Raw genomic sequence first — 57,671 nt, 5'->3', positions numbered from 1 at the left:
TGCGCGGGGTCGCGGGGGTGCGCGGGGTGTTCCCGAAGATGAAGCTGACGGCCCCGGCGATCGGGCTCGGCGGCAAGGAGATCATCGGCAACGACATCCGCACCGAGCTGATCGTCGACGGCATCGACCCGGCGCTGGTGGAGGGCGAGGTCGCGGGCGCCGAGCTGTTCCGCGACGTGCCCGAGCCGAGCAAGACGCCGACGGCCTGCGCCGACGACTCGGCGTGCGGCAAGGACATGTACTGCGGCAAGCCGTACCAGGGCGGGCCGGGCAAGGTGTGCCGCGACTACGTGCCGGTGCTGGCGTCGCCGCACATGCTCGAGATCTACAACGGCTCGCTGCGCCGGGCCTACAACCTGCCGCGGCTCAACCCGGACTTCCTGGTCGGCGTGTCGCTCGAGATGCGGGTCGGGGCGTCGATGGTGCAGGCGGCCGAGAAGGACCAACTGCTGTACGACCGGCTCAAGCTGGTCGGCTTCTCCGACAAGGCGGTGCCGCTGGGCGTGACGATGCCGCTGTCGCAGGTGGCCCGCTACAACGTCCACTTCGGCACGCCCGAGGCGGCGACCCGTTACCACTCGATCATCGTCAAGATCGAGGGCAAGGACCAGGTCGCGGCGGTGGCCAAGAAGATCGAGGAGCTCGGCTTCGAGGTCACCGACGGCGGCGCCGAGCAGGCCGGGTTCCTCATCAGCGTGTTCGTGCTGGTGTTCAGCCTGCTGTCGACGATCATCGTCGGCATCGCGGCGGTCAACATCATGCACGTGTTCTTCATGCTGGTGTACGAGCGCCAGCGGGAGATCGGGATCATGCGGGCGGTCGGGGCCCGGCGCTCCGACATCCAGCGCATCATCCTCGGCGAGGCGGCCAGCGTCGGCCTGGTCGCGGGGGCGATCGGCGTCGGCCTGGCGTACGGGGCCAGCCGCGTGTTCGACTACGTGTCGGCCCGGCACCTGCCGGACTTCCCGTACAAGCCCGAGACGTACTTCGCGTTCAGCTTCGACCTCGTGGCCCTGGCGCTCGGCTTCGCCGCGGGGTTCTGTGTCCTCGGCGCGTGGCTGCCCGCCCGCAGGGCCGCGCGCATGGACCCGGCGGCGGTCCTCACCGGCCGATGACGTGGCGCGGCGCGGCGTGGCATTTCGCCACAGCCCCCGGCGCGCGAATCCGAACGGCGGAGCAAAAGCCCGGGATCGCTGGCGAAACCGGCCGGGCGCGGCTGGAATGGCGCGCGCTAGAGGGGCCGGCATGACGCGCTTCGCCCCGCTGTTCGCCCTGTCCGCGACCCTGGCCACCGGCTGTTTCTTCGCCAACGCCGACGAGGAGACGGCCTTCGTCGAGGCCGACGATGTCCGGATCGATCTGCCGGAGTCGATCGCGGCGCGCGAGGGCGGGCAGGTCCGCGGGCTGCTGCACCTCGGCGTCGAGTCCACGGCCGGGCACGTCAACCGCTGGGTGACGATGCTGGTCGAGCACTGCGCGCGCGTGATCGCCTACCTCGACGACGTGCAGCCGAGCGCGCGCGAGGGCAACACCCGCATCTACGGGCCGTACGACGACAACGACGGCCGCGACCTGGCGTGGCTGGTCCGCGTCGAGTCGATCGAGGACGGCGCGAACTACCAGATCTACGTCGGCGGCCGCGGGGCCGCGGACCAGGGCGCGATGGCGCTGCTGATGAAGGGCGACCTGCACAAGGACGGCAGCAAGCGCAGCGGCGGGTTCGAGCTGGACTTCGACGTGGTCGAGAAGCACCCCGAGATGAAGGGGCCCGACGCCGACATGAGCGTGGTCGGAGGTTTCGTCGCCGTCACCTTCGAGCGCGACGTCGAGACCGAGCAGAAGCGCATCGACCTCGACTTCCAGGCGGCCAGCTTCGAGTACCTCGGCTGGCTCGACGATGACGTGTTCTACAGCGACGACAAGTACAGCTACACGCGCGACGCCGAGGGCGGCGGGAGCTTCGACTTGACGCTGTACGGCGAGTGGGACGACTACGGCTGGAGCGGGCCGGAGCGCGAGAAGGCGAGCGTGCAGGCGGCCTGGGACGCTGCAGGCAACGGGCGGGCGCGCGGCAGCATCCTCGAGGTCGATGGCGTCGGCGACATGAAGCACGGCGACCTGTTCCTCGACGAGTGCCAGGGCGCCGACGGCTTCCTCACGTGGCGCGCGCTGAACGAGCCCTATGCGCTCGAAGCGCCCGGCTACGGCTTCGGTGACCCGAAGTCGTGCGAGATCGAGGAGAGCGCGCTCGACGGGCTCTGAGCGAGTGCGCCCAGGGGGCCGGCCGAAGCGCGCAAAATCGGCGAATTCACGCCGATCTCGCAGCCCGGACTGGTCCTTTTGAAAGGCGCAGTATACTGGCTTCACAGGTATGAGTGCGGCGCGTCTGAAGAGTCTCGGCAAGCTGGCGGTCCTCATCGGCTTGCCCGTCGCCTTCGTGGTCGGGCTGTTCGGCGCCGGCGTCTATGTGGGGCACGGGCACCGGACGGCGATCCTCTCGTTCGAGCGCGACTGGCTCGGGCTCGACGTGGTGGTCCCCGGCGAGCCGAGCAGACCGGCGCCGCCGGACAAGCCGGAGCCGAAGCCCGAGGTCGCGCCGACGCCGAAGCCCGAGGCCACGCCGGAGCCGGCCAAGCCGGAGCCGAGCAAGCCGGAGACCACGCCGGAGCCCGCCAAGCCCACTCCCACGCCGGAGCCCGCCAAGCCGGTCGAGGCGCCGCGTGGGCTCGACTCGATCCCCGTCGCGGTCGCCGACCCGGCCCCGCTGCCGCCCGAGCTGCAGGCCCGCCTCGGCGAGCCGCTCAAGATCCGCATCAAGGTGGTGGTCGACGACGAGGTGTTCGACCGCCGCAGCGACTGGATCGACTACGTCGAACGCCACGTCCGCTGGGCCTCGCAGGTGCTGCTGCGCCAGATCGGCGTCGAGCTCGAGCTGCGCGGGGTGATCGCCCGGCCGATGACCTGGTCTTCGGGACAGGCGGCGTTCGCCGACCTCGAGGCGGTCGGCAGCGACGGCGCCGACCTGGTGCTCGGCCTCGGCGGCCGCATGATCCGCACGCCGGTGCAGGCCGGGCCCACCACCGCCAAGAACCAGGCCTCGACCGCGATCGCGTTCAGCTCCGACCCGACCTCGCCGGCGCCGCACCTGCGCGGCCTGCTGCGCGCGGTCACCCAGGCGATGGGCAGCGACCCGATCGCCGCCGACTCCGAGACGATCGCGTTCTCGGTCGAGGAGCGGCGGATCTTGCTCGAGCGCAAGCACCTGCCGTTCACCCCCGAAGCCGAGGACTCGCCCGCGCCGCCGGCCGACGAGGCCGCCCCCGAAGGAGAGCACTGAGATGGCCGCCCCCGCCCGCGTCGCAAGCAACAGCCCCAAGCGGCAGGAGCCCCCGGGCAACCAGCCGGCCAAGCGCGAGGAAGAAGAGGCGCCGCCGTCCCGGGTGGCCTGGCTCATCGGCTGGGTCGGCGTGCCCAGCCTGGTGTTCGGCGGGATCTTCGGCGGCGGCGTGCTGCTCGGAGCCCACTACCCCGACGGGTGGATCGCCTGGGCAGTGACCGGCCTCGCCGGGCTGGTCGGCGGCTGAACTCGCCGGTTGGCTTTCGGGACAGGTCGCGGGCTGGGCCAGGTCGAGGGACATGCCCTCGGAGACATGTCCGCACGAACATGTTTGAGAGAACATGTTCATCGGGGCATGTGTTGATGAACATGTCCCGAGGGGAGTAAACCTCAGCAGGGCGCGAGGATCCGCCCGGTCTCGACGTGCATCGCCTCGCGGTAGCGCTGCAGCTCGGCCTCGATGTCGGCGGCGCTGCCGCCCCAGGCGGTGACGAGGCGGGTGGCGACCTCGCGGGCGACGCGGGCGCCGAGGCCGGCGTCGGTCAGGGCGAGGGGGATCCGTCGGCGCAGGACATCCTCGAGGTGCACGGCGCCCTCGTGGTGGATGGCGTGCTCGACCTCGGCCCAGCAGTACGGCAGGTCGTCGATCATGCGGGCGCCGAGCTGCGGGTCGCCGTGGATCTGGTCGACGAGCCGGCGGGCGAACGGCCCGTGCCGCCCGGCGAGATCGGCGAGGTGAGGCTCTCGCAGCTCCTCGGCCGAGAGCGGCAAGCCGGCGACCAGCGGGTAGCGATGGGTCTGGCAGCGGCCGATGCCGGCCGGGAGCTGGCCACGTTGCCGCAAGCGGCGGACCACGCGGTCGACGGTCTCCTCGGCCATCGAGCGATAGGTGGTGAGCTTGCCGCCGACCACGGCGATGACGCCGCTTTCGGTCTCGAGGATGCGGTGCGAGCGGGAGATCTCGACTGTCGGGTCGCCGGGATCGGCATGCTCGTCGCGCACCAGCGGCCGCACGCCCGACCACGCGCTGACGATGCGGTCCCGGCCGAGCACCGCGCCCGGCAAGACCTTGCCGATCAGGGCGAACAGCTCGTCGGTGTCGCTGGCGGTGACGCCGGACGCGGCCGGGTCGCCGTCGTAGGCGGTGTCGGTGGTGCCGAGGTAGGTCCGCGCGCCCCAGGGCACGACGAACAGGATCCGCCGCTCCTGCTGCGCCTGGACCACGAGGGGCTGGCGGATCGGGACGTCCTCGGCGCGCAGGACCAGGTGGATGCCGCGCGACAGGGCCAGCAGGTGGGCGCCGGCGACCCCGAGCAACCGCTCGGAGGTCCATGGCCCGGCGGCGACGACCACCGACCGCGCGCGCACCTGCAGGCCGCCCTCGAGTTCGACGACCTGGACTTCGCCTTCGCGGCGCAGCGCCACCACCGGCGCGTAGGTGAGGACCTGCGCCCCGTGGCGGCGGGCGTCCTGCAGCGTGGCGAGGGTGAGGCGGGCGTCGTCGGTGACCGCGTCCTCGTAGGTGACGGCGCCGCGGAGGCCTTCCTCGCGCAGCAGCGGCTCGAGCGCGCGGGCGGCGGCGGGGCGGAGCACGCGGTGGCCGTGGCTGCGGTAGAGGCTGAGGGCGTCGTAGAGCGACAGCCCGATGCGCAGCTTCCACAGCGGCAAGCGGTCGCCGCGGTAGGCGGGGAACAGGAAGCGCGCCGGTTGGACGATGTGCCCGGCGATCTTGTAGAGCAGGCGGCGCTCGCGGAGGGCCTCGTAGACCAGGCCGAGCTCGCCTTGCTCGAGGTAGCGGACGCCGCCGTGGATCAGTCGGCTCGAGCGCGAGGAGGTCCCGAAGGCCAGGTCCCGCGCCTCGACGACGAGGACCCGCAGGCCGCGGAGGGCCGCGTCGCGGGCGACCCCCGCGCCGGCGATCCCAGCCCCCACGACCACGAGGTCCCACGCGGGCTCGGCTCGCCCGCGCCCATCGGCGTCCTCTCGCCGCAAGCGGTCCCACAGCGAGCGGATCTCGGCGGGGCCCCACGGAGGTGGCGACTCTTGTACTGGCAGGACATCGGCGCGATGGTTGCGCCGCACGGCGGGCATTTGTGACACTCTGCGCAAGCCTACCGCGACCCCCCGGAGACCTCGATGGCCTCGTACACGCTCCACATCCAGTACGTCGACCGCCCAGCGGAGACCCGGACGATCTCCCAGCCCAAAGTCCTCATCGGCCGAGACGCTGGTGACATCGTCCTCCACGACACCCAGGTCTCGGGCCGCCACGCGGAGATCCTCTGGGACGGAGCGACGCTCCGGTTTACCGACCTCGGCTCGACCAACGGCAGCTTCCTCCTCCAGGGCCAGCGGGTCGCCAACCTCGAACTCACTCCTGGCATCGCTCTGCGGGTCGGCAACTCGCTCATCACCGTCCAGAGCGTCGACGGCCTCAACTCGAGCGGCGCCGGCAAGGGCCGCACCGTGATCGCGGCCCCGGGCATGGTGCCGGGCTTCCCGGCGCCGATGAAGCCCGCAGCGGCGCGTCCGCCGGGGCCCGTGATGCCGGCCCCGCCGTCACCCGCCGGAGGGCAGCAGCCGGGGAGTTTTGCGTTTGCGCCGACCGCGCAGCATCAGGGGCCGCTGCTCCGGCCGGGGACCGGGGGGCCCGCGCAGGGGGCTCCGGCCGGCTTCGCGGCGGCTCCGCCGATGCCGGGCGGGGCGCCGGCGCCGTTCCCCTCGCCGGTGCCGCCGGGGCCCGCGCCGGGGGCGTTCGGGCAGCCGCAGCAGCCGGGCTACGGGCAGCCGCAGCAGCCGGGATTCGGCGCGCAGCCGCCGTCGGGCTTCGGCGCGCAGCCGGGCTTCGGCGGTCCGCCGCAGCCGGGGGCGTTCGGCGCCCCGACCCCGCAGTCCGCGATCGCCACCCCGCCGCCGCAGCCGGTGCCGAGCTCGATCTCCGGGCCGATGGCCGTCCCGCCGGGCCCGCCCGTGCTCGTGCCCGACACGGCCATGCTCGACACCCCGCCGACCGGTGACGCTGCCGCCCCCGCCGTCGAGCCGGCGCCCGGCGACCTGGTCGCGCAGGTCAAGTTCATCCTGCTCGAGACCTGGAAGGTGTTCCATCCGGTCGCCGTGCCCGCGGTCGCGACCGTCGGCGCCGTGCTCGTCCCGATCGGCCTGCTCGCGCAGCTCGGGCTCCTGATCCTCCCGGCCAGCATCGCCGCCTTGCTTGCGACCTTGCTGGCGCTCGCGCAGCTGGCGGCGATGGTGGTCCTCATCCCGTCGCTCGGGCGCTTCATGCTGAGCCACTACCTCGGCCAGCCGATCTCGATCCAGGCGGCCGTCCAGCAATCGATCGCCCGGATCGCCGACGTCGCCGTCCACTGCTTCATCCCCGGCGTCGTGCTCGGCGTGTTCGCGGCGCCGATTTATTACGTCGAGGACAAGAAGATCGGCGCGGTGATCGGCCGCAACTTCGAGCTGCTCAAGAAGGAGCTGGCGCCGATCCTCGCCGCGGTGCTCGGCGGCGGCCTCGCGGTCGCCATCGCCATGACGATCGTCGGCGTCATCCTCGGCCTGCTGCCGCTCGGCGGCATCTTGACCAGCATCGTCATCAACGGCGTGACGGCCTTCATCGTCGCCTTCGCCTCGGCGCTGAGCGTGTGGCTGTACTTTTGGGTCCGGCGCAAGCACGAGGGCGGCGACCCCGAGGGCGAAGCGCGCGGGCGGCTCGACGGGGCTGCTGGCGCTCTCCCGAGCGCGTGAGCCTGCGCGTCGCCGGCGTGACGGCGAGCCCGAGTGGCACCTGGCCTTTCCGCCAGGTGCCATTTCGTTTGCGCGCCGCCTGCATCGCGTGATCGGTCGCGCATGCGCCACGTCACGCAGGCCGTTCGCGCCCGCTGCGCTGCGACGTAGCGCTCGTCTGCGGTCGGTTTACCGCAGCGGCGATCTCGCCTAGGCTTGCCTCGCGCATGGACCTGCCGATGCCCAGCAAGACTCTCCGCTTCGATCTCCGCGACCTCGCGCGGTTCCCGAGCCTGACCCCGGAGCTGTTGCGGCTGGCCTACCAGGAGATGCTGCTCGCTCGCTGTCACGTCGAGCGGGTGGTCCAGGAGTGCGCCAAGGGCACCATCAAGTTCGCCATCTGGGGCTCGGGCGAGGAGCTGCACGGGGCGGCCGAGGCGCTGGCGTTCGCCGACGTCGTCAACCCGAACGCGTTCGGCATCTGCGCCCACTACCGCTCGGCGGGCCTTTTGGCCATGTGGTCGCGGCTGCGCGGCTACCCGGACTTCCACCTCGACCACATGCGCCAGCAGCTCTGCAAGTCGACCGACCCGTGGACCGGCGGGCGGCTGATGACGGCGCACTTCAACGACCTGCGGTTCAACACCTTGCCGGTGCAGAGCGCGCTCGGCATGCAGTTCGGCAAGGCCGTCGGCTACGCCCAGGGCTTGCGGCGCAAGGGCTACGACGACGGCCTCGTGGTCGCCGTGGTCGGCGACGGCACCACCGCCGAGAGCGACATGCACGAGGGCATGACCGGCGCCTCGATCTTGCGCCTGCCGGTGCTGCTGACGGTCACCGACAACAACGTCGCCATCAGCGTGCGGCCCGAGGACGGCCGCGGGATCCGCAGCTTCGAGCACTACGCCGCCGCCTTCGGGTTCGCCTACTTCGAGTGTGACGGCAACGATTTCCTCGGCTGCTACGAGACCGCCCGCGCGGCCGCGGAGTACTGCAAGGAGCAGCAGGCGCCGGCGCTGATGTGGGTCAAGAACCTGTCGCGCCTCAACAACCACAGCTCGGCGGCCGACTTCACGTTCGAGTTCGACAGCTTCGATCCGCTGGTCGAGTTCGGCGAGGCGCTGGTGCAGGCGGGCGTGCTGGCGCCGCACGAGATCCTGCGCCGCAACGGGGTCACGGAGGGCAAGGACTACTTCCGTCGCCACGACTGGGGCAGCCTGGCCAAGGCCGCCGACGACTACGTGGTCGAGACGATGGCGATCTGCGCCACCGAGCCGGAGCCGACCTACGAGTCGATCCTCACCGACGTGCGCGCGCCGTTCCCGGCGGTCGAGGAGGCGCCGCCGGAGCACCGGCCGACGGCGATCTCGATCAACGGGGCGATCCGCTCGGCGCTGCAGGCGATCCTCAAGGCCAACCCGATGTCGTGGGTGTACGGCCAGGACGTCGGCAAGAAGGGCGGCGTGATGGTGGCCACCAAGGGCCTGCACGAGCGCTTCCCCGACCAGGTCCGCGACGCGCCGATCAACGAGCCGCTGATCCTCGGCACCGCGTTCGGGTTCGCCCTGCACAAGGGCGCGACCGCGATCCCGGAGATCCAGTTCTCCGACTACTCGCTCAACACGCTGCACTGGCTGGTGCTGCTCGGCAATCAGCGCTGGCAGTCGGCGGGCACGGTCGACGTCAACGTCATCTTGCGCCTGCCGGTCGAGCCGCTGCACGGCGGCTCGGTCTATCACTCGATGTGCATGGAGGGCTTCTACGCCTCCATCCCCGGCATCACGATCGTCGCGCCGACGACCTCGCGCGACATGTACGGCCTGCTCCGCAGCGCCGCCGAGTACCCGGGCCCGGTGCTGGTGTTCGAGTCCAAGGGGCTCTACCGCATGACGCTGGGCGACGCGTTCCCCGGCGAGCCGACCGACGCCAAGGAGATCGCGGCGCTCAAGCGCAGCATCGGCTTCGGCGGCCACATCCCCGACCTGCCCGACGATTTCCGCGTGCCGCTCGGCAAGGCCGCGCTGCGCCGCCCGGGCAAGGACATCACCGTCGTCACGTGGGGCCGCTGCACCCTGTTCTGCAACGAGGCCGTGCAGAAGCTGGCGGCCGAGGGCGTCGACGTCGAGCTGCTCGACCTGCGCACCATCGTGCCCTACGACAGCGAGGCCGTGCTCGCCAGCGTGCGCAAGACCGGCCGCCTGCTGGTCGTCCACGAGGACCGCGTGTTCGCCAGCCTCGGCCGCGAGATCCAGGGGGCGGTGCAGGAGGCGATGATCGGCGAGAACGTGATCACCCGCGTGCTCGGCCAGGACCCCAGCCCCGGCATCCCGTCGCCGATCGAGATCGAGGAGCAGATCGTGGTCAGCCCCGAGAAGGTCCACGCGGCGGTCCTCGAGGTCATGGCGGTGCGCAAGGCCAAGCCGGCCGCAGACGCGGCGGCGCCGGTCCGGCCTGCGCGCGGCGTCGCCGACGTGTTCGCGCGCCCGCAGATCTTGTGGACACCGAGCCGCAACTCGGTCACCTGATGCACGACGCCGCGGTCCTCGACGAGCTCAAGGTCGGCGGTCTCACCCTGCGCGGCGTCACCCGCGGCGGGGTCGAGACCTGTCTCATGGTCCCTGAGCTCGGGGTCATGTTCGACGTCGGCATGTGCCCGCCCGGCGCGCTCAAGTACGACACGGTCCTGGTCTCGCACGGGCACGCCGACCACCTCGGCGGCGTCGGCTACCTGGTGTCGCAGCGCCAGCTGATGCGCGCGGGGCCGCCGGCGATCCACGTGCCGCAGGAGGTCCACGAGCCGCTGACGCGGATCCTCCGCGGCTGGGCCGAGATCGAGGGCTTCGACCTGCAGTGGCAGCTGCACGGGCACGCGCCCGGCGACCGCTTCCCCCTCGGCGGCGGGCTGTCCCGCGGGTGCGCGGCGCACTGCCTGCGGACCACGCACCGGGTGCCGTCGCTCGCGTGGATCGTCGAGCGCACCACCAGCCGCCTGAAGCCGGAGTACGTCGGCCTGCCGGGGCCGGAGATCGCCGCGCTGCGCAAGGCCGGCACCGACGTGCTCGACAGCCACACCGAGCCGCTGATCTGCGTCACCGGTGACACCCAGATCGAGTTCTTCCAGCAGCACGAGCTGGCCCGCCGCTGCCGCGTGCTGGTCCACGAGGTCACCAGCTGGACGGACGAGCGCGACGTGGCCCAGACCCGCCAGTGGGGCCACACCCACCTCGACGAGCTGGTCGCCGAGTCGGAGCGGTTCACCGGCGAGGCGCTGGTGCTGGTCCACCGCAGCATGCGCCACAGCCGGGCCCAGGCCGAGCGGCTGGCGCGCGAGCGGTTCCCGGCGGGCGTGCGCGACCGCGTGCACGTGTTCGGAAACTGACTTTTAGGACATGGTCCGAGGGACAGCGAGCAAGAGACATGTCCGAAGAGACACATGACGCCGCGACGGCCGACGTCCTGATCCTCGGGGCCAGCTTCGCGGGGATCGAGCTGGTCCACCAGCTGCGTCGCAGCGCCCGCGGGCGCGGGCTGAAGATCGTCGTGGTCGATCGCCAGGCCGAGCACCCGTACATCCCGCTGGTGCAGGAGCGGCTGGTCGGGCGCATCGATCCGGGCACCTCGGTGCTGCCGACCCGGCGCAGCGTCGAGAAGCGGCCCGAGGCCCGCTACGTGATCGGCGACGTGATCGGCCTCGACCCCGACCGCAAGGAGGTCACCCTGGCCTCGGGCGAGCGGCTGCGCGGGCGCTTCATCGTCGTCGCGCTCGGCTCGGTGCTGGCGCCGCCGGCCGCGATCGAGGGGGCCGAGCGGTTCGTCGGCTACAAGTTCGAGGGCGAGTTCGCCAGCGCGGCCGAGCAACTGGCGGCGCTGCTCGGGCCGGACGGCGAGACGACGCGGCGGGTCAGCAGCGGCGACGGCCCTTACCGCGAGGGCGAGGCCCGCGGGCTCGCCGGCGAGCGGCCCACCATCGTCGTCGCCGGCGGCGGGATCTCCGGCGTCGAGCTCGCCGGCGACCTCGGCCGCCTCGCGCGCGTGCGGCCGGCCGGCTGGCGCGCCCCCAGGGTCGTCCTCGTCCACTCGGGCCCGCGCCTGCTGCCGCACCTGTGCCAGCGCGCCGGTCACAAGGCCGAGCAGCACCTGCGGGCCCAGGGCGTCGAGCTGCGGCTGAACACCCGGCTGACGCGTTTGGCCGCCGGCACCGCCACGCTGCGGCCGCCCGGGGCCGACGCGACGGATGTCCCTTGCGACATGGCCTTTTGGACCGGTGGCGTCCGGCCGGCGCCGGCGCTGGCGGGCCTGTCGCTGCCGCGCACCGCCGACGGCTGGCTGGCGGTCGGGCCGACGCTGCAGTGCTTCGCCACGCCGAAGCCGACCCGGCCGGACATCTTCGCCATCGGCGACGCGGCGCGGGTGCAGAGCGCGACCGGCGAGTGGCCGACGATGCAGCGGGCGATCGAGTGCCTGTGGCAGGCGTGGCTGACCACGGACAACCTGACGCGGCTGGCCCGCGAGGCGCCGGGCTACCCGCACGGGGTGCCGCCGCTGCGCCCGCACACGCTGCGCGAGGATTTTCCGCATGGGGTCAGCATCGGCGACGCGTCGCTGGTGGTGTACGGCCGGCTGGTGGTCGACTTCGCGGCGGTGAACATCTGGTTCCGCCGGTTCTTGATGAAGATGTACATCCGGCGCTACCGCTGAGGCGACATGTCCTCAGGGACATGTGAGATCGAGCCTCTCCCGGTCGGCGCGGCGGGCGATGACATGTCTCTTCGGACATGTCCTCGAGAGCCCATTAGGTTCGACCGGGCCGCCCGCGACCGGACCGTGCACGGCAGTTCGCGGGGGTGACCGGCGAATCTACGCGAAACTCGATCGACGTGGCGTCCAGACCTCGCGCGCGCTCGCCGGTGCGGCGATTGGCCCGGCGGCGCGGCCGGGACGATGAACGCGGTGCCGCCCAAAGGCCACGCCGGGGGGCCGGCGAAACGGCGCTGTACCGGGGATTTGGCGGCCTTTCGTGAGCGTTGCGCGATTGCTCGCCAGGGGGGCGGCCGCTAGACGTGGCGTCATGCAGCGGTCCGTCCTCACTCTCCTTGTCCTCACAATCGCGTGCAACGGCGGCGGGACGTCGTCGGGCACGGACTCCGACCCTGGTTCGAGCACCGGCACGAGCACCGGGGTCGGTACCGGCAGCACCACCGGGGACGAGCCGACCACTGCGACGACGAGCCCGACCGGGACGAGTGGCACGACGACGACGACGACGACGACCGACGGGCCGACCACCGAGAGCGGACCGACCTCGACGACCGCGGCCACGACCGGTCCCGATACGACTGGTTCGACCACGACCGACGGCACCACTGGCGAGCCGGACGGCGAGGTCCACGATCCGGACCAGGACGGGCCGTGGCAGTTCGACGAGCTCGCGGGCGAGATCGACGTCGACGGTGAGATGATCGGCGTCACCGCGCACTACCCGACGTCGGGGCCCGAGGCCGGACCGTACCCGGTGGTGACGATCGCCCACGGCTTCAACCTGCCGCCGACGCAGTACACCGGCTACGCCACGCGGCTCGCGTCGCACGGCTACGTGGTCCTCAACGTCGACCACGCCGGCTACATCTTCGGCACCGTCGACCACGTCGCCAACGCCAAGCAGGTGCTGGCCGCGCTCGACTGGGCCGGCGAGCATCCTGTCCTCGGGGACATCTCCGACCTCAACAACGTCGGCACCACCGGGCACTCTCTCGGCGGCAAGATCTCCGTGCTCGCTGCCATGTACGACGCCCGCGTCAAGGCCTCGCTCACCCTCGATCCCGTCGACGGCGCCAACATGTGCCCGAACATGCAGGCGTGCCCCGACGCCAGCGCGATGCTGCCGATCGCCATCCCGCTCGGCTTCCTCGGCGAGACCCTCGACACCGCCGGCTTCATGGCCTGCGCCCCGGCGGCCGAGAACTTCACGACCTTCTACGCCGAGGCCAACGCCCCGGCCCTGCAGGTGACCGTCAACGGCGCCAATCACATGAGCTTCCTCGACGACGTCGCCTCGTGTGGGATCACCTGCTCGTTCTGCCAGCAGCCGACCCTCGCCAACGCGGTCGTCAACGACCTCGCGCGCGCCTACGTGGTCGCCTACTTCGGGCGATGGCTGCGCGACGCTCCCGGCTACGACACCTACCTGACCGGCGCCGAGGCGCAGCAGCGCTACGTCGACACCGGGCTCGTCACGATCGCCGAGAAGTGACTCGACTGCGAATGAGACATGCACGTTGGGGCATGTCCTTCGAGACATCCGGGGGACTTCGAGTTCGATCGGTCGCTGTTCGGCTGTCAGGCGCTGGAGACCGGTGGCGTCGAGGAGAGGTGCCCGGAGCGGTCGGGAGCGCCGCCGATCCGCGTCCGACGCGGGCCGCGGGGTTCGGTGGTACGGTCGTCGGTATGGGAGAGCGCTCGTGAGGCCGGAGGTGCGGGCGGTGGTCGGCTGGCTGGGCCTCGCGCTGGCGTGCGCGCGCACGGGCGAGCCCTCGCGCACCGAGGCGCCGCCGACCGGGGCGTCGCCGGCGGGCGAGCCGGAGCTCGTCGAGCCGGTCGGCGTCGACCCGTCGCTGCTGGTCAGCGCCGAGCTCGCGCCGGGCGACGTCGAGGCGAAGTGCCACGCGCCGACCTACCTCGCGCGCTGCCTGCAAGCGCGCGCGCACCCGCAGGTGCGCTTCGCCTGGACCCTGGTGTTCGACGAGTACTGGACCGACGACCGCGGCGATCAGGTCGCCTACACCGAGGCCGAGAAGCTGGAGCGGCGGGAGCGGGTGATGGACCGCCTGCGGGCCGACGGGGCGCGGGAGATCTACGCCAGGTCTTCACTGTGGAGCGTGCTGGTGGTGGCGACCCATCCGCAGGTGCGCGGGGCGATGGCGCTGCCGCAGGTCCGCATGGTCTCGGTGAGCTGCGCCGACGACGACCGCGAGTTCTGCGACTGCGGGCGCCTGCGGGTCGACCAGTGCCAGGCGCACGCGTTCTGCGGCGAGGTCCACGGGTATCCGAACTGCCGTGAGCCCCTGACCCTCGCCGGCTGCACGCGCGCCGAGCTGTGCACCGACGCGATGAGTCGTGCCCGCGACCCACGCGGCGTGATGTGGCAGCTCCGCAGCGGCTGCTTCCCCGACCAGCCGGGCTGGCAGCCGCTCGGCTCCGCGATCGACATGCGCACCGGCGAGCCGCGCTGCCCGGGCGGCTGAGCGCGGCGTCGCAGGACATGTCCTCCAGGGCATGACGAAAGGGACCTGTCCATCCGGACAGGCCCCTTCAGACAGGCCCCTTCGGGCAGGTCCTTCGGATCAGGTCCCGCTGAACTGCACGTCCTCGAACACGAGGGTCGGGGCGCGCAGGCTCGAGTACGGGTAGGGGTCGTTGCCGACCAGGGCGAGCTTGGCGAACAGGGCGGCGAGGTTGCCGGTGACGTTCATCTCGCCGATGGGCGCGCCGATCTTGCCGCCCTTGATCTGGTGGCCGCGGAGGCCGAGCGAGAAGTCGCCGGTGGTCGCGTCGCTGTTGCCGCCGAGCCAGGAGGTCACGTAGATGCCGTCCTGGACGTCGCCGATGAGGGCGGCGAGCGACTTGTCGCCGAGGCCGACCACGCGGTTGCTGGCCGAGCCGGTGGTCGGCGCCATGCCGAGCTTCCGGCCGTAGTAGGTGTCGACGTAGTAGTTGCGGACCACGCCGGCCTCGACGAGCGGCATGCGCTTGGCCGAGATGCCCTCGCCGTCGAAGTGACGCGAGCTCAGGCCGCGCGGCACCAGCGGGTCGTCGGTGACGGTCAGCTTGTCGCCGAACACCTTCTGGCCCTGCTTGCCGGCCAGGTAGGAGCGGCCCTGCTGGATCGACGCCGCCGACATCGGCCCGAGCGCGCGCGAGATCAGCGAGACCGCCGCCTCCGGGTCGACCACCATCGTCGTGCGCACCGTCGGGCCCTTGGCGCTGCCGAGGCGGTCGATCGCCCGCTGCAGCGCCAGCGCGGCCACGGCCGCCGGCTCGGGCAGGCCGGCCAGGAACCGGCCGACCGCGTGCCCCGAGCCCTCGGGGCGCTTGTCCTCGCCCTCGCGGACCGTCGCGGTGCACGAGTAGCCGACGTAGCTGCCGTCCCAGGTGCCGTCGAAGCCGTTGCTGCTGGCGGCCGCGCCCTGCGACTCGCCGCTGAACAGGTTGCTCTCGGCCGAGATGACGCGCTTGTCGGAGTGGGCCTTGGCGTCCATCTCGGCGGCCCAGGCTTCGCGCTGCTCGCGGGTCAGCTTGGCGACGCTCGGGTCGACGCGCTCGAGGTTGGCGGTGGGCCGGTCCTTGAACAGCGCGGGGTCGGGGATCACGCGGAAGGGGTCGGGCTGCAGCACGCGGGTCAGCGCGACCGCCTCCTTGATGAAGCCGGCCAGGCGGTCGGGGCGGAGGTCGGTGGTGCTGTGCGACGAGTAGCGGCCGTCGACGTAGAGGCTGATGCCGAGGCCGCGGGAGGTGCTCTCCTCGACCTTCTCGACCTTGCCGTCGCGGTAGGTCAGGGACACCGAGCGGTCGCGCGAGACCGCGGCCCAGGCGTCCTGCGCACCTGACTTTTTGGCCAGGTCGATGGCTGTCTTGGCGCTCTGCAACAGGTCAGACATTCTCGCCTCCGACGGTCATCTTCGAGACCAGAGTGGTGGGCAGGCCCTGCGAGACCGGCACGCTCTGGCCGTCCTTGCCGCAGGTCCAGCCGCCGAAGTCGAGCTTGCAGTCGTTCGCCACCATGGTGACGTTGCGCAGCGCCTCGGGGCCGTTGCCGATGATGTTGATGTCCTTGATCGGGGCGGTGATCTTGCCGTCCTCGATGAGCCAGCCGTTCTTGATGTAGAAGGTGAAGTCGCCGGCGCCGATCTGGACCTGACCGTTGGTGAAGGTCTCGGCGATGATGCCCTTCTTGACCGAGGCGATGATCTCTTCGCGCGTGTGCGGGCCGTTCTCCATGTACGTGCTGCGCATGCGCGGCATCGGCGAGTGGCGGAACGACTCGCGCCGGCCCGAGCCGGTCGCCTTGACCTTGTAGTGCTTGGCGCTGATGCTGTCGTGCAGGTACGACGCCATCACGCCGTGGTCGACGAGCACGGTCTTCTCGACCGCGTTGCCCTCGTCGTCGACGTTGAGCGCGCCGCGCTCGCCCGGCTGGGTCGCGTCGTCGACGATCGTGACGAAGTCGGGCGCGACCTTCTTGCCGATCATGCTGGCGTAGATGCTGGTGTTCTTGCGGTTGAAGTCGGCCTCCATGCCGTGGCCGATCGCCTCGTGCAGGAGGATGCCGCTGGCGCCGGCCGCCAGCACCACCGGCATCTCGCCGGCCGGCGGGCGCTTGGCGTCGAACAGCACCATCGTGCGCGCCACCGCCTCCTTGGCCAGGAACTCGAGCCGCTCGTCGGTGTACCACTCGAACCCGTGGCGCCCGGCCAGGTTGGCGCTGTTGCTCTGGGTGACGTCGCCCTTCTTGGCGGTCAACATGCACCACAGGCGCGTCATCGGCCGGATGTCGGTGTGGACGTTGCCGTGCATGTCGGCGATGAGGACCAGCTCCTCGCCGTCGGCCCAGCTGACCGTGACCTTGTGGATCGACGGGTCGCCCTTGCGCGCCAGCGCGGCCAGCTGCTCGATGCGCGGCAGCTTCTGCACCGTCTGCACCTCGGCCCACGGCTGGCTCAGCGTGTAGTAGCTGGGCCGCGAGCGCTGCTTGAACTCGACCGGGGCGTGCGCCGCGCCGCTGTGGGCGATGCCCGCCGCCGTGCGCGCCGCCGCCAGCATCGCCTCGAGCGAGAGGTCCTCGGTGAAGGCGTAGCCGGTCTGGTCGCCGACGACCACGCGCAGGCCGACGCCCTGGTCGACCGACGAGCTGGCGCGGCTGATGATGCCGTCCTCCATCGTGATCGAGTTGTCGCGGCTGTACTGAAAGTAGAGGTCGGCAGCGTCGGCGCCGCGCGCGGTCAACTCGGTCATGACGCGCGCGATCGTGGGCTTGTCGACGGAGAACCACCCGAGGTGGTCGGCGAGGGGGGCTTGTTCACCGGGGATCATGGTGGTGCTCCCGGCCTTTGTGGTCCCTCGGCAGCCGCCGAGCAAGCCCGGGAGCCCGAGGCCGAGGGTCGAGAGAGCCGCGAACGAGCGGCGGGACAGGGTCTGTTGCATGAAGGGGCTCCGAGTGGGTGCTGGCGTGCTTGGAAACAGGGGAGGGGCGTGAGGTTTCGCCGCGCAAAAATGGATGTGGCCGGTGGGCAGCGCGCGGCAAAATCACTCGGCCCAGCTGGCCGCGACCCGGCTGTCGACGACGATCGGCACCGAGGTCACGACCTCGGCCATGGCGTCCTGCATGACCTGCTGGACCAGCGCCCGGGCCGCCTCGCCGTGCTCCTCGGGGACCTCGGCCAGGTATTCGTCGTGGACGCAGAGGATGCCGCGCCCGCCCAGCTCGGCGAGGGCCGGGTGGAGCGCGGTCATGGCCTTCTTGAAGCCCTCGGCGGCGGTGCCCTGCACGGGGATGTTGAGGGCGGCGTTGAAGCTGAACTTGCCGGCCAAAAAGCGCTTGCGCCGGCCCATGGCGGTGCGCACGGTCTGGTCCTCGCGGGCGCTGCGGGGCTGCAAGGCCGAGACCTTGCGGTGCCAGGCGGCGATCCCGGGGAAGGTGGCGAAGAAGGCCTCGCGGGCGCGCTCGGCGGCGGCGAGGTCGAGCGCGAGGCCGTAGCTGGCCTCGGCATAGTCCTGGAAGCGGCGCGCGCCCATGCCGAACAGGAACCCGAAGTTGACGGCCTTGGCGAGCTTGCGCTCGTGGGCGGTGACCTCGGCCTCGGGCTTGCGTGCGAGCGTGGCCGCGGTCGCCCGGTGAGGGTCGCGGCCGGCGTGAAAGACCGCCTGCATGGCCGGGCACGGCGCCAGGTGGGCCGCGACGCGCAGCTCGATCTGCGCGTAGTCGGCGACCACCAGCACGTGGCCCGGCTCGGCGCGGAAGCAGGCGCGCAGGCCAGGGGCGGTGTGCTCGGAGGGCACCTGCTGCAGGTTGGGCTGGCTGCAGGCGAACCGGCCCGAGTCGGTCGCCAGCGGGTGCAGGTGCGTGCGCATGCGGCCGTCGTCGCCGAGGTGCTCGCGCGGCCAGTGGGCGTAGGTCGAGACCAGCTTCTCGAGCTGGGCCTTGCGCTCGGGCGCCTCGGTGACCTGCAGCTCGGCGCGCCAGCCGTCGGCGATGGTGTTCCAGCGCGGGCCGTCGACGGCGATCCCGGCGGCCTCCATGGCGACCACGGCGGGCAGCAGCTTGCACTCGAGCTCGTAGGCGCGCGAGAGGCCGCGGGCCCGCAGCTCGGGGGTGAGGACGCGCAGCAGGGCGGGCGCGGCGGCGGCGGCGGCGGCGACGACCTCGAGGCGCGACCAGGCCGGGAGGACCTGTCCCGAGAGCCATTCGCCGGGCAGGCCGGGGCCGCCGAGGTGACGCCGGGCCAGGGCGGCGATCTCGAGCTCGTCGTGGCGGGCGATGACCCCCTCGGCCAGCAAGGTGGCGGCGGTGCGCGTGCAGCCGACCCGCGTGACGGCCAGGCCGAGGCCGGCGAGGGCAGTGAGATGAAACTGGGCGTCGGGGAAGACGACGTACGGGCCGGCCAGCACCGGCGCGAGCAGGCGCAGGTCGCCGGGCGAGAAGCAGTTGCAGTGGACGACGAAGGTGTGACGCTCGTCGGCGAGGGCGAGCAAGTCGACGCGGACGCGCCGCGGATCGCCGGCGGCCTCGCGCGGGGTGTCGGGGTGCGGGGCGGCGAGCACGACGGCGACGCCGAGCACCGGGCTGCCAGCGAGCGCCTCGGCGGCGCGGCGCAAGGCCGCGACGTCGAGCACGTCCTCGCTGGGGTTCGCGGTCACGAGCCGGCAGTGTAGCGCGAGCGGCCGCGAGCTTCGACGGCGCACGCGCCCGCGAGGCGGCGGAGGCGGGCGGGTCGGCGATCGCGCTGGGGCGAGCGGAGGGACTGCGCGTCGGGCGAGGTAGCGATCTCGCAAGACCGGCGAGGCCGTGATCTCGGCGAGGGTCGCGGGCCGTGACTTCGCGGGGTTGCGAGGGCGTGATCTCGCAGCGCACGAGAGCGTGAGCGCGTCGAGGCTGCGAGGTGGCGAGGGCTGTGACTTCGCGGGGTTGCGAGGTGACTTCGCGAGGTTGCGAGGTCGTGCTCTCGCAGCGCACGAGAGCGTGAGCGCGTCAGCTGCGAGGTGGCGAGGTCGCGAGCTCGTGCTCGCGTCGACCTCGCCAGCGCGTGCCCTCGCGGCTCGGCGAAATCACCGCGCGCTCAAGGCATCGGCGGCGGCGGCATCATGCCGCCCATGCCGCCGCCCTGGGTCTGGCAGGTGGCCTGGTCGAGCGACGAGCGGATGGCGATCACCTTCGACGCGAGCATGGCGCCGTCGGGCATGCGGGCGACGGTGCACAGATAATTGGTCTTGTCGTCCTCGCCGCCGATGATGTTGTCCGAGGTGTTGGTGGTGTCGGGCTGGCCGAACTCGCTGTACTCGGGGTGGTCGGCGAAGATCTCGGCGTTGAGGTCGTCGCCGAAGAACAGCTGCGAGGTGATGTAAAGCTCGGCGGCCAGGTACACGCGGAAATGGATGTGGACCGCGCGGCCGTTGTACCAGCCCGGGAAGCAGGTATCGAAGTCGACGCGGCCGTCGCTCCCGGTCGTCTGCGTGCCGCGGAAATACAGGTAGTTCACGGCGTCGGGATCGTCGCCGTAGCAGAACGCCCCGCTCGGCGTCACGCCCGAGTACACGCCCGTGCGCTGGGTGTGCCAGATCTCCACCTTCGCGTCGGCGATCGGCTCGCACGTCTCGGCCGTCACCAGCAGCAGCGCGAGGCGGACCGGCAGGCCGGCGAAGCCCTCGCTCACGTCCTGGCGCTCGATCGTGTCGGCCGTGCACGGACCCTGGGTCGTCTCGCACATCAGCACGCACTCTTTGACGCCACCGGCGAACGGGTCGGGGTAGCAGTGCTTCATCGTCATCGCCGCGGTGCCGCCGGTGGCCCACGCGGTGGCCTCGCCGCACGCGGTGCCGGTGGTGTCGCCGGTGGTGTCGTCCGTGGTGCCGGTGGTCGGGGTCGAGGTCGAGGTCGGGTCGGTGGTGCCGGTGGTGCCGGTGGTGCCGGTGGTGTCGTCGCCGGTGGTGCCGGTGGTGGTGTCGGTGTCGCCGCTGCTCGAGTCGCCGCAGGCGACCAGGACGGTGGCCGCGGCGCCGCCGAGAGCGCCGAGCGCGAATTCGCGCCGCGTGGGCCGTCGATTGATGGAATGCGCTTTCATGGTGTTGCTCCCCCTCGTCGCAAAGGATAGGCGAGGGATCTTAAGCAAATGTTGCAGGTCGCGGGCGAACCCCAAGCGGCGTCGTGCAGGCGGCTCACGTGGGGCGGCGTTGCGCGGGGCGGGCGGATCGAGAATCACTGACGCGTGGCGGAGCGCGTGCTGGTCATCGAGGACGACCGCGAGCTGGGGCGGCAGATCGTGCTGCACCTGCGCCGCGCGGGCTTCGACCCGACGTGGTGGACGGAGGGCAAGACGATCGCGCCGGAGGACGCGGCCGGGCTGTCGCTGGTGATCCTCGATCTGATGCTGCCGGGGGCCCACGGGCTCGACATCCTCCGCGACCTGCGGGCCCGCGCCGACGTGCCGGTGCTGGTGCTGAGCGCCCGCGCCGACACGATGGACAAGGTCGGCGCGCTCAAGCTCGGGGCCGACGACTACATGACGAAGCCGTTCTGGCCGGAGGAACTGGTCGAGCGGGTGCGGGCGCGGCTGCGCCGGCCGACGCTGCAGCGCGACGATGCGCTGACGATCGGGGCGCTGACGATCGATCGGGCGCGGCGAGCGGTGCAGGTGCGCGGGCGGGCGGTCGAGCTGACGCGGGTCGAGTTCGATTTTCTGGCGGCGCTGGCCCGCCGTCCGGGAGCGGCGGTGACGCGGGCGTGGCTTGCGGAGCAGGTGCTGGGGCCCGAGCGCGAGGGCAGCGAGCGCACGCTCGACGTCCACGCGTCGCGGCTGCGCAAGAAGCTGGCGCCGGAGGAGTGCATCGAGACGGTGTGGGGCATCGGCTATCGCCTGCGCGCGGAGCCAGCCGCATGAAGCTGCGATTGCGCCTGGCGCTGACGACGATCGCGGTGACGATCCCGATGATCGTGGTGCTGGTGCTGTTCGACGCGGTGGCCCGCCACCGCGCGGCCGAGGAGGCGCTGGCCGGCTTCGCGCTGGCGCGCATGCAAGAGCCCGGCGGGCGCGAGCGCTGCGAGGCCGATCCGAGCCGCTGGGGCGGCGAGATGGGGCCAGGGCGCGGGCCGCCGGGTGCGGGCGAGGCGAGTGAAACGCGAGGGCGCGCGGCGAGTGATTCGCGCGGCCGTGAGTCGGGTGCGGCGGGGGCGAGTGACTTGCGAGGTCGTGAGTCGGGGGCGAGTGACTTGCGAGGTCGTGAGTCGGAGGCGAGTGACTCGCGAGGTCGTGAGTCGGAGGCGAGTGACTCGCGAGGTCGTGAGTCGGAGGCGAGTGACTCGCGAGGTCGCGAGGCGAAGATGGGGCCGCCGCTCGACGATGGGCGGCCGCGGGGGCGGCCGGCGGTGCTGTTCGCTTATGACGCGGCGCTGCGGTCGGCCAACCCGGCGGCGCCGGCGATCGCGGAGCCGCTGGCGCAGGCGATCGCGACCTCGGAGGTCGCGACTTCGGAGGTCGCGATTTCGGAGGTCGCGACGCCGGAGGTCGCGACGCCGGAGGTCGCGACGTGGCCGCGTTCGTGGGCGCGGTCGTGGTGGAGCGCGGAGGTCGAGGTGCTGGTGCGCATGCCGTGGGAGGCGGGGCCGTGCGCGCGGGTGCTGGCGCAGGGCAGCACGGTGCCGGGCTGGCTGGGCGCGGTGCTGCCGCCGACGCGGATCTGGCTGGCGCCGCTGGTGGCGCTGTTCGCCGCGGTGCTGCTGGCGATGGGGCCGATCGTCGGGCGGATCCGCCGGCTCACCGAGGCGGTGCGGCGCTCGGCGTCGGCCGGCTACGCGAGCGCGGTGCCGATCGACGGCAGCGACGAGGTCGGTGAGCTCGCGCGCGCCTTCGAGGCCGCGGGCCGCGAGGTGCGGGCCCAGCTGACGGCAAAGGATCGCCGCGAGGCGGCGCTGCGCGAGTTCCTGGCCAACACCACGCACGACGTGATGATCCCCCTGACGGTGCTGCAGGGCCACCTCAGCGAGCTGAACGAAAATGCGAGCGCGGGCGCGGCGATCGATCGCGCGGCTGTGGTGGCGGCGATGGGCGAGGCGCACTACATCGCGGCGATCGTGCACAACCTGGCGGTGATGGCCAAGATCGACGCCGACGCGCCGCGGCTGCACCGCGAGCCGGTGGCGATGGACGTGCTGGTGGAGCGGGTGCTGGCGCGTCACCGGCCGATCGCGCGGCGGCTGCAGGTCGAGCTCGACGGCGCGGTGCCGGAGTCGCCGCTGCACGTCGAAGGCGATGTCACATTGCTCGAGCAGGCGGTGAGCAACGTCGTCTACAACGCGATCCGTCACAACCGCGCGGGCGGGCACGTGGCGGTGCTGCTCGATCGTGTCGGCGGTGACAGGTTCCGCTTGCGCGTGGTCGACGACGGCCCGGGCGTGGCGGCGGACGAGCTGACGCGGCTGGTCGAGCGAGGGTTTCGCAGCGACGCCGCGCGCACGCGGGCGCCCGACGGGCAGGGGCTCGGGCTGCACATCGCGGCCCGCGTCGCCGCGCTGCACGGCATAGGGCTGGTGTTCGAGAGTCCGCCCGGAGGTGGGCTGCAGGTCGATTTCATCGGCCCGCGTGTTTGCGCAGAGGCTGCTGATTCTCCGCACGCAGCGCACTCGTGAGGTAGATCCCGGCGTGTGCGCCGTTGCGCTTCGTGGACAGGTGTGCGGGCCCCTCGCGCGTGGCGAGGTTCGCAGCGGAGCCCGCGAGTTGGGCGCGATTGCGGCGAAGATCCGCGCCTCTGTGCCGGCGCGCGGGGTTTTCGACTACACCTTGTCCGCTATGGAGAGCAGCGCGACGAGCCCGATCAAATTGCCCGTGGTGACGACCACCGCGGCCGGCGGCGGCGAGCCGGTGCCGGCACTCAAGCCCCCGGTCGACCCCGCCACGCTCGTCCACCGGCAGCTCCTCGGCGGCGAGTTTTGGCGCAAGATCCCCGCGTATCGTGACATCGACGAGGCCACTTTCCTCGATCACAAGTGGCAGGCCAAGCACACCATCACGCGGCCCGACAAGCTGCTCGAGGCGGTGCAAGAGCTGGCCGCGCCGGAGTTCATCGCCGACGTGCGCGACGGGTTCCATCGCTCGCCGATGAGCCTGCGGGTGTCGCCGTATCTGCTGAGCCTGATCGACTGGTCGACGCCGTACGCCGATCCGCTGCGCCGGCAGTTCATCCCGCTGGGCTCGCGCCTGCTGCCCGACCATCCCAAGCTCGACCTCGACTCGCTGCACGAGCAGGCTGACGCGCCGGTGGCGGGGCTGACCCACCGCTATCCCGACAAGGCGCTGTTTTTGGCGCTCGACACCTGCCCGGTCTACTGCCGGTTCTGCACCCGCAGCTACGCGGTCGGCATCGACACCGACCAGGTCGAGAAGGTGCACCTGCGGCCGACGCAAGACCGCTGGGAGCGGGCGTTCGCGTACGTGGCGTCGCGGCCGGAGCTCGAGGACATCGTCATCAGCGGCGGCGACGCCTACAACCTGCGGGCCGAGCACATCGAGGCGATCGGCAATCGCCTGCTCGACATGCCCAACATCCGGCGCATGCGCTTCGCCACCAAGGGCCCGGCCGTGATGCCGCAGAAGATCCTCACCGACGACGCGTGGTTCTCCGCGCTGGTCGGCGTGGTCGAGCGCGGGCGCAAGATGCACAAAGAGGTGGTGCTGCACACGCACTTCAACCACCCGGCCGAGCTGACGGAGATCACGCAAAAGGCGATGAACCGGCTGTTCGCCGCCGGGGTGTTCGTGCGCAACCAGTCGGTGCTGCAGCGCGGCGTCAACGACACGCCCGAGGCGATGCGCCTGCTCATCAAGCGCATGAGCTACCTGAACGTGCACGCGTACTACGTGTACGTGCACGACCTGGTGAAGGGCGTGGAGGATCTGCGGACCACCGTCGACACGGCGATCGAGCTCGAGAAGCAGGTCCGCGGGCTGACGGCCGGCTTCAACACGCCGACGTTCGTGGTCGACGCGCCCGGCGGCGGCGGCAAGCGCGACTGCCACTCGTTCGAGCACTACAACCGCGAGACGGGCATCAGCGTGTACCGCAGCCCCAACGTCAACGCGGAGGCGTTCTACCTGTACTTCGACCCGATCGAGCTGCTGCCCGAGGCCGGGCAGAAGCGCTGGGCCGATCCGAGCGAGCACGACGTGATGGTGCGCGAGGCGATCACGGCGGCCCGCGACCGCCAGCGCTGAGGCGCGCGCTTCGGCGGTGACGCAAACGCGTCGTGCTCGCGCGAGCGCGACGCGTTGCTCGCGAGGTGAGCATGAGAGTGTCGGCGGCGCGTGACCGCCGACTTCGACGGCGGCCCGCGACCGCCAGCGCTGAGGCGCGCGCCTCGGCGATAACGCGTCGTGCTCGCGACGTGCGGCGTGAAGGCCTCACCGGTGCGTCACGGAGAAATATCGGCGCGTGGCATCGTGAGCGCGACCGGAAGTCGCACGACTTCGACGACCGGGAACACGAGCGCTGCGGCGGGGGATTTCTCGCAGACGCGGCCTTCGGGGCGTGCTCAGGGGGTCTCGGGGTCGCCCGGAATTTCGCGGAAGAGGCGGTCGCGCAGGCGGTGCTGGATCTGCCGGGCGCGGACGGCAGAAAAGTGATTCGCGTGACGACGGAAGAGCTGGCGCAGAGGGTCGACCTCGGGGGGTGGCGAGGTCCGTGACGACAGCTCCGGTGCAGACACCTCGCGCGGAGGTGTGGCGTCTGCAAAGGTTCGCGGGGGCTTGGTGGGGGGCATGGGCCGTCCTGTCGTTTACATAGGTAGTGATGGCCACGCGCTCGGTGATCTGTCTTTCTGCAAATAATCGCGTTCACGCGGCAGAACGGCGCGGACATCCGCAGCGAAGCGAGCTCTAGCGGGTTTCCCGCGAGGCCTTTCGCACCTGGCCTTCCGGCCAGGTCAGTGCGCGAGCAGGGGGCTCTGCGCGCCTGCGCCTGCAGGCTCCTCGGATGTGGCACGCGGGTCGGCGACGCGGCTACGATGCGTGCGGTGGACGACGAGCGCGAACTGCTGAGGCGGTGGCGAGAGGGGGACCTCGCGGCCGGCAATGCATTGTTCGAACGCCACTTCGACGGCCTTTACCGCTTCTTCGCCGGCAAGGTGTCGCGCGACGTCGAGGACCTGATCCAGCAGACGATGCTGGCGTGCGTCGAGGGCCGCGACCGGATCGCCAGCGAGTCGATCACGAGCGTGCGGGCGTATCTCTTCGGCACCGCGCGCAACATCCTCTACGCCCACTACCGCAAGCACGTGCACGAGCGCTTCGACGCGGTCCACACGTCACTCGAAGACCTCGGGCCGAGCCCCAGCAGGCTGGTCGACGAGGCCGTGGCGGCGCGGCTGCTGGCGGCGGCGCTGCGGCGGATCCCACTCGACCTGCAGATCTTGCTCGAGCTCCACTACTGGGAGCACATGAGCCACAGCGAGCTGGCAGCGGCGCTCGGGGTCAGCCTGGGCTCGGTCAAGGGCAAGCTGCAGGGCGCCAAGGCGCAGCTGCGTCGGCACATGGCGGAGCTCGCCGCGGGCGACGCGCTCGCAGGGCTGCCGGAGGTCGACCTCGACCTCGACCGGTGGGTCGCTGCGCTGCCGAATGCGGACTGAGGGATAGCGAGAGGACAGGTCCCAAGGGACAGGTGGCGAGGGCTGGTCGGGGTCACGCGACCTCGATCGGCGAGACAGCGTGTCGATGCCCGTGAGGGGCCCGCCTGCAGATGGAGGATGGTCCGAGTCGCCGAGGTTGCGACGGCGGCCGGCTCGCGCATCGGTCGACGCAGCGCGAGCTTCGATGCGAGCGGTTAGCTCGGTGACGGTCGCGTGCCGAGCTCTGGAGCACGGCTCTGTCAGCGCGTCGGTCGACGCGGCGCAGCTTCGTCGACACCCGCAGCCTCGAGCTTCGATGCGAGCGGTAGCTCGGCGACGCGGTGACGGTCGCGTGCCGAGCTCTGGAGCGCGTCCCGGTCCGCGCGTCGGTCGACGCGGCGCTGCACGAGCGTCGTCGACGAGATTGGCTCAGCCCGGGGCGACGCGGTCACGGCCGCGTGCGGCCCGAGATACTTCGAGACATGTTCAAGTAGACATGTCTCTGAAGAAATGTTCTTCAGAACATGTCGTAGAGGGCAGGTGCGACCGTCGCGGCCCAGCGGGCCGGGTCGCGGATCTCGCAGCGACCCAGCGCGAGCTCGGCATCAAAAGTGTCGCGGCCGGCGAGGCGAGCCTCGCCGTGGCGCACGGCCGCGGCGAGGGCCGGCATGTGGCCGGCGCCGAAGCGGTCGGCGGCGCGTCGCAGCAGGGCGTCGGCGGGGCGCCCGTCGAGGGCCGCGAGCTGGGAGCGGATGAGGTCTTCGCTGGCGTGGGCCAGCTCGATGCGCTCGCGGGCTAGGGCGTCGGCGTCGGCGGCGGCGAAGCGCACCAGGTGGGGCTGGCCGGCCCGCGCGGCGGCCAGGGCCGCGCAGGCGCGCAGGCGGCGGGCGTCGATGCGGGGGATCTGCATGCGCATCAGCTGCGAGCGCACCAGCGCCGGCCAGGCCCGCTCGACCCGGGCCCAGGCGTCGCGGCCGCGGCCGTCGTGGAGGTCGCAGCCGACCTCGATCCCGAGCGCGATCCAGTGCTGGAACGAGAAGCCGTCGTATGTCCACAAGGACAGGGCCTTGCGGACAGCCGCGCGGGCGCGCTCGGGCTCGCCGGCGGCCAGGGCGGCGTGGGCGGTGTAGAGGATGGCGACGACGAGGGCGAAGCGGTCGCCGATGTCCTCGGCCTCGTGCTGCCAGGTCTCGGCGCGGGCGCGCAGGCCGGCGAAATCGCCGAGCATGAGGAGGGCGTGCATCGCCATGGCGTGGGCGATGGCCCGCTCCCAGTGGACGCCGACGCAGCGGGCGCGCAGGAGGTCGGCGCCGGCCTCGACGCCGGCGAGGGCGCGCTGCCACTGGCCGTTGTTGAGGGCGGCGACGCCGGTGAGGATGGTGGTGAGGCCGGTGAGGTGAGGATCGGACAGGCGCGTGGCGAGGCCGCGGGCGAGGGCCAGCTCGCGGGCGGCGGCGCTGGCCCGGCGCGGGTCGGGGGCGTTGATGTCGACGATGGTGAGGTAGGCGGCGGCCCGGGCGATCCGCCGCGGCTCGCCGCTGGCGAGGGCGAGGCGCAGGCCCTGGGCCGAGATCGCGGCGGCGCGGATGGGGTCGATGAAGCCGAGGCCCTTGCCGGCGGACCAGCAGAGGTCGATGCGCAGGCGCAGCTCGGCGGGCACGTCGGCGGCGGCGACCGGCTCGCGCGGGGCCCGGCGGCGGGCGAGGGCGAGGCGCGCGAGCTCGGTGAGGAGGCGCAGGACGGTGCCGGCGGTGGAGGCCGGGAACGGCAGGCCGAGCTCGTGGGCCAGCGGGCCGAGCACGCGCAGGCCGGCGTCGACGCGGCCCGAGACGAGGTAGTGCTCGACGGCGCGGCCGCGCAGCTCGAGCTCCTGCAAACGGGTCGGGGCCAGCGCGGCGGCGGTGAGGTAGACGGGGGCCGCCTCGGCGCAGCGACCGGCGTGCACGAGCGCCTCGGCGCGGGCGATAGTGTACTTGAGGACATGTTCGGAGGGATATGTCCCCCAGGACAGGGCCTTCTCGTAGAGGGCGGCGGCCCGGGCGAACGCGAGGGCGGCGGCGGCCCGCTCGGCGGCGCGCAGGGCCCAGGCGCAGGCCAGCTCGCGCTCGTCGGCGCCGTGGAAATGGAGCACCAGCTCGTCAGGGTCGGGGTCGCGGGCGGCGGCGAGGGCGAGGGCGAGGACGCGGTGGTGGGCCCGCCGCTCGGCGGCGCCGAGGCGGAGCAGCACGACCTCGCGCACGCGGTCGTGGTAGGTCTCGACGCTGTCGCCCTCGCCGCTCGGGCGGACCAGCCGGCGCGCGCCGAGGACCGCCAATGCGGCGCCGTCGAGCACGCGGGCGGCGGCGCCGGGGCCCTGCCGCAGCGCGAGGTCGCGGCGCAGCGGCCGACCGGCGACGGCCAGGCGCTCGAGCGCGTGCCGCTCGCCAGGCTCGAGCGCGGCGACCTCGGCCTGCAGGGCGCCGTCGAGCGAGGTAGCGACGTCAGCGGCGGCGTCGCCCCGGCGCTGGGCGATGGCCTCGATGAACAGCGGGCTGCCCTGCGACTCGCGGGCGATCGCGGCGGCCAGGCGCTGGCGCAGGCCGGGGTCGTCGCCGCGACCTGGCCTTTCGGCCAGGATGGTGGCGGCCAGCTGCTCGGCGTCGGCGGGCCCCAGCGGGGCGAGCGCGACCTCGTGGATCGGGCAGGCGAGCGGGGCGGCGTCGAGCTCGGCGAAGAAGGCGGAGGTGGGGCGCACGTCGCTGCGCACGCTGGCGGCGACGACGATCGCCGGCGAGTCGGGCGGGGCCAGCAGCTCGCCGAGCAGCCGCGCGGAGTCGGCGTCGCCCCACTGGAGGTCGTCGATCGCCAGCACGATCGGCCGCGCGCGCGCCAGCTCGGTCAGGAGCCGCCGCAGCGCCGCGACGGCGCGCCGCCGGGTCTCGCGCGGGACGGCGCCGGCCGCCAGGGCGCCGCCGGTGGCCCCGACCGCCCGCTGCAGCGCCGGGAACACGCGCCGCAGATCGGCTGACTCTTCGGGCATGGTGGATAGGACATGTTTTTCAGGACATGTCTCGAGGTGCTTGGCGAGCGCCTCGACCACGCCGTCGAGCGCTTTGTAGGGGACGGACTCGCCGGCGTAGCAGCGGCCGTGGAGGACGAGGGCGCCGCGGCGGTCGCGGAGGTCGGCGGCGAGGTGGGCCAGCAGGGCCGACTTGCCGGCGCCGGAGGGGCCGACCAGGAGGAGCAGCGCCGGGGGGCGTTCGAGGGCGCGGACGCAGGTGGCGAGCTCGCCGGCGCGGCCGACGAACACCGGCGAGGGCGTCGGCGGGGCGTCGAGGCCGAGGCGCAGCAGCAGGTCGCGGCCGCTCGGGCGCGCGGCCGGGTTCTCGGCCAGGAGGTCGCGGCAGAGCGCGAGCAGGTCGGCCGGGGCGCCGTCGATCGGGGTCGGCCCCGGCGGCACGCGCGGGCGCCGGCCGGACAGGGCCTCGTAGAGCATCACGCCGACGGCGAACCAGTCGCTGGCGGGCGACGGCGGGGCGCCGGCCAGCAGCTCGGGTGCGAGGTAGCCGGCGGTCCCGGCCAGGCCCTCGTAGCCGCCGTCGGCCAGCTGCGCCAGCCCGAAATCGACGATCTTGAGCCGACCCTCGCCGCTGACGAGCACGTTCGACGGCTTGAGGTCGCGGTGCAGCAGGCCGGCGCGGTGCAGCGCGTAGACGCCGGAGCACAGCTGGGCGAGCGCAGCGCGGATGACGGCCTCGGGGGCGCGACCGCCGGCGGGGCGCAGGTGCGCGAGCCAGCTGTCCCCGGGGACATATTCCATGGCGATGTACCACTCGCCGCGCGCCGGATCGAGGGCGAGCTCGTAGACGGCGACGAGGTTGGCGTGGCCGACGTCGACGACGTTGCGGAACTCTCGCTTGAGCCGGGCGATCGCCGCGGGGTCGGGCCGGCGCAGGGTCTTGAGCGCGACCTGCTGGTCGCCGGGGCCGCGACCCTCGTGCACCACGCCCATCGCGCCGTGGCCGAGCTCGCGGAGCACGGCGTAGGGCCCGAGGGGCTGGACCGGCGAGGCGGCGCCGAACAACTGGGCCGCCAGGCGGGCGCGCGCGTGCTCGGCGGGCGCCTCGCGCGGGCGCGGAGGCTCGGCCGCGGCGAACTGCGCGGCGAAGGAGTCGCCATCGGGGGCGTCCGCCGGAGCATCCTTGTGCACGGGGCCCTCGAAGATGCCAAAGCCGGGCGCACGCGACAATGGTGGGCGCCCCCTGGTCGCGTCCCCGGGGCTATGTCACCATCGCCCTTGCCATGGCGATCAGCAACATGATGCGGGGCGATGACGAGGGCGGCTACGAGTCCGAAGGCGACCCCAACAGCGAGACCTACTGGACCGAGCGCGGGATGAAGCGCCCCCAGGTGGTGTGGGAGCGCCTCACGGCGAGCAACAACATCGAGACGTATCGAACCCGCGTGCCCGGCGGGTGGCTGGTGCTGATCTGCCAGGAGTACCGCGACACCGGCGGCGCGCTGTTCTACCCCGATCCGGCGCACCACTGGGACGGCTCCGGCTTCCACGGCTGAGCCGGAATGACGGCGAGCGCCGGGGCGTAAGGCCGCGGTGCGTCGCTTCGTATCGTCGGTCCTGTTCGTCCTCGCGCTGTTGCCCGCGCCGGCGCGCGCCGACTTCGACGCGTTCGCCGCGGCCGCGCGAGCGCTGGCGGCCGACCGCGACACCGGGCCGCTGACGAACGGGCTGCACTACTTCGCCTCGAACGAGCGCGACCTCGACCTCGTCGCCGACACGGTGCAGGACGTCGGCGAGGTGGTCGTGGCGGTGGCGGCCGATCCCGGCTACATCCTCGCGGCCTGGGCCGACGCGCGCGCGCTGGTGTTGATCGATCTCGACCCGGCGATCGTGGCGCTGCACCGGATCTACGCCGCCTTCTTCGCGGCGGCGCCAGGGCCGGCCGAGTTCTCGCGGCTGTGGACGCCCGCAGGCGAGGCGGAGGCGCGGGCGCTGGTCGAGGCGGCCGGCGGCGAGGCGCTGGCCGAGATCTTCACGGAGGCGCGCCCGGCGGTGGCCCGCCGCCTGGCCGAGCTCGAGCGCCACATGGCGAGCCAGGGCCGCGCATGGCTGCTGTCGGACCCGCGCCTGTACGAGCGGGTGGCGGGGCTGGTGCGCGCGGGCCGGGTGATCGCGCTGCGCGGCGACTTCACCCGCGCGGGCACGGTACACGCGGTCGGCGAGGCGCTGCGGGCCGCGGGGCTGCGCGTGGGGCTGCTGTACCTGTCGAACATCGAGCAATACTTTTTGTACACGCCGGAGTTCCGGGCGAACGTGCAGGGGCTGCCGCTGGCGGGCGGGCAGGTGCTGCGCACGCTGCCGGGCCGGCCCGCGGGGTTCGAGTACATCCTGCAGCAGGGCGCCGATTTCCAGGCGTGGGCGCACAACCCGAAGGTGCGCTCGGTCTACCGGATCCGCGGATTCAATAAGGGGGAGCACCTGGTCGGCCGGCGGGTCCACGTGGTCGAGCCCGGGCGCGCGCAGCCTTGATGATGTTTTCTTCAAGACATGTCGAATAGAACATGTCGTAGAGAACATGCTCTCATGGACATGTCATGAGGGTCAGGGAACATCGACGAGCTCGAGCTGACCGTCGCAGCTGAAGACCAGCCGGGTGCTGTCGGCGTCGAAGGCGGCGGCCGTGACGTCGCCGACGAGGAAGCGGGCGAGCGGCGCGAAGGAAGGGTCGAGGATCCGCGCCTCGTTCGCGTCGGCGACGGTGACGGCGACGAACAGGCGCTGGCCGTCGCGGCTCGCCACCACCGGGCCCGCGAGATCGGCCTGGACCAGCTTGCCGCGCAGTGACGGGCCCGCGAGTGTGGCGGCGAACAGGGCCGCGTCGGTGGCGGCGAGCAAGGAGCCGCCGAACACGGCGGTGGCGACGATCGGGCCGGCGCCCGGGCTCACGGTCATCTCGGCTGTGAGCGCGCCCGAGTTTGCGTCGACGGCGACGATGGCCTCGCCGCGGCGGGCGGTGATCGTCGCCCCGCTCCAGGCGACCGCCGCGAAGCCCGTGTCGGCGGCGGCGAGGATGGTGAGGTGCCAGCCGTCGAGGTCGACGCGCGTCAGCGTCGCGTCGGCGACGACGAAGCTCGCGCCGTCGGGCGCGACGGCGAGATCCGCCCCCAGCTCGCCGAGGTGCGGGCGGCGGAACAGCTCGGCGCCGGTCGTCGCGTCGAGCGCGAGCGTGCTCTCGCCGGTGGCGACGATCACGATCGCGCCGCCGCGGGCGAACGCGATGCGCTGGGCGCCCGTCACCGGCAGCGTGGCCGCCGTCTCGCCGGTGGTGAGCGATCGCAGCTCGACGCCGCCGTCGCGCTCGAGCGCGAGCCGCCCGTCCGCCGCGACCGCCAGCGAGAACACCGGCGCCTGGATCGTCGCCGGGGCGCCGAGCGGGTGGGTCGTGCGCAGGCCGGCGCCGATTTGCAGCGTGGTCGCGTCGACGAAGCCGCCGGTCATCTCGCGGCCGCCCGGCAAGGTCAGCACCTCGGCGCCGGTCGTCAGGGAGTAGACGTGCGCGCCGGGGCCGATCGCCGCGACCGCCCCGCCGTCGGGGGCGAACGCGAAGCTCAGCACGCCGCGACACCACGGCGCGGCGACCTCGAGCAGCACGCGGCCGTCGTCCCATCCGAACACGCGGAACACGCCCTCGTCGACCCACTGGCCGGCGACCAGCGGCAGCGTGGGGTGCATGCGCGTCGCCGCGACCGCGCCCGTGCCGGCTTCGAGGGCATGCACGCGGCCGTCGGGCAGGACCACGCGGACCTGGCCGTAGCTGGGGAAGCAGGCCGCGCCGTCGCTGCGGAGCTGGGCCGCCAGATAGCCGCCGGTCAGGCGCGGCTGGCCGATCGGCTCGCCGGTGCGCGACAGGTGCACGAGCTCTTTCGGGCGCGCGAGGTGGAGCTCGCCGGCGTCGCCGAAGCCGACGGCCACGCAGCCGTCGTGGGCGACGCTGGTGCCGTCTCCCGCGATCACGACGATGTGCGAGCCCTGGCCGGGCGTGGTCACGCGCACGCCGAGGCGGGCGCCGTCGTCGGCGAGGGCCAGGCCGGTGATCTCGGCGCCCTTCGGGAGCTTGAGGGCGACGGGTTGCGGCGGGCCGTCGCCGGCGATCGTGACCGCCCGTTTGGCGTCGGCCCAGGCCGACACGGGCGCCCCGGCGGCGAACTCAACGTGACGCGAGGGCACGGGGACCGGCGTTGCCTGGGCAGGCGAGCGCAGCGCTCGCGGGGTCAGCGTGGCGACGGCCTTGCGGCTCGCGGGCTTCTCCGTCGCGGTGCGGCTCGCGGGCCTGGCCGCGGCGGTCGGCTTGGGTTTCGTCGGGGTGCGGCTCGCGGGTTTCGCGGTGGTCGGAGTGCGATTCGCGGGCTTCGCAGCGGCAGTAGTCGCAGCGCGGCTCGCCGGTTTCGCGGCGGCGGTCGGCTTGCTCTTCGCGGCGGTCGACTTGGTCTTTGCGGCCTTGGCCGGGGTCTTCACGGGCCGCTCGGCGGAGGGTCGGCTCGAGGGGCTGCGTGGCTTCGACGTCGTCGTCACCCCGAAGGAAGTATCTTGTCCGCGCGTCGGCGACAATCACTCGAGCAGGTGCTTCGGGACATGTCCCGGAGGTCATGTTTGATGAAAGTCGAGCGCGCTCGCCGGGGTCGCCCTGCTCGCCGTCCAGCCGGGCGGGTCGCACCGCTCGCCGGAGCGTCGGCGCGGACCGGGCGGGCGACGGGTGGCGCAAGATCGCGCCTGAGACGCTGCGGCTTGGCCCTCGCGCACGCGGGCCCGAGCTGGTATCGACGAGGGGTGGCGATCGCCGCGCTCGACGTCGACTACCGCCCGGACGCGGCGGTGACTGCCTGTGTGCTCTTCGAGACATGGTCCGAAGAACATGTCCTTCAGAGCTATACGGTGACGAGCCCGGCCGCGGCCGAGTACGCGCCCGGGGCGTTTTATACGCGTGAGCTGCCGTGCCTGCTGGCGGCGCTGGCCCGCTGCCCGGCGCCTCCCTCGGTGGTGGTGGTCGATGGCCACGTGTGGCTCGGGCCCGACCGGCCGGGCCTCGGGGCGCACCTCTATCACGCGCTCGGCGAGACGACGCCGGTGGTCGGGGTGGCCAAGAATCCGTTCCGCGGCGCGCCAGCCCGCGAGGTGCTGCGCGGCGACAGCCGCCGGCCCCTGTTCGTCACGGCCATCGGTATGGACGACGACGAGGCCGCCGCGCACGTGAGGGCGATGCACGGGCCGCACCGCGTGCCGACGCTGCTGCGCCTGGTCGATCAGCTGTGCCGCCGCGGCTGATCACGGCAGCGCGTAGCCGCTGAAGAACTCCCAGATGAGCGCGCTTGCGTCGAGGTCGACGCTGGGCGTGCCGAACGGGCACTCCGGGTTGCCAGGCCAGCAGTGGCCCATGCCCTCGAGGGTGCAGAGGGTGACGGTGACGTCGTCGTCGCAATCGTCGTAGGCCTCGCAGGTGGCGCCGCCGGCCTGCTGGGTGACCGCGGGGGCGCCATTGCAGTGATTGTGGCCGGCCCAGTCGGCGAACGATTGCGGGGCGCTCTGATAGAGGCCGCCGCCATAAGGCACGAGGATGTCGGTGGTGCCGTTGAACATCATGACGGGGATCGGGCGAGCAGGCTCGCAGGGGTCGATGACGATGGTGGCAGAGACGGGGGCGATGGCGGCGATCAGGTCGGTGGCCTCGCAGGCGAGCCGGTGGGAGAGGTAGCCGCCGTTCGACATGCCGGTGGCGTAGACGCGCCGGGGGTCGACGCACAGCTCGTCCTGCAGGCGAGCGACGAGGGCGCGGACGAAGCCGATGTCGTCGACTTCGTTGACGACCGACAGGCCGCAGCACTCGCCGGCGTTCCACGAGTAGTCGAGGCCCTGGGGATAGACGACGACGAAATCATGGGCGTCGGCGACGGGGTTCATGGCCGAGAGCGCGAGCTGGCCGTCGCTGTCCTGGGTGAAGCCGTGGAAGTTGAGGACCACGGGCACCGGCGCGAGTTGGTCGTAACCGGGCGGGATGTGGACGAGGGCGGTCCGCGCGGCGCCGTCGTGGTCGAGCATCAAGGTGTGATCGCCAGGACCGAGCCCGCCGCCGTCACACTCGATCACGCCGGTGGTCGAGGTCGTGGTGGTCGAGGTGGTGGGGTCGGGCTCGCCGGTGGTGGCGGGCTCGCTGGTCGGCGCGTCGGTGGTGGTCGAGGTGGTGCCGCCGGTGGTGGTGGTCGCCTCGTCGGTGGTGCCGCTCGTACCTGTCCCCGAGGTCAGGTTGCCGGTGGAGCCACCACCGGCGTCGCTGCAGGCGGACAGGGCGAGGACCAGGGCGAGCGTGACGACGGCGCGGTGAACCACGCTCGCAATGTATCGCGGCCGCGGCCGCGGGCTCAACCGGCGAGGGTGCGGTAGCGGGTGACGGCGGCCTTGCAGGCCTCGGCGCAGGCCTTACAGGCGGGGTGCTTGGCCTCGTGCTTGCGGCACTCGGCCTCGCAGCGCTCGCCGACGGCGAGGGCGACCTTGGCCTGGGCGGGCAGGTGCTCGGAGGGGCCGGCCGCGAGCACGAGCAGGGCGCGGGTGACAGCGAGCATCTCGTGGGCCGAGCGGGCGCAGGCGGCCATGCTGGTGTCGCCCTGGCCGAGCAGGACGAAGCAGTGCTGGACGCAGACCTCGCCGGTCTTGAGGCAGTCGGTGGCGACGGTGAGGGTGGCGTCGTCGCCAGCGTGATGGCCAGCGTGGTCGCCGTGGTCGCCGTGGCCGGCGTGCGGGTCGGCGACCGCGGTGGGCGCGGCGGTCGGGGCCGCCGGCGGGGCGGTGGGCTTGCCGGGCGTCTTGGCCGGGGGCGGCGGCAGCTCGTCGGGCGCGCTGCTGCAGGCGGTGGTGGCGAGGACGGCAGGGGACCCGAGGACGAATTCGCGGCGTTGCATGCGGGCGCGACTATAGGGGCGATCGCGCGTCGCGGGCAACGGCGCGGGCATCGTGGCGGGAGAACCCGGTTCGGTGAGCAGAGCGGGCTCGGCAGCAGCGAGGTCGGAGGACGCGAGGCGCAGGCCGGAGTCAGGCGAGCCAGGCGGCGAGGTCGTGATCTCGGGGCCAGGAGGCAGGGAGCACGCCGGCGAAGAGCCGCGATCGTGGGCGATGATCTTCGGGTCCGGCGCAGAGACGGGAGCCTGCGGGAGGCGAGCGCTGCGGTCGCGACTTCGGCCGGTTATTTTGTCGTCGAGCCCGTGCCGTGGCGGCCTTCGCCGGCGGCGAAGCGCTGGGCCCCGGCGATCGATTCGCGGGCGATCACGTCGGCGCCGCCGTGGGCCTCGGCGAGCAGGGCTTGCTCGAGGGACATGTCCCACTGGACATGTGCGGAGCGGCGGTCGGCCTGCAGGCACGCCTGCGGGAAGGCGGCGATCTCGGCGGCCAGGGCCTCGGCGGCGGCGCGGGCCTGGCCGGGCGGGACGAGGCGATTGACGAGGCCGATGGCCAGGGCCTCGGCGGCGGCGACCGGGCGACCGGTGAGGATGAGGTCGAGCGCGCGGCCCATGCCGACGAGCCGGGGCAGACGCACGGTGCCGCCGTCGATCAGCGGCACGCCGAAGCGGCGGCAGAACACGCCGAACACGGCGTCCTCGTCGGCGACCCGCAGGTCGCACCACAGCGCCAGCTCGAGGCCGCCCGCGACCGCGTAGCCGCTGACGGCGGCGATCACCGGCTTGCGCAGCAGCAGCCGCGTGGGACCCATCGGCGCCGGCCGGCCGAGCGCGTCGGCCGGGGCGTCGAGGTGGAGCTGGTTGCTGGCGTCGCCGCTGGCCAGGGCCTTGAGGTCGGCGCCGCCGCAGAAATGCCCGCCCTCGCCCCACAGCACGGCGACGCGGGCGTCGGGGTCGGCGTCGAACTCACGGAAGGCCCGCTCGAGCGCGGCGGCGGTCGGCCCGTCGACCGCGTTGCGCCGCTCGGGCCGGGCGAGGATGACGGTGGTGACGGGGCCGCTGCGCTCGATACGGACGGACATGCGGCGAGGATAGAGAAATAAATCACCAGGCGGCGGCGATGGTGACGCCGCCGTCGGCGACGAGCACCTGGCCGGTGATGAACGAGCCGGCGGGGGAGCACAGGAGGGCGGCGACCGGGGCGATGTCGTCGGGGTCGCCGATGCGCCCGAGCGGGGTGCGGCGCTCGACGAGCTGCTTGAGGTCGGGGTTCTGCCACAGGGCGCGGGCGAAGTCGGTCTTGACCAGGCCGGGGGCGATGGCGTTGACGCGGACGTTGTGCGGGCCGTACTCGACGGCGAGGCTGCGCACGAGCTGCATGTCGGCGGCCTTGGACATGTTGTAGGCGCCGATCAGCGGGTCGCCGCGCAGGCCGCCGATGCTCGAGATCATGAGGATCGCGCCGTCGCGCCGCTCGATCATCCCGGGGGCCACGCGCTTGGCCAGCCACAGGTTCGAGAGCACGTTGTTGTGCATGATCTTGTGGAAGACCTCGTCGCCGAGGCCGTCGAGCGAGCCGAAGTACGGGTTGGTGGCGGCGTTGCAGACGAGGATGTCGACCTTGCCCCACTCGGCGAGGGCGCGGTCGACGAGGGCGTCGACCTGGCCGCGCTCGGAGATGTTGCACGCGGCCGCGATCGCCTGCCCGCCGGCGCCGCGGATCGCCTCGGCGACCTCGTCGCACGGGGTCGGCTTGCGGCTCGAGATGACGACGCGCGCGCCGGCCCGCGCCAGGTGCTCGGCGATCGCCCGCCCGATCCCGCGGCTCGAGCCGGTGACGATCGCTACCTTGTCGCTGAGATCGATGATGGGCTTGCCGAACATGACGCCCGCAGCGTCGCAAACGCCGGGCCGCGCGGGCAAGCCGCGAGGGCGTGAGGTCGGACGTACAGGGTTGTTCGGCGAGGAGCTAAATTTAGTTGGCGAGCTAAATTTAGTCACCTATGGTTGAGGACATGAATTGGATCGCCAACCCCTACCGGCCGGGTGCCGGGCACATGCCGTTGCATGTCGCGGGCCGGGAGCCGGAGCAAACCGAGTTTCGCAAGCTGCTGGGCCAGGAGGTCATCCTCAGCAATGCGGTGGTCACCGGCATGCGCGGGGTCGGCAAGACCGTCCTGCTCGAGCGGTTCCGCGAGATCGCCGTCGACGCCGGATGGCTGTGGGTCGGTACCGACCTGTCCGAGGCGAACAGCCTGTCAGAAGAGCGGATCGCGGCCCGGCTCATCACCGACCTGGCCCTGGCGACCAGCCGCTTCGTGGTGTCGAGCCGGCAGAGCCTGTCCAGGATCGGGTTTGGCTCGACCAGCTCGCGGCGGGAGCAGACGCTGGACTACGAGCTGCTGACCCGGGTCTACGAAGGTGCGCCGGGGCTGCCGAGCGACAAGCTCAAGCAGGTGCTCACGCTCGCGGCCGAGGTGGTCGAGCCGCGTGGGATCGTGTTCGCTTACGACGAGGCGCAGAACCTCTCCGATCACGCATCCGCGAAGGAGTACCCGCTGGCGCTGCTGCTGGACGTGTTCCAGTCGATCCAGCGCCGCGAGGTCCGTTTCATGCTCGTTCTGTCCGGGCTGCCGATGTTGTTCTCGCGGCTGGTCGACTCGCGGACGTACGCAGAGCGGATGTTCCGGGTGCTGCAGATCGAGCGGCTCGACGAGGCGAGCAGCCGCGAGGCGATCGTGCGGCCCCCCGAGGTGACACGCTCGCCCCTTCGCTTCGACGCCGCCGCGGTCGCGGCGATCGTGGAGGCGTCGCGTGGCTACCCGTACTTCATCCAGTTCATCTGCCACGAGGCGTTCGCCATGATCGCGCAGGAGCAGGGCGGCCGGCGCTTCGTCGTCCCGGCCCGCGACATCATCCGTAAGCTCGACCACGACTTCTTCGCCGCCCGCTGGTCGCGGGCGACTGACCGCCAGCGCGAGCTGCTGCTGCTGGCGGCCCGGCTCGAGCGCGCGGAGGTCGAGGAGTTCACGCCCGCGGAGCTGGTCGAGAGCTCACGCGCCGGCCCGGGCAAGCCGTTCAGCAGCAGCGGCCTGACGCAGATGCTGGCGGCGCTGTGCGAGATCGGCCTGGTCTACAAGAATCGCCGCGGCGCCTACTCGTTCGCCGTGCCGCTGTTCGGCGGGTTCCTGCGGCGGCAGGCCGGCATCGACGACAAGCCCGCCCGGACGGGCGGGCGGGCGCGGGGCGGCAAGCGAGCGGCTCGTTAGGACATGTCGATTACGACATGTCCTCGAGGACCGGTGCCGCGCCTCACTTGCTGCGGGCGCTGCAGCGGCGGTTGCCGGACTCGCACTGGAAGCGGACGTGCATGTGGTTGGAGTGGCCGCGCCAGTGCTGGATCTTGGCGTGCGGGCTCTCGGAGGTCTTCGGGTACTCGAACAGCGCGGCCAGCTGCTCGGGCGGGAGGTGCTTCTGGGCCTCCTTGTGCAGCAGCTTCTGCAGCTTCTTGGCGATGTAGATCGTCTGCACCTGGTCGGTGTCGAGCAGCTCCTGGACCAGGGCCCAGTTCTTCTCGGCGTCGAAGTTGCGGACGTTCATGTACTTCCAGCGGTGCTCGCCGTCGTCGATGCCGTGGAAGATGTAGCCGATGTCGATGTCGCGGCCGGAGCGGTGCGAGCGGTGCGGGGGCACGCGGCCGCCGCTGCGGCGGGCCAGCTCGCCGACGCGGATCTTCGGGCCGTCGGGGAAGCGCTCGCCGAAGTCCTCGAAGGCGTCGACCAGCGCGCGGATGGTGTTGACGGTGCCGTAGGTGCGCGGCCGGTGGGTGCGCAGGCGCCAACCTGGCCCTTCGGGCAGGGGCATGCCGTTGCGCAGCTTGCCGCGGTTGGGCGAGCCGATCGACTGCGGCGGGTGCTCGGGGTCGTGGCGGTAGACCAGGAGCTTGGTGCCCTCGGTGACCGGCGCGCCGCGGTCGAGCTCGGGGTTGAGCTCGCTGAGCTGCGCGGCTTTGACGCCCCAGGCGATGGCGAGCGCGTCGAGCGACAGTTTCTCGTGCGCGGTCCAGAACACCTCGTGCAGCGGCTCGTCGGCCGCTGCATCCGCGAGCGCGGGGGGCGACGACCCCGATTGTGCATTCGGGGAGTCCGCGGAATCCGCCGAGACCGGAATCGCGAGTGGGATATGGTCGGCCGGCGCGCGCGCCGGTGGGATTGATGTATCGGGGAGATCGGCCCCCCCCGCGGCCAGCACCGATTGCATTGGCGACGGCGCATTCTCTTTGGCCGGTACGGCCACGCAGGTGACGAGACCGAGGCCGGCGCCGAGGGTGGCGTACAGCGCGAGGCGCTGGGCCAGGGGTCGTGGAGAGTGCTCATTCGCCGCGTCTCGCATCGATGTTCCTCCCTGCAGTTCCCCGCAGAGGCTGCTGCGGGGAGTTGGCAGTCTATGGAGGAATCAGCGGGGGGCGCAACCCCTCGACGAGACGCAAATCAAGTTTTCGGCGGACGGCGCGCCCGCCGATCCGCGAAATGGATTTCAGGCGGCACGGGTTCGCGCAGCGAGCGTATTTCCTGACACTGGCTTGTGGCCTTCGAGACCCACGACTGTCAGTTCACGTCCCTCGTGTTCCATGTCGCGCGCGAGCTCCTGCAGACGCTCCATCACCGTGTGGTCGACGAGCCGCGTGGCATGCAGGTCGACGACCACGTTGCGCGGCGCGGGCACGCGATCGATGGCGCGCTTGAGGCCGATGTAGTTGCTGAAGATCGCGGCCTTGCGCGCGGTGATGCGAGTGGTGCCGCCGTCGATGTCGCGCACCTCGAGGTCGGGCTTGAACAGCGCGCTCACCGGGGCGCCGCGCATGATGTGCAGCAGCAGCTTGGTGGCGATGCCGGCGAAGATGCCGAGCAGCAGGTCCTCGCCGACGGTGACGGCGATGGTGACGAGGAACACCAGGAGCTGGTCCTTGCCGACCTGCGCGGTGTGGATGAACTCGCGCGGGTGCGCCAGGCGGAACCCGGTGAACACCAGCATCGCCGCCAGCGCGGCCTTGGGGATCATGTGGATGAGCCCGGGCGCGAGCACGACGAAGCCGAGCAAGAAGGCGCCGTGGAAGAAGTTGGCCCAGCGGGTCTTGGCGCCGTTGTTGATGTTGGCCGACGAACGCACGATCTCCGAGATCATCGGCAGACCGCCGATCATGCCGGCCGCGGTGTTGCCGACGCCGACAGCCAGGAGGTCGCGGTTGAAGTCCGACTTGCGCTTGTGCGGGTCGAGGGTGTCGACCGCCTTGGCGCTGGCCACCGACTCGATGCTGCCGACCAGCGCGAAGGCGATGATCCACTTGATCGAGGTCCAGTTGGCGAGGTTGGAGAAGTCGGGGAGGGTGATCATCCCGACCAGGTTGTCGAGCCGGTTGACCAACATGCTCGGGGCGAGGTGATACTCGTGGCCGGCGAAGCGGTAGTTGTGCTCGTGGTCGAGGTCGAAGTAGATGCCGAGCGGGATGCTGAGCAGCAGGACGACCAGCGGCGCGGGGATCTTGCGCACGATCGGGTGCCGCAGGCGCGGCATGAGGACGAGGATGGTGAGGCTCAGCAGGCCGATCAGCGCGATCTCGGGGTTGTTGTCGAGGATCCGCTGCGGCAGCTCGGCGATCTGGCCGAGCGGGGTCTTGGCCGCCGGGTCGACGCCGACCATGACGTGCATCTGCTTCGAGGCGATGATGATGCCGATCGCGGCCAGCATCCCGTGGACCGCCGCCGACGGGAAGAAATCGGCCATGACGCCGGCGCGGATCAGGCCGAACACGATCTGGACCACGCCGGCGGCGACGATCACCGCCAGCGCGTACTGGTAGCCGAGCACCGGGGTGACGCCGCGCGACAGCTCCTCGATGCAGCCGAGCGCGATGACGATGAGGCCCGCGGCCGGGCCCTTGATCGTGACCCGCGCGCCCATGAACAGGCTGACGACCAGGCCGCCGATGATCGCGGTGAAGATGCCGGCGACCGGCGGGAACCCGCTGGCCATCGAGATCCCCAGCGACAACGGGAGCGCGATCAAGAAGACGAGGAAGCCGGCCACCAGGTCCGACTGCAGGTTCTGACGCAGGCCGGCGAGCCCGTCGGCGGGGACGTTGCGGTTGCTCATTGCGAAGCCTCGAATGCTGTCCTTGGAGCCATGTCCCTCGAGACAGGCGGCGGGGCGCGCCGGCCGGCGGGAACGAGGCTCAGCCTAGTCGAGGGGAGAAGCGCGGTTCAAGAGAGCCGAGACAGGATTCATCCGCCCGCGCGGGGCGACAGCGGCCAACTCGCGGCTCGGAGGCCCCAGCTGGCAAACGGCGATGAACCGCGCTTCATCATGAAGGTAGTTTCACCGGCTCGACAGCGGTGACCTGCGCCGAGAAGGCCCCGCGCGCGAGCTCCACGCGCACGGCGTCACCGGCCGCGACCTGAGCGACGTCGGTGACGACGCCCGCTTCGGCGGAGACGACGGCGAAGCCGCGCTGCAGCACGGCGAGCGGGCTGAGGGCGTTCAGGGCCGCGGCAGCGCGAGCGAGGCGCAGGCGCGCGGGCTGGGCGAGCACCCGGGCGCGCTCACGCAGGGCGAGCTCGGCGGCGAGCAGGCGCCGGCGGGCGCGGTCGAGCCGGTGGCGCGGGTGCTGGGCCATCAGGCGCGCCTGCAAGGCGACGAGCAGGCGACGGTCGCGGGCCAGGCGAGCGCGCGGGTGCTGGTTGCCGAGGCGCGCGAGCAAGGCGTCGAGGCGGCGCCGCGGCGCGAGCACGAGGCGATGGCCGATGGCGGCGAGGCGGCGATCGATCAGCTCGAGGCGGGCGCGCTCGTCGAGGACGCGCCGCTTGGTGGCGAGGACGAGCCGGCGCTCGACGTGGTGGAGGCGCGCGAGGTAGCCGTCGCGGTCGGGCACCACCAGCTCGGCGGCGTGCGAGGGGGTGGCGGCGCGGAGGTCGGCGACGAAGTCGCAGATCGTGATGTCGACCTCGTGACCGACGGCGGACACGACGGGCACCGGACAGGCGGCGACAGCCCGCGCGAGGCCCTCGTCGTTGAAGGCCCACAGGTCCTCCTGGGCCCCGCCGCCGCGGCCGAGGATGATCACGTCGACGCCCGGCCGCCGCTGCAGCCGCTGCAGCGCGCGCACCATGCTGAAGGCGGCGTCGTCGCCCTGGACCTGCGCGGGCGACAGGAGGATGCGCACCGGGCAGCGGCTGCGGGCGACCTTGAGGATGTCGTGGATCGCGGCGCCGCTGGCAGAGGTGACGACGCCGACGGTGCGCGGCCAGGCGGGGATCGGTCGCTTGCGCTCGCGCGCGAACAGGCCCTCGGCGGCCAGCTTGGCCTTGAGCTGCTCGAGCTGCTGCATGCGCGCGCCGAGGCCGGCCGGCTCGGCCCGCTCGGCGTACAGCTGGAACTTGCCCTGCTGGGCGTAGATGCCGAGGCGGCCGTAGACGCGGAACAGCTGGCCGTCAGCGAGGCGGTGGCGCAGGCGCGAGAGGGCGCTGCGCCACATCGCCACCGGCAGGACGGCGTGGCTGTCGCGCAGGGTGAAGTAGGCGTGGCCGCTGTTGACGAGCCGCAGGTTGGTGATCTCGCCCTCGACCCACAGCGGCGGGAACTGCTGCTCGATGCTGCGGTGGGCGCGATTGACCAGCTCGCTGACGGCGAACACCTGCGGGGCGACGGGGGCCATGCGCGGACGAGGCTAGCAGAGCCCCGTCCGCGCGGGCGGCGTCACGCGCAGTCGTTCACGTCCGAGCCCTCGGGGCAGTAGATGCCGTCGTCGCACTCGCCGTCGTCGACCCACGGGCAGTAGCCGCAGTCCCAGAAGTCGGTGCCCTTGGAGCAGGTGCCGCCGGGGGCGGTGTGCTCCTCGCACACGCCGTTCTCCGGGGAGGCGCAGCAGTCGAACGGGTCGGTGCCCTCGTCGCAGAAGGTGCCCTCGTCGCACTCGCCGTCGAACTCCCACGGACACAGGTCGGAGGCCTGGGGGCACTCGCCGAGGACGCACGGGGCGCCGTTGTTGCACTCGTTCTCGATGCAGGCGCACAGGGGTTCGCCCGGGGTGCACGCGGGCTCACCGGTGGTGCCGGTCTCGGTGGTGCTGGTCTCGGTGGTGCCGGTCTCGGTGGTGCCGGTCTCGGTGGTGGTGGTGGTCTCGGTGGTGCCGGTCTCGGTGGTGGTCTCGGTGGTGGTCTCGGTGGTGCCGGTCTCGGTGGTCGCGTCCGTGGTCGCGTCCGTGGTCGTGGACGTGTCGGTGGTCGCGTCCGTCGTCGTCTCGGTGGTCGCGTCCGTGGTGGTGTCGGTGGTCGCGTCCGTGGTGGTGTCGGTGGTCGCGTCCGTCGTGGTGGTGGTATCGGTGGTCGCCGTCGTATCCGTGGTGGTCGTGGTGGTGCTCGGATCGACGGTGGTGCTGGTGATCGGGTCCGGCGTCGTCGAGGTGCCCGGCTCGGTGGTCGAAGTCGAGGTCGTCTCGTCGGTGGTCGAGGTCGGCTTGTCCGTGGTCGTCGGCAACACGCCGGTCGTGGTGTCGGTGCCGGTACCGGTCGTCGTGCCAGTGTCGGTGGCCAACGTGTCGGTGAGCGCTGACGGATCGGAGCAGCCAGCAGCCGCGAGCAAGAAGAAGAAGGCAGGAGAGGCGAAACGAGGGTTACGCATTGGCCGGAAGCTATCACGACGCAGAACGCGCGAATGCTGCGTGTTCGCCGCGTTGTGTTCAGGAAGCCTCCTCGGTGACTGCCCGGGTGGCCGCCGAATCATCACAATTGGCACCAGTCGCAGCGCAGATAGATGTCTCCGAGGACATGTCCGAAGAAACATGCATTGCGATGGTCGTGACTTCGAAGCGGAGACAGCATGTCTTTTCGGACAGTTTGGGCGAGGCGGTGGCCGCCAGCCGCGCGATCCGTCTCGGCTGTCACGTTTCTGCCCGGGCCGGCCGCTGGTGGCATCGCGCGATCTCCGCAGGCCGCGGCCGCCGGGCGCCGGAACGCCGGTCCGGCGCGGCGCCGGGTGAGGAGATCGCGCAGTCGGGGGGTCGGGCGAGGCCGGACAGCGGACCCGACCCCGCCCTCCTCGAGCGATCGCAGCGCCAGGCGTCACGGCGTCAGGCCCGGGGCGAATCGTCGCTGCGACTGTGGTGATTCGATTCGGCGGTGCCTGGAACGACGCAGCATTGATGGCACCGCGGCTTCGTCGCAACACGCTCGTCGTATCGATCGCGCCCGCGATTCACAGGACCGCGAGTTCTCGCGCTTGTCGCCCGGACGCCGCATCCGACCTTGGTCGGGTTTTGCCGCGCCGTCGCCGGGGCTACACCGGCAGCATGTCCGCCATCGACGCAGCGAATCAGTTCATCGACATCCACGGCCGCCGTCTGGCGTATCGAGCGATCGGCGACGGCCAGCCGATCGTCCTCTGCACCCGCTTCCGCGGCAACCTGGATTGCTGGGACCCGGCCTTCCTCGACGCGCTGGTGGCAGCTGGCTTCCGCGTGATCACGTTCGACTACAGCGGCCTCGGGCTGTCGACCGGGACCGCGAGCTACGATCCGTTCGTGATGGTGAACGACCCGCGCGACCTCATCGAGGCGCTGGGGCTGCGCGAGGTGGTGATCGGCGGCTGGTCGCTCGGCGGCCTGGTCGCCCAGGTGCTCGTGGCCCTGCACCCGACGCACCTGAGCCACGCGGTGCTGCTGGGGACCACGCCGCCGGGGCCGAACGTCAAGCCGGCGGAGGCGCTGTTTTTCGCCACGGCGGGGCGCGAGGTCAACGATTTCGAGGACGAGGTGATCCTGTTCTTCGAGCCGCGCTCGCCCGAGAGCCGCGCGGCGGCCCGGCGCTCGGCCGACCGCATCGCCGCGCGCACGACGGACCGCAGCCCGCCGGTGCCGGCCGAGTTCGCCCGCGCCAACCTGTCCGGCGACCCGTCCGCGCCGATCTTCCCGGCGCTGCCGGTGCTGGCGGCGCTGCGAGCGACGACGCTGCCGATCCTCCACATCGCCGGCGACCACGACATCGTCTTTCCCGTCGAGAATTGGTACGCGCTGAACCAGACGCTGCCGACGGTGCAGCTGCTGACGTACCCGTCGGCCGGCCACGGCCCGCACCACCAGCACCCCGAGGCCAGCGCGCAGCACATCGCCACGTTCGTGCGCACGACCTCGCGGGTGGTATCGACGTAGATGTCCCGAAGGACAGGTCTACCAGACCTGCAGCTCGCCGACGACGGCGAACTCGTGCGGGCCGGCGAACACGCGCACGCCGTGCTCGCCGGTCTCGCCCTCGGGGACGGTGATCTTGTAGTTGCTGGACTCGGTCCGGCGCATGCCGATCACCACCTCGTGCGGGCCGGGCACGATCTCGAGCGTCGGCACGTGGACGCGGAAGCGGTGCAGCAGGTAGTCGCCGGGGCGCCAGTACTGCGGGGGGTAGATGTTCTCGACCAGGTCGTGCGGCATCGGGTTGACGCGCGACAGCCGGCCCTGCTGCAGCCGCACGGTGATCTTGCTGCCGCTCGGCATGGCCTTGAGCGGGCGCAGGACCACGCGCAGCTCGACCTCGCGGCCGCGCACCACCGGCTCGTCCCACTCCCACGCGATCACCTCGACGAAGTCGTCGAAGCGCAGCAGCGTCGGGTGGGCCAGCGCCGGCGGCTCGTCGAACAGGACCCGGCGGATCGGGTTCATGTCGTCCGCGCCCGGCGGCAGGGTGTTGGCGATCAGGAGGACGTCGCGGTTGCTGGCGTCGAGCACGTGCAACGAGAAGCCGCCGGCGCGGGCGGTCTGGTGCAGCGCCGCCAGCTCGCTGGTGCGGATCAGCGCGGCCGCCGGGGCCGGCTGGCGCAGCACGTTGGCCAGCGCCTCGCGGGTGGCCAGCGGGACCCGCAGGTCCGGGGCCGGGCCGTAGAGCTCGAGGCCGGGGTCGGACACGCGGTGGACGCCGAGGGTCGGCGGCAGCGCGCCAGCCTCGGTCCACGCGGCCCAGCGCGTCAGCGGGCGCAGCAGCGAGAACTGCTCGCTGGTCCGCGGCAGCAGGTCGCGGCCGTAGCTCCACGCCTGCCGGCCGAGGCAGGCGACCATGATCGCGGCCGGCAGCCAGCCGGGCAGGCGGGTCCGCAGCGCGTAGAGCTTTCTCGACATGCGCGAAGAGCCCTGTCCTCCGGGACCTGGCGCGGAGAACATGGCCGAAAGGACAAGCGCGACGGCGGCCCCGCCGGCGAGGCCGGACAGCAGGTCGGCGGCGCCGAGGTCGGCGGCGGGGTAGTTGTGCTCGCCGCGCGTGGGCGCCAGGGCGGCGCCGATCCGGCTGGGGGTGCGGCGGGCGTCCTTGGCGAAGATCCAGCAGCCGGCGAGGGCGAGCACGAGGGCCAGCCGACGCGCGGCCGCGGGCGTGCGCGGGGAGACGAGGCGGGCGAAGGCGGCGGCGGCGAGCACGGCGGCGGGCACCGTCAGCGGCACCGCGCGCGCGCCGTACAGCAGCGACGAGGCGCTGGCCAGCGCCAGGCCGACGGCGAACCACAGCGCGGGCCAGCGGGCCCGCCCCGGCTGCAGCAGCCCGAGCAGCACCAGCGGCAGCCACGGGAACAGCTGGTAGCCGCAGTCCTCGAGCGCGGCGTGGAAGCCCCGCACGTGCGGCCGCTCGCGCAGGACCATGTCCTTGGCGGCCCCGAGCGCGGGGATGTAGCCGTCGCCCTGATTGTAGGCGAGCCAGCCGGCCACGCCGGCGGCCGCGACGGCGCCGGCGACCAGCACCAGCCGCAGCGGGGTCTGCAATCGAGATGGCCGCGAGGACAGGTCCGAAGAGACAGGTGAGGCGGGGGCCGGGCCGCGGCGGGACGAGACGTCCGCCGGTCCGACAGCCAGGCTCGCGGGAGCGTCGCCGAGGCCGGACGAAGCTGACGGCGCGGCGGCCAGGCTCGCGGTGCCGAGGCCGGACGGCGCGGCGGTCAGGTTCGCGGTGACGTCATCCGGAGATGTCCGGGCGGACATGTCTGAATGGGCATGTGCTTCAGAGCATAATCCATCGGACATGTCCCCTGGAACATGCCTTTTTAGAGATGTTCCTGAGGACATGCTCGCGGGGACAGGTCCCCACAGCGCGGCGGCGGCCAGCGGGAGGACCACGCCGAGCCACAGGCCCGAGGCGGTGGCGGCGAGGGCCAGGGCCAGGCTGCCGGCTGCGGCGAGGCCCAGGCCGCGGGCGAGGCGCGGGCTGGCCAGGGCGGCGGCGAGCAGCAGCGCGGCGACGGTCCCGGCCAGCTCGCCGATCGGATCGCCGAGGGCCAGGCGGCCCTGAGTGAGCGACAGCGGGAAGGCCAGGGCGAACATGCCGGCCAGCGCGGAGATCGTCGCCGACAGGCCGAGCGCGCGAGCCAGGCCGGCGGCCAGCGCCACGAGGGCACAGGTGGCGAGCGCGCCGGGCAGGCGGATCGCCGCCGGGTCGCCGACGAGCGCGAGCGCCTGCGTCCGCAGGGCGTCGGGCAGCCACGGGCTGCGCTCCAGGCCCGAGAGCGCGGCGCCGAGGGCCGCCTGGGCGCGCTGCAGCGCCCCGATCTCGCCCTGCGACCACAGGCCGTGCGCGCCGTGGCCGGGGATCAGCACCAGGCCCGCGACCGCGGCGGCGGCCAGCCCGAGCGGCCACGGACCGGGGCCGGCGGCGGGTCGCGCGGGCGGGCGCGCTGGCGGTGCGAGGGACAAGGCGCCGGAGTGTACTCGTTTTCTCCGCGGCTCCGCGGGCCGCAGGCGCCCCGCCACGGGCGCCCCGGGGGGCAGTTCGAGTATCCTCCGGCCATGCTGTCTCGCTTGCTCTCGAAGCGCCGGTTCGCCGCGGCGCTGGCGCTCGGTCTCTTGCTGGTCGACCCGGCGACCACGTCGGCGGCTCCGGGCGCCGAGGCGGCGGCCAAGAAGCTCGATGCGTTCGTCTACAAGGTCGCGATGGACGACCCGCATCGCCACGAATTCCAGGTCGAGCTGAGCTTCTCCGACCTGCCGGGCGAGGTCACCGACCTGCAGCTGCCGCGCTGGAACCCGGGCGCCTACCGCGTCACCGAGGCCCACCGCAACATCCGCGGCATGGTCGCCGAGACCGCCGGCGGCAAGCCGATCCCGGTCGTCAAGGTCGACGAGATCACCTGGCGCGTGACCCACGGGGGTCAGCCGTTCAAGCTGCGCTACCGCGTCTATCGCGGCGCCTACAGCGGGATCGCCGGGGCCTTCCTCGACGACGAGTTCGGCTTCTTCAACGGCGTGTATCTGTTCCCCTACGCCGTCGGCCACAAGGAGCGCCCGATCGAGCTGCGCATCGAGGGCCTGCCGGGGGCGCAGGTGGTGTGTGCGCTGCCGCGCGCGGGCGGCAGCGGCAAGGCGTTCAAGGCCAACGACTACGACATGCTGGTCGACGCGCCGGTCCACGTCGGCAAGGTCGACACCATCAACTTCAAGGCCGGCAAGGTCCAGTTCCACGTGGCCCTGCAGGGCATCGGCAACTACAGCGACAAGAAGCTGGCCGCCGACCTGACGAAGATCGCCGACGCGACCTACGCGATCTTCGGCGGCGACGAGGGCGTGCCGTTCACCGACTACACGTACATCCTGCACCTCCGCCCGGGCGGTCGCGCCGGGCTCGAGCACCGCAACAGCACCGTGATCGGGCTCGAGCCGTGGATCTTCGGCGACCCGGCGGCCTACCGCAAGTTCCTCAGCACGGCCGCCCACGAGTTCTTCCACGCGTGGAACGTCAAGCGCATCCGCCCCGGCGTGCTCGGGCCGTTCGCCTACGAGCGCGAGGTCCACACCAGCATGCTGTGGTTCTCCGAGGGCTTCACCAGCTACTACGCGTGGGTGATCCTGGCCCGCGCCGGGCTGGCGAGCGAGTCCGAGTCGATGGAGGCGCTCGGCGAGCAGATCCGGCGCCTGCAGGAGTCGCCGGGGCGCAAGCAGATGACGGTCGAGCAGGCCTCGTGGGAGGCGTGGCTGCGGCCCGAAGACGGCGGCAACAGCTACGTCGATTACTACAACAAGGGCATGCTGATCGCCCTCGCCCTCGACATCGAGCTCCGGCGGATCTCCGGCGGCCAGCGCAGCCTCGACTCGGTCATGCGCGAGCTCTACGGCCGGTGGAAGAACACCGGCGCCGGCATCTCGCCGACCGAGCTCGAGGCCACCTTCGTCGCCGCCGGCGGGGCCGCGGGCGCCGAGGTCAGCGAGCTGTTCCGCAAGTACGTGCACGGCTTCGACGAGATCGAGTACGGCAAGCACCTGCGCCAGGCCGGCTACAAGCTGGACATGGTCCGAGAGACAGGTGGGGACCTCGAGCTGGTGTTCGCCGAGCAGGCCGACAAGGGCGCGACGATCGAGCTGGTGCGCCAGGGCGGGGCCGGCGACAAGGCCGGGCTGGCCAACGGCGACGTGCTGCTGGCGATCGACGGCCTCAAGGTCGGCGGCGCGGCCGAGGCCAAGCGGCAGATCAAGGCGATGGCCGGCAACTCGCGCCACCAGCTGACGCTCCAGCGCGGGGCGCGGATGATCGAGCGCACCGCGGTGGCCGCCAGCGGCGGGCCCACGACCTACAAGATCGCCCTCGACCCCGGCGCGACCTACGAACAGATGGTCCTGCGCCAGGCCTGGCTCGGCTACACCGCGCCCGCCGCGTCCGGCGGCAACACCACCCTGCGCGACGCGGCCCTCAAGCTGTTCAACCAGGATCCGACTCTCGGCGCCGAGCCCGAAGACGGCTCGGTGGTGGTGGTGCCGGCGGGCGGCAAGAAGAAGGGCAAGAAGCCGGCGGCGAAGAAGCCGGCCAAGGTGCCCGCGAAGTGACGCCAGGGGCTCGCGGCGAGCTCGCCGGTTGCGCGCCGGCCGAGATCGATCACACCCGGTGAGCGATGCGCCTGCCCGCATGCTCCGTGCCCCTGGCGTGCCTCGCGGCGGCGATGTTGGTCGCCTGTCGCGGCGCGCAGGAGCCGGCGAAGCAGCACGAGCAGCAGGCGCAGACGATCGGGCAGGGCGAGCCGGACGTGCTGCGCCCACCCGAGCAGTTCGCGCCGATCGCCGACAGGGAAGCGCGCTCGCGGGCGCTGTTCCTCGAGGCGGCCAAGGTGATGCTCCACCCGCGCTGCAGCAACTGTCACCCGGCCGGTGATTCGCCGCTGCAGGGCGACGACGCGCGCATCCACGATCCGCCGGTGGTGCGCGGCCCGAGCAACGAGGGCGTGGCCGGGCTGATGTGCACGTCGTGCCATCAGGACGCGAACCTCGAGCTGGCGCGCGTGCCCGGGGCGCCGAAGTGGCACCTCGCGCCGATCGAGATGGCGTGGGTCGGGCTGACGCCGGCGGCGCTGTGCGAGCAGATCAAGGATCCCAAGCGCAACGGCGGCAAGACGCTGGCCGAGATCGTCGAGCACTCGGCGCACGACGAGCTGGTGGCGTGGGGCTGGACGCCCGGCCACGGGCGCACGCCGGCCCCCGGCACGCAAGAACAGTTCGGGGCGCTGATGGCCGCGTGGGTCGCGGACGGGGCGGCCTGTCCGGTCGCGGAGAAGCAGCCATGACGATCACCTTGCACGTCAACGGGAAGCCGCACGTCCTCGACATCGACCCGCAGATGCCGCTGCTGTGGGCGCTGCGCGACCACGTCGGCCTCAACGGCACCAAGTACGGCTGCGGTCAGGCGCTGTGCGGCGCGTGCGTGGTCCACCTCGACGGCGAGGCGGTGCGCGCCTGCGTGACGCCGGTGCGCCGGGCCGACGGCCGCGCGGTGACGACGATCGAGGGCCTGTCGCCCGACGGCTCGCACCCGCTGCAAAAGGCGTGGGTCGACCTCGCGGTGCCGCAGTGCGGCTTCTGCCAGGCCGGCCAGATCATGACGGCGGCGGCGCTGCTGGCCAAGAACCCGAGCCCCTCCGACGCCGAGATCGACACCTCGATGGCGGGCAACCTGTGCCGCTGCGGGACGTATCTGCGGATCCGCACCGCGGTCAAGCAAGCCGCGGCGGCCGGCGGCAAGGAGAAGTGAGCGCGATGTCGGGCCCGCCGATCCGCCTGCTCCGCCGCCACTTCCTGGCCGGCCTCGGCGGCGCGCTGTCGGGCCTCGCGCTCGGCTCGTTCGCCAGCGCCGCGCCGGAGCTGCCGCCGGCCACCGACCCCGCGGCCAAAGCGGCGGCGGAGGCCGAGGGCGCGGGCCTGCGGCCCAACCTGTTCGTCCACGTGACGCCGAACGGCGCGGTGCAGATCGTGTGCGCGCGCTCGGAGATGGGCCAGGGCGTGCGCAGCTCGCTGCCGGTGCTGATCGCGGACGAGCTGGGGGCGGACATGGGCCGGGTGGAGATCGTGCAAGCGCCCGGCGACAAGGCGTACGGCGATCAGAACACCGACGGGTCGCACAGCGTGCGCGGCTTCTACGACGCGCTGCGCAAGCTGGGGGCGTGCGCGCGGATGATGTTGATCGCGGCGGCGGCCAAGCAGTGGAAGGTGGCGCCGAGCACCTGCACGGCCCACGACCACGCGGTCTGGCACGAGGCCAGCGGGCGCTCGCTCGGGTTCGGCGAGCTGGCGCTGGCGGCCGCGAAGCTGCCTGTCCCGAAGGACATTTTACTCCGGCCCAAGGCCGAGCTGCTGCACGTCGGCAAGGAGCTGCCGCTGCTCGACGGGCCGGCGATGGTCACCGGGCAGGCGCTCTACGGCGCCGATGTGGTGCTGCCGGGGATGCGGACGGCGGTGATCGCCCGCCCGCCGGTGGTCGGCGGCAAGGCCACGGCGCACGACGCCACCAAGGCGCTGGCGATCCCGGGCGTGCGCGCGGTGGTGCCGTTGCCGGCGCCGACGCCCCCGTTCGCGTTCCAGCCGCTCGGCGGGATCGCGGTGGTCGCCGACGACACGTGGTCGGCGATGCGAGGCCGGGCCCAGCTCGAGATCACCTGGGCCGCCGGCGCCAACGGCGAGTACGACTCCGAGACCTACCGCAAGACGCTGCTGGCCGCCGTCGGCCTGCCGGGCGTGGTGGTCCGCGAGGTCGGCGACGTCGGGCCGGCGCTGACGGGCGCGGCGCGGCAGGTCGAGGCCGTGTACCACGTGCCGCACCTGGCCCACGCGACGATGGAGCCGCCAGCCGCGGTCGCCACGTTCGACGGCCAGAGCTGCGAGGTGTGGGCCGCGACGCAGAACCCGCAGGCCTCGCGCAGCTCGGTGGCCCAGGCGCTCGGGCTCGACGAGGAGAACGTCACCATCCACGTGACGATGCTCGGCGGCGGCTTCGGTCGCAAATCCAAGCCGGACTTCGTGGTCGAGGCGGCGCTGCTGGCCAAGGCGACCGGCGCGCCGGTGCGGATCCAGTGGACCCGCGAGGACGACATCCAGCACGACTACTATCATACGGTCAGCACCCAGCGGCTGGTGGCCGGGCTCGACGGCGACGGCAAGGTGGTCGCGTGGGAGCACCGCACCGCCTTCCCGCCGATCGGCTCGACCTTCAGCGACACCGCTTTGTCGGCCCCGGGCGAGCTGCAACAGGGCGTGCTCGACGTCCCGCTGGCGATCGCCAACGTGCGCGCCGAGAACTGCGAAGCGCGGGCCTATACGCGGATCGGCTGGCTGCGCTCGGTCGCCAACATCTATCACGCGTTCGCGGTCCAGAGCTTCATCGCCGAGATCGCCGAGGCCCGCGGCAGCGACCCGCGCGAGACGCTGCTCGAGATCATCGGCCCGCCGCGCATCGTCACGCCGGAGGAGCTCGGGGTCGAGATGCTGCCCAACTACGGTCAATCGCTGACCGAGCACCCGATCGACACGGCGCGCCACCGCCGGGTGATCGAGCGGGTGACAGAGCTGGCCGACTGGGACCAGCGCAAGCAGCAGGGCCGCGCGCTCGGCCTCGCGGTCCACCGCAGCTTCCTGACCTACGTCGCCGTGGTCGTCAGCGTGGTCCACGGGCCCGAGGGCAAGATCGCCGTCGACGAGGTCTGGACCTGCCTCGACGCCGGCACCCTCGTCAATCGCGAACGCGTGCGCTCGCAGTTCGAGGGCGCCGTGATCTTCGCCCTCAGCCACGCGCTCTACGGCGAGATCACGATGCAGCAGGGCGCGACCGTGCAGAGCAACTTCCGCGATTTCCGCCTGATGCGCTTCCCCGAGGCGCCGCGGGCGATCCACGTCGAGATCGTCGCCGACGACGGTCCGTCGTGCGGCGTCGGCGAGCCGGGCGTGCCCCCCGTGGCGCCGGCGCTGACGAACGCGATCTTCGCCCTCACCGGCCAGCGCGTGCGCAACCTGCCGATCGCGCGGACCCTCAAGGTATAGCCGCCGGCGATCGCCATCGTCCGCGCGCTGCGGGTCGGCGCTAGCGATCCATCGCCGGGCGCGGTTGCGGCGCTCGTAATCGTCTGGCCCCGCGGATCGGCGCTAGCCATCCATCGTCGGGCACGGGTGCGGCGATCGTGAGCATGGACGGTCGGCGTTCGCTCGCCGTGAGCTGCGCCTTCGTCGCGGCGCGACGCCGGCCTCTGCGGGCGGGGCCTCGGCGTGATTTGTCCGCGGTGCGGCCGGCCCAGCCGCTATTCTGCCGGCATGTCGAGATACGTCCCCGCGCTGGTCCTCGCCCTCCTCGTGCCCGCCTGCGGCGACGACGGCACCGCCAGCACCGGCAGCACGGGCGGCAGCACCACCGACGACCCGAGCACCTCGTTCGTCAGCGCGACGACCGGCCCGACGACGACCGACGCACCGACGACCTCGACGACGGCCTCGACGACGAGCGACCCGACGACCACGTCGACGACGACTGATTCGACGACGACGAGTGATTCGACGACGACCACGACGAGCGACACCACGACGAGCGACACCACGACGAGCGACACCACGACCACCGACACCACGACGACCGATACGACCGACACCACGACCGACACCAGCACCGGCGGTGGCGTGTGCGGCGACGGCCAGCTCGACCCGGGCGAGGCCTGCGACGACGGCAACGACGACGACGCCGACAACTGCAAGGCCGACTGCAGCCTCCACGCGTGCGGCGACGGCCTGGTCGGCCCCAACGAGGCCTGCGACGACGGCAACGAAGTCGACGACGACGACTGCAGCAACGACTGTCAGTCGCCGCTGTGCGGCGACGGCATCGTCCAGGCCGACGTCGGCGAGGTCTGCGACGACGGCATGTTCAACGCCGACGACGCCGCCTGCACGCTCGCGTGCAAGGCCGCCAAGTGCGGCGACGGCCTGCTGTGGGCCGGCATGGAGGCGTGCGACGACGGCAACCCGATCGACGACGACGCCTGCGCCAACGACTGCACCGTCGCCACCTGCGACGACGGCCAGGAGAACGGCGACGAGACCGGCGTCGACTGCGGCGGGCCCGACTGCGACGCCTGCGAGTTCGCGCTGCTGCTCGGCGGCAACGCCTCGGCGATGCTCGGCGGCAGGTTCGACGGCGCCGCGTGGACGGTGGCCGACATCGCCGCGCCGACGGTCGACGGCCTCGACCTCGCGATCACCAGCGACGGCGTCGGCGTCGGCGTGTTCCGCCACACCAAGCTCGGCGACCCTGCCGACAATCAGCTGCGCTACGTCACCTGGCAGGCCGGCACCTGGTCCGCGCCGGCGCAGATCGGCGCCGGCACCACCCGCGCCGCGCCGACGATCAGCGCCGCCGGGGCCGGCGCGCACGCGGTGTTCCACGGCGACAACTTCCAGCACTACTACGCGCGCTTCACCGCTGGTTCGTGGAACCCGGCGGCCGAGATGGTCGGCAGCTTCGGCCCCGGGCCGGGCAGCGTCGCCACGCTCGCCGGCGATGCGCTGCTGGTGTTTCACGACGGCGCGCAGAGCAACCAGCTGTCCTCGCGCCGGCGTACCGGCGCCTGGCAAGCGCAGCAGCTCGTCGACGGCGAGACCCAGGCCTTCGATCGCCAGCCGGCCGTCGTCACCTTGAGCGACGATCAGGTCCTCGCCGTGCAGGCCGTCAACGGCGGCGGGCAGCTCCGCTTCAGCCGTTACAGCGCCGGAGCGTGGTCAGCGGCCGCTCAGGTCCCCGGGGCGCAGACCTCGGCGCCGCCGGCCCTCGCCCCGCTGCCCGGCGGCGCCGCGGCGCTGGCCTTCCGCGGCCTCGACGGCCAGCTCTACGTCGCCCTGTTCACCGGCGGCGCCTGGCAGCCCGCCGCCGTCGTGCTGCAGCCGAGCCCCGCGATCTACGGCGCGCCCGCGCTGGCGGCCGGCCTCGGCGAGGCCGACCTCGAGCTGGTCTACCTCGACGGCCAGGCCCACACGCCCCGGCACACCCGGCGCGTCGGCGGCAGCTGGTTCGCGCCGACGATCGTCAGCAACACCGCGCTCGAGCGGGTGGCGATCGCCCGCTCGCAGTGAGCGCTCGCGCATAGCTCTGAAGGACATGTCCATGCGAACATGTCCTTCAAGTCATGTCGATGAAGACAGGCCCCGAAGCGCTACCACATCGGCCACGCTTCGCGCTCGATCAGCTCGATCAGCGCCTCGAGGCTGTCCGCCTCGAGCCGCACCGGGTCGCCGGGCTCGCTGAGCGCCTCCGCGTTCTCCGGCATGAAGTGGCCGCGCTCCTTTAAAAAAGCGTCGGCCTTGGCGCGGTCGAGGACCAGCGGGCGCACCCGCCAGCGGCCCTGCTCGAGCGTCACCGCGTGGCTGAAGTGGTGCCCGCCGAAGCGCACCGGCTGGGCCGCGATCGTCGCGGCGGAGCCGCGGAGGCGGGCGATGAAGGCGTCGAGCGGCTCGAGCGGGCGGGGTGCCATCGGCTCATGATGGCGTCGATTGGCCCGCTGGGAGCAACAATGTGTTGCGGGCGGAGCATCTACTTTGCTCGCACGGCCGTCACTATGTTGAAGCCCATGAGCGAGCTCCTCTATACCCCGATCGTGCTCGGCGACCTCGAGTTGAAGAACCGCGTCGTCATGGCCCCGATGACGCGCAGCCGCGCGCCCGGCAACCTCCCCAACGCGCTGATGGCCACCTACTACGGCCAGCGCAGCGAGGCCGGGCTGATCGTCACCGAGGGCACCTCGCCCGCCGCCGACGGCCTCGGTTATGCGCGGATCCCCGGCCTCTTCAACGCCGAGCACGCTCGCGGCTGGCGCGACGCCACCGACGCCGTGCACGCCGGCGGCGCCAAGATCTTCGTCCAGCTCATGCACACCGGGCGTGTCGGGCATCCGCTCAACCTGCCGCCCGGGGCTGAAGTGCGCGGGCCGTCGGCCGTCGCGCTCGGCGGGGCGATGTACACCGACCAGGAGGGCCCGCAGCCGCACCCGGTGCCGCGCGAGCTGAGCGAGGCCGACATCGCCGCCGTGATCGAGGGCTTCGCCGGCTCGGCCGCGCTCGCGCGCGAGGCCGGCTTCGACGGCGTCGAGCTGCACGGGGCCAACGGCTACTTGATCGATCAGTTCCTCAACACCGCCAGCAACCACCGCAGCGACGGCTGGGGCGGGACGGTCGAGGGTCGGGCGCGCTTCGCCCTCGAGGTGGCGCGCGCGACGGCGGCGCGGATCGGCGCCGGGCGAGTGGGGATCCGTCTGTCGCCGCACGGGGTGTTCAACGGCATGGCGGTCGACCCCGAGCTCGACGCGGTGTTCGTCCACCTGGTGCGTGGGCTCTCGGAGCTCGGGCTCGCGTACGTCCACCTGGTCGATTTCGGCGGCAAGGTCGTGCCTGCCGATCTGCAGGCGCAGATCCGCAAGCACTTCGGCGGTCGGCTGATCCTCTCCGGCGAATACGACGCGACCCGCGCGGAGGCCGACCTCGCCGCAGGCCGGGGCGAC

Annotated in this window: 44 protein-coding genes (2 of these 44 only partly in view); 27 read left to right on the top strand and 17 right to left on the bottom strand. The window is 72.3% G+C overall.

The window, feature by feature from the left end; translation table 11 throughout:
• From POL25_RS11880 to POL25_RS11865, 4 genes are all read left to right on the top strand, one after another.
• Nucleotides 1-1,115, top strand: partial view of an ABC transporter permease gene (locus POL25_RS11880; RefSeq protein ID WP_272086083.1) — the 3' portion only. The gene continues 262 nt to the left of window position 1, outside the view; the window shows 1,115 of its 1,377 coding nt (coding positions 263-1,377); its start codon lies off the left edge, out of view; the stop codon is at nucleotides 1,113-1,115.
• A 130-nt stretch (nucleotides 1,116-1,245) separates the two neighbouring features.
• Nucleotides 1,246-2,262, top strand: coding sequence for a hypothetical protein (locus tag POL25_RS11875; protein ID WP_272086082.1), 1,017 nt, complete (start codon nucleotides 1,246-1,248; stop codon nucleotides 2,260-2,262).
• A gap of 109 nt (nucleotides 2,263-2,371) precedes the next feature.
• A complete protein-coding gene (locus POL25_RS11870) occupies nucleotides 2,372-3,337 on the top strand; it encodes a hypothetical protein (protein ID WP_272086081.1) in 966 nt (321 codons plus the stop codon).
• A 1-nt stretch (nucleotide 3,338) separates the two neighbouring features.
• Nucleotides 3,339-3,584, top strand: a complete 246-nt coding sequence (locus POL25_RS11865; RefSeq protein WP_272086080.1) for a hypothetical protein — start codon at nucleotides 3,339-3,341, stop codon at nucleotides 3,582-3,584.
• A 143-nt stretch (nucleotides 3,585-3,727) separates the two neighbouring features.
• Here POL25_RS11865 and POL25_RS11860 read toward each other — a convergent pair whose 3' ends face one another.
• Nucleotides 3,728-5,428, bottom strand: coding sequence for a glycerol-3-phosphate dehydrogenase/oxidase (locus POL25_RS11860; protein ID WP_272086079.1), 1,701 nt, complete (start codon nucleotides 5,426-5,428; stop codon nucleotides 3,728-3,730).
• A 45-nt stretch (nucleotides 5,429-5,473) separates the two neighbouring features.
• On the opposite strand from POL25_RS11860, the gene POL25_RS11855 reads away from it, so the two are divergent.
• The 6 genes from POL25_RS11855 (at nucleotide 5,474) to POL25_RS11830 (ending at nucleotide 14,304) form a co-directional block, all read left to right on the top strand.
• Complete coding sequence (locus POL25_RS11855; RefSeq protein ID WP_272086078.1) at nucleotides 5,474-7,084, top strand: FHA domain-containing protein; 1,611 nt, start codon at nucleotides 5,474-5,476, stop codon at nucleotides 7,082-7,084.
• Nucleotides 7,085-7,302: 218 nt separating this feature from the next.
• Nucleotides 7,303-9,588 (top strand): transketolase C-terminal domain-containing protein, encoded by a 2,286-nt coding sequence (locus POL25_RS11850; RefSeq protein WP_272086077.1) that lies wholly within the window; start codon nucleotides 7,303-7,305, stop codon nucleotides 9,586-9,588.
• Complete coding sequence (locus POL25_RS11845; RefSeq protein ID WP_272086076.1) at nucleotides 9,588-10,442, top strand: MBL fold metallo-hydrolase; 855 nt, start codon at nucleotides 9,588-9,590, stop codon at nucleotides 10,440-10,442. The genes POL25_RS11850 and POL25_RS11845 overlap by 1 nt, the downstream gene beginning before the upstream one ends.
• A gap of 38 nt (nucleotides 10,443-10,480) precedes the next feature.
• On the top strand, nucleotides 10,481-11,761 hold the full coding sequence (locus POL25_RS11840; protein WP_272086075.1) for an NAD(P)/FAD-dependent oxidoreductase: 1,281 nt from the start codon (nucleotides 10,481-10,483) through the stop codon (nucleotides 11,759-11,761).
• 370 nt (nucleotides 11,762-12,131) lie between these two features.
• The gene (locus POL25_RS11835; protein WP_272086074.1) at nucleotides 12,132-13,313 is read left to right on the top strand and encodes a poly(ethylene terephthalate) hydrolase family protein; all 1,182 of its coding nucleotides are present in this window, start codon (nucleotides 12,132-12,134) and stop codon (nucleotides 13,311-13,313) included.
• A 208-nt stretch (nucleotides 13,314-13,521) separates the two neighbouring features.
• On the top strand, nucleotides 13,522-14,304 hold the full coding sequence (locus POL25_RS11830; protein ID WP_272086073.1) for a hypothetical protein: 783 nt from the start codon (nucleotides 13,522-13,524) through the stop codon (nucleotides 14,302-14,304).
• Nucleotides 14,305-14,403: 99 nt separating this feature from the next.
• Here the strand turns inward: POL25_RS11830 and POL25_RS11825 are convergent, their stop codons facing one another.
• From POL25_RS11825 to POL25_RS11810, 4 genes are all read right to left on the bottom strand, one after another.
• Nucleotides 14,404-15,717, bottom strand: a complete 1,314-nt coding sequence (locus POL25_RS11825; protein WP_272086072.1) for a TldD/PmbA family protein — start codon at nucleotides 15,715-15,717, stop codon at nucleotides 14,404-14,406.
• Nucleotides 15,710-17,260: a TldD/PmbA family protein gene (locus tag POL25_RS11820; protein WP_272086071.1), complete on the bottom strand. Its 1,551-nt coding sequence runs from the start codon at nucleotides 17,258-17,260 to the stop codon at nucleotides 15,710-15,712. Before POL25_RS11820 ends, POL25_RS11825 begins: the two co-directional genes overlap by 8 nt.
• 102 nt (nucleotides 17,261-17,362) lie before the next feature.
• Complete coding sequence (locus POL25_RS44245; RefSeq protein ID WP_272086070.1) at nucleotides 17,363-18,973, bottom strand: DNA polymerase; 1,611 nt, start codon at nucleotides 18,971-18,973, stop codon at nucleotides 17,363-17,365.
• 419 nt (nucleotides 18,974-19,392) lie between these two features.
• Nucleotides 19,393-20,394 (bottom strand): peptidase associated/transthyretin-like domain-containing protein, encoded by a 1,002-nt coding sequence (locus POL25_RS11810; protein ID WP_272086069.1) that lies wholly within the window; start codon nucleotides 20,392-20,394, stop codon nucleotides 19,393-19,395.
• Nucleotides 20,395-20,538: 144 nt separating this feature from the next.
• On the opposite strand from POL25_RS11810, the gene POL25_RS11805 reads away from it, so the two are divergent.
• The 5 genes from POL25_RS11805 to POL25_RS11785 all read left to right on the top strand — a co-directional run bounded on the left by POL25_RS11805 (nucleotide 20,539) and on the right by POL25_RS11785 (nucleotide 25,946).
• Nucleotides 20,539-21,210 (top strand): winged helix-turn-helix domain-containing protein, encoded by a 672-nt coding sequence (locus tag POL25_RS11805; protein ID WP_272086068.1) that lies wholly within the window; start codon nucleotides 20,539-20,541, stop codon nucleotides 21,208-21,210.
• On the top strand, nucleotides 21,207-22,955 hold the full coding sequence (locus POL25_RS11800; protein ID WP_272086067.1) for a sensor histidine kinase: 1,749 nt from the start codon (nucleotides 21,207-21,209) through the stop codon (nucleotides 22,953-22,955). The genes POL25_RS11805 and POL25_RS11800 overlap by 4 nt, the downstream gene beginning before the upstream one ends.
• 160 nt (nucleotides 22,956-23,115) lie before the next feature.
• Nucleotides 23,116-24,537 carry a KamA family radical SAM protein gene (locus POL25_RS11795; protein WP_272086066.1) on the top strand — a complete coding sequence of 474 codons (1,422 nt, stop codon included), beginning with the start codon at nucleotides 23,116-23,118 and terminating at the stop codon, nucleotides 24,535-24,537.
• 170 nt (nucleotides 24,538-24,707) lie between these two features.
• Entirely contained in the window at nucleotides 24,708-25,007 is a 300-nt protein-coding gene (locus POL25_RS11790; protein ID WP_272086065.1) for a hypothetical protein, read from the top strand.
• A 327-nt stretch (nucleotides 25,008-25,334) separates the two neighbouring features.
• Nucleotides 25,335-25,946: an RNA polymerase sigma factor gene (locus tag POL25_RS11785; protein WP_272086064.1), complete on the top strand. Its 612-nt coding sequence runs from the start codon at nucleotides 25,335-25,337 to the stop codon at nucleotides 25,944-25,946.
• 496 nt (nucleotides 25,947-26,442) lie between these two features.
• Here POL25_RS11785 and POL25_RS11780 read toward each other — a convergent pair whose 3' ends face one another.
• The gene (locus tag POL25_RS11780) at nucleotides 26,443-30,114 is read right to left on the bottom strand and encodes a serine/threonine-protein kinase (protein ID WP_272086063.1); all 3,672 of its coding nucleotides are present in this window, start codon (nucleotides 30,112-30,114) and stop codon (nucleotides 26,443-26,445) included.
• 92 nt (nucleotides 30,115-30,206) lie between these two features.
• Here POL25_RS11780 and POL25_RS11775 point away from each other — a divergent pair, with 92 nt between their 5' ends.
• Together POL25_RS11775 and POL25_RS11770 are read left to right on the top strand one after the other, a co-directional pair.
• On the top strand, nucleotides 30,207-30,479 hold the full coding sequence (locus tag POL25_RS11775; protein WP_272086062.1) for a hypothetical protein: 273 nt from the start codon (nucleotides 30,207-30,209) through the stop codon (nucleotides 30,477-30,479).
• 37 nt (nucleotides 30,480-30,516) lie between these two features.
• Nucleotides 30,517-31,452, top strand: coding sequence for an LIC_10091 family protein (locus POL25_RS11770; RefSeq protein ID WP_272086061.1), 936 nt, complete (start codon nucleotides 30,517-30,519; stop codon nucleotides 31,450-31,452).
• A gap of 72 nt (nucleotides 31,453-31,524) precedes the next feature.
• Here the strand turns inward: POL25_RS11770 and POL25_RS11765 are convergent, their stop codons facing one another.
• Complete coding sequence (locus POL25_RS11765) at nucleotides 31,525-33,150, bottom strand: WD40 repeat domain-containing protein (RefSeq protein ID WP_272086060.1); 1,626 nt, start codon at nucleotides 33,148-33,150, stop codon at nucleotides 31,525-31,527.
• Between the two features lie 49 nt (nucleotides 33,151-33,199).
• Between POL25_RS11765 and POL25_RS11760 the strand changes: the two genes are divergently transcribed.
• Entirely contained in the window at nucleotides 33,200-33,577 is a 378-nt protein-coding gene (locus POL25_RS11760) for a hypothetical protein (protein WP_272086059.1), read from the top strand.
• Between the two features lie 173 nt (nucleotides 33,578-33,750).
• Nucleotides 33,751-34,245, top strand: a complete 495-nt coding sequence (locus tag POL25_RS11755; protein ID WP_272086058.1) for an endonuclease V — start codon at nucleotides 33,751-33,753, stop codon at nucleotides 34,243-34,245.
• On the opposite strand, the gene POL25_RS11750 is transcribed toward POL25_RS11755, so the two are convergent.
• The 4 genes from POL25_RS11750 to POL25_RS11735 all read right to left on the bottom strand — a co-directional run bounded on the left by POL25_RS11750 (nucleotide 34,246) and on the right by POL25_RS11735 (nucleotide 37,751).
• Nucleotides 34,246-35,304: a CE1 family esterase gene (locus POL25_RS11750; protein ID WP_272086057.1), complete on the bottom strand. Its 1,059-nt coding sequence runs from the start codon at nucleotides 35,302-35,304 to the stop codon at nucleotides 34,246-34,248.
• Nucleotides 35,305-35,336: 32 nt separating this feature from the next.
• A complete protein-coding gene (locus POL25_RS11745) occupies nucleotides 35,337-35,873 on the bottom strand; it encodes a Csp1 family four helix bundle copper storage protein (protein WP_272086056.1) in 537 nt (178 codons plus the stop codon).
• A gap of 281 nt (nucleotides 35,874-36,154) precedes the next feature.
• A complete protein-coding gene (locus POL25_RS11740; RefSeq protein WP_272086055.1) occupies nucleotides 36,155-36,949 on the bottom strand; it encodes a crotonase/enoyl-CoA hydratase family protein in 795 nt (264 codons plus the stop codon).
• A 22-nt stretch (nucleotides 36,950-36,971) separates the two neighbouring features.
• The gene (locus POL25_RS11735; protein WP_272086054.1) at nucleotides 36,972-37,751 is read right to left on the bottom strand and encodes an SDR family NAD(P)-dependent oxidoreductase; all 780 of its coding nucleotides are present in this window, start codon (nucleotides 37,749-37,751) and stop codon (nucleotides 36,972-36,974) included.
• A gap of 131 nt (nucleotides 37,752-37,882) precedes the next feature.
• On the opposite strand from POL25_RS11735, the gene POL25_RS11730 reads away from it, so the two are divergent.
• Nucleotides 37,883-39,136 (top strand): ATP-binding protein, encoded by a 1,254-nt coding sequence (locus POL25_RS11730; protein WP_272086053.1) that lies wholly within the window; start codon nucleotides 37,883-37,885, stop codon nucleotides 39,134-39,136.
• 43 nt (nucleotides 39,137-39,179) lie between these two features.
• On the opposite strand, the gene POL25_RS11725 is transcribed toward POL25_RS11730, so the two are convergent.
• From POL25_RS11725 to POL25_RS11710, 4 genes are all read right to left on the bottom strand, one after another.
• Nucleotides 39,180-39,938: a penicillin-insensitive murein endopeptidase gene (locus tag POL25_RS11725; RefSeq protein WP_272086052.1), complete on the bottom strand. Its 759-nt coding sequence runs from the start codon at nucleotides 39,936-39,938 to the stop codon at nucleotides 39,180-39,182.
• 465 nt (nucleotides 39,939-40,403) lie between these two features.
• The gene (locus POL25_RS11720) at nucleotides 40,404-42,020 is read right to left on the bottom strand and encodes a SulP family inorganic anion transporter (protein ID WP_272086051.1); all 1,617 of its coding nucleotides are present in this window, start codon (nucleotides 42,018-42,020) and stop codon (nucleotides 40,404-40,406) included.
• A 208-nt stretch (nucleotides 42,021-42,228) separates the two neighbouring features.
• Nucleotides 42,229-43,578 (bottom strand): exodeoxyribonuclease VII large subunit, encoded by a 1,350-nt coding sequence (gene xseA, locus POL25_RS11715; protein ID WP_272086050.1) that lies wholly within the window; start codon nucleotides 43,576-43,578, stop codon nucleotides 42,229-42,231.
• A 41-nt stretch (nucleotides 43,579-43,619) separates the two neighbouring features.
• Nucleotides 43,620-44,543 carry a hypothetical protein gene (locus tag POL25_RS11710; RefSeq protein ID WP_272086049.1) on the bottom strand — a complete coding sequence of 308 codons (924 nt, stop codon included), beginning with the start codon at nucleotides 44,541-44,543 and terminating at the stop codon, nucleotides 43,620-43,622.
• A 667-nt stretch (nucleotides 44,544-45,210) separates the two neighbouring features.
• On the opposite strand from POL25_RS11710, the gene POL25_RS11705 reads away from it, so the two are divergent.
• Nucleotides 45,211-46,068 (top strand): alpha/beta fold hydrolase, encoded by an 858-nt coding sequence (locus POL25_RS11705; protein ID WP_272086048.1) that lies wholly within the window; start codon nucleotides 45,211-45,213, stop codon nucleotides 46,066-46,068.
• An 18-nt stretch (nucleotides 46,069-46,086) separates the two neighbouring features.
• Here POL25_RS11705 and POL25_RS11700 read toward each other — a convergent pair whose 3' ends face one another.
• Nucleotides 46,087-48,582, bottom strand: a complete 2,496-nt coding sequence (locus POL25_RS11700) for a hypothetical protein (RefSeq protein WP_272086047.1) — start codon at nucleotides 48,580-48,582, stop codon at nucleotides 46,087-46,089.
• A gap of 93 nt (nucleotides 48,583-48,675) precedes the next feature.
• Between POL25_RS11700 and POL25_RS11695 the strand changes: the two genes are divergently transcribed.
• The 5 genes from POL25_RS11695 (at nucleotide 48,676) to POL25_RS11675 (ending at nucleotide 56,250) form a co-directional block, all read left to right on the top strand.
• On the top strand, nucleotides 48,676-50,703 hold the full coding sequence (locus POL25_RS11695; RefSeq protein ID WP_272086046.1) for a M61 family metallopeptidase: 2,028 nt from the start codon (nucleotides 48,676-48,678) through the stop codon (nucleotides 50,701-50,703).
• A 65-nt stretch (nucleotides 50,704-50,768) separates the two neighbouring features.
• Nucleotides 50,769-51,434 carry an Isoquinoline 1-oxidoreductase subunit gene (locus POL25_RS11690; protein WP_272086045.1) on the top strand — a complete coding sequence of 222 codons (666 nt, stop codon included), beginning with the start codon at nucleotides 50,769-50,771 and terminating at the stop codon, nucleotides 51,432-51,434.
• Nucleotides 51,431-51,898, top strand: coding sequence for a (2Fe-2S)-binding protein (locus POL25_RS11685; RefSeq protein WP_272086044.1), 468 nt, complete (start codon nucleotides 51,431-51,433; stop codon nucleotides 51,896-51,898). The genes POL25_RS11690 and POL25_RS11685 overlap by 4 nt, the downstream gene beginning before the upstream one ends.
• A 5-nt stretch (nucleotides 51,899-51,903) precedes the next feature.
• Complete coding sequence (locus POL25_RS11680; protein WP_272086043.1) at nucleotides 51,904-54,177, top strand: xanthine dehydrogenase family protein molybdopterin-binding subunit; 2,274 nt, start codon at nucleotides 51,904-51,906, stop codon at nucleotides 54,175-54,177.
• Nucleotides 54,178-54,444: 267 nt separating this feature from the next.
• Nucleotides 54,445-56,250 carry a DUF4215 domain-containing protein gene (locus POL25_RS11675; RefSeq protein ID WP_272086042.1) on the top strand — a complete coding sequence of 602 codons (1,806 nt, stop codon included), beginning with the start codon at nucleotides 54,445-54,447 and terminating at the stop codon, nucleotides 56,248-56,250.
• 80 nt (nucleotides 56,251-56,330) lie between these two features.
• On the opposite strand, the gene POL25_RS11670 is transcribed toward POL25_RS11675, so the two are convergent.
• Complete coding sequence (locus tag POL25_RS11670) at nucleotides 56,331-56,648, bottom strand: hypothetical protein (protein ID WP_272086041.1); 318 nt, start codon at nucleotides 56,646-56,648, stop codon at nucleotides 56,331-56,333.
• 96 nt (nucleotides 56,649-56,744) lie between these two features.
• Here POL25_RS11670 and POL25_RS11665 point away from each other — a divergent pair, with 96 nt between their 5' ends.
• Nucleotides 56,745-57,671 carry the 5' portion of an alkene reductase gene (locus POL25_RS11665; protein WP_272086040.1) on the top strand. 141 nt of this gene lie beyond the right edge of the window, so only the first 927 of its 1,068 coding nucleotides appear in the window; its start codon is at nucleotides 56,745-56,747; its stop codon lies beyond the right edge, outside the window.

The sequence above is a fragment of the Nannocystis bainbridge genome, from assembly GCF_028368995.1.
Taxonomy (GTDB): Bacteria; Myxococcota_A; Polyangia; order Nannocystales; family Nannocystaceae; genus Nannocystis; species Nannocystis bainbridge.
This window is presented reverse-complemented; position numbering and strand designations above follow the sequence as displayed.

Excerpts from the sequence above, each read along its gene's own strand:
- POL25_RS11795 (WP_272086066.1), top strand. The coding sequence starts at position 23,116 with ATGGAGAGCAGCGCGACGAGCCCGATCAAATTGCCCGTGGTGACGACC.
- POL25_RS11800 (WP_272086067.1), top strand. The coding sequence starts at position 21,207 with ATGAAGCTGCGATTGCGCCTGGCGCTGACGACGATCGCGGTGACGATC.
- POL25_RS11745 (WP_272086056.1), bottom strand. The coding sequence starts at position 35,873 with ATGCAACGCCGCGAATTCGTCCTCGGGTCCCCTGCCGTCCTCGCCACC.
- POL25_RS11820 (WP_272086071.1), bottom strand. The coding sequence starts at position 17,260 with ATGCAACAGACCCTGTCCCGCCGCTCGTTCGCGGCTCTCTCGACCCTC.
- POL25_RS11680 (WP_272086043.1), top strand. The coding sequence starts at position 51,904 with ATGTCGGGCCCGCCGATCCGCCTGCTCCGCCGCCACTTCCTGGCCGGC.
- POL25_RS11870 (WP_272086081.1), top strand. The coding sequence starts at position 2,372 with ATGAGTGCGGCGCGTCTGAAGAGTCTCGGCAAGCTGGCGGTCCTCATC.
- POL25_RS11740 (WP_272086055.1), bottom strand. The coding sequence starts at position 36,949 with ATGTCCGTCCGTATCGAGCGCAGCGGCCCCGTCACCACCGTCATCCTC.
- POL25_RS11670 (WP_272086041.1), bottom strand. The coding sequence starts at position 56,648 with ATGGCACCCCGCCCGCTCGAGCCGCTCGACGCCTTCATCGCCCGCCTC.
- POL25_RS11720 (WP_272086051.1), bottom strand. The coding sequence starts at position 42,020 with ATGAGCAACCGCAACGTCCCCGCCGACGGGCTCGCCGGCCTGCGTCAG.
- POL25_RS11840 (WP_272086075.1), top strand. The coding sequence starts at position 10,481 with ATGTCCGAAGAGACACATGACGCCGCGACGGCCGACGTCCTGATCCTC.
- POL25_RS11860 (WP_272086079.1), bottom strand. The coding sequence starts at position 5,428 with ATGCCCGCCGTGCGGCGCAACCATCGCGCCGATGTCCTGCCAGTACAA.
- POL25_RS11850 (WP_272086077.1), top strand. The coding sequence starts at position 7,303 with ATGCCCAGCAAGACTCTCCGCTTCGATCTCCGCGACCTCGCGCGGTTC.
- POL25_RS11730 (WP_272086053.1), top strand. The coding sequence starts at position 37,883 with ATGAATTGGATCGCCAACCCCTACCGGCCGGGTGCCGGGCACATGCCG.
- POL25_RS11775 (WP_272086062.1), top strand. The coding sequence starts at position 30,207 with ATGGCGATCAGCAACATGATGCGGGGCGATGACGAGGGCGGCTACGAG.
- POL25_RS11685 (WP_272086044.1), top strand. The coding sequence starts at position 51,431 with ATGACGATCACCTTGCACGTCAACGGGAAGCCGCACGTCCTCGACATC.
- POL25_RS11875 (WP_272086082.1), top strand. The coding sequence starts at position 1,246 with ATGACGCGCTTCGCCCCGCTGTTCGCCCTGTCCGCGACCCTGGCCACC.
- POL25_RS11810 (WP_272086069.1), bottom strand. The coding sequence starts at position 20,394 with ATGAAAGCGCATTCCATCAATCGACGGCCCACGCGGCGCGAATTCGCG.
- POL25_RS11845 (WP_272086076.1), top strand. The coding sequence starts at position 9,588 with ATGCACGACGCCGCGGTCCTCGACGAGCTCAAGGTCGGCGGTCTCACC.
- POL25_RS11705 (WP_272086048.1), top strand. The coding sequence starts at position 45,211 with ATGTCCGCCATCGACGCAGCGAATCAGTTCATCGACATCCACGGCCGC.
- POL25_RS11675 (WP_272086042.1), top strand. The coding sequence starts at position 54,445 with ATGTCGAGATACGTCCCCGCGCTGGTCCTCGCCCTCCTCGTGCCCGCC.
- POL25_RS11690 (WP_272086045.1), top strand. The coding sequence starts at position 50,769 with ATGCGCCTGCCCGCATGCTCCGTGCCCCTGGCGTGCCTCGCGGCGGCG.
- xseA (WP_272086050.1), bottom strand. The coding sequence starts at position 43,578 with ATGGCCCCCGTCGCCCCGCAGGTGTTCGCCGTCAGCGAGCTGGTCAAT.
- POL25_RS11865 (WP_272086080.1), top strand. The coding sequence starts at position 3,339 with ATGGCCGCCCCCGCCCGCGTCGCAAGCAACAGCCCCAAGCGGCAGGAG.
- POL25_RS11735 (WP_272086054.1), bottom strand. The coding sequence starts at position 37,751 with ATGTTCGGCAAGCCCATCATCGATCTCAGCGACAAGGTAGCGATCGTC.
- POL25_RS11825 (WP_272086072.1), bottom strand. The coding sequence starts at position 15,717 with ATGTCTGACCTGTTGCAGAGCGCCAAGACAGCCATCGACCTGGCCAAA.
- POL25_RS11855 (WP_272086078.1), top strand. The coding sequence starts at position 5,474 with ATGGCCTCGTACACGCTCCACATCCAGTACGTCGACCGCCCAGCGGAG.
- POL25_RS11835 (WP_272086074.1), top strand. The coding sequence starts at position 12,132 with ATGCAGCGGTCCGTCCTCACTCTCCTTGTCCTCACAATCGCGTGCAAC.
- POL25_RS11695 (WP_272086046.1), top strand. The coding sequence starts at position 48,676 with ATGCTGTCTCGCTTGCTCTCGAAGCGCCGGTTCGCCGCGGCGCTGGCG.
- POL25_RS11710 (WP_272086049.1), bottom strand. The coding sequence starts at position 44,543 with ATGCGTAACCCTCGTTTCGCCTCTCCTGCCTTCTTCTTCTTGCTCGCG.